Below are 57,671 nucleotides of genomic sequence, written 5' to 3'. Positions count from 1 at the left end.
GAAATAATGTCGATCGGCGCACCGATCAGTTCTTCAACACGCTTGATGTAGGCACGTGCGTTGGCTGGCAGCTCTTCCAGGGTTTTGGCACCCACGGTCGACTCGGTCCAGCCCGGCACTTCTTCGTACACAGGCTGCAGACCCACGTAGCTGTCAGCGTCAGTCGGGGCAACATCTTTACCTTCTGCATCTTTGTAGCCGACGCAGATGTTGATGGTTTCCAGACCGTCGAGCACGTCCAGCTTGGTCAGGCAGATGCCCGAGATGCTGTTCACATCGATAGCGCGACGCAGGATAACAGCGTCGAACCAGCCACAACGACGGGCACGGCCGGTAGTCGCGCCGAACTCGTGACCTTGTTTGGCCAGGTGCGCACCGACTTCGTCAAACAGTTCAGTCGGGAATGGACCCGAACCGACACGCGTGGTGTAAGCCTTGGTGATGCCCAGGATGTAGTCCAGGAACATCGGACCAACACCCGAACCGGTAGCAACGCCGCCAGCGGTGGTGTTAGAGCTGGTCACGTACGGATAGGTACCGTGGTCGATGTCCAGCAACGAACCTTGGGCGCCTTCGAACATGATGTCTTTGCCTGCGCGACGCAGGTCGTGCAGCTCGGCCGTCACGTCCAGCATCAGCGGCTTGAGCAGCTCAGCGTATTCTTTGCACTCAGCCAGGGTCTTTTCGAATTCGATGGCTGGCTCTTTGTAGTAACCCACCAGCATGAAGTTGTGGTAATCCACCAGTTCACGCAGCTTGTCTTCAAAGCGCGGCATGTTGAGCAGGTCGCCAACACGCAGGCCACGACGCGCGACCTTGTCTTCGTAGGCCGGGCCGATGCCGCGACCGGTAGTACCGATCTTCAGCTCGCCACGGGCCTTTTCACGGGCCTGGTCCAGCGCAACGTGGAAGGACAGGATCAGCGGGCAGGACGGGCTGATACGCAGGCGCTCACGCACTGGTACGCCTTTCTCTTCCAGCTTGATGATTTCCCGCAGCAGAGCGTCCGGTGCAACCACCACGCCGTTGCCGATCAGGCACTGCACGCCTTCGCGCAGCACGCCCGACGGGATCAGGTGCAAGACGGTTTTCTCGCCGTCGATCACCAGGGTGTGGCCTGCGTTGTGGCCACCCTGGTAGCGCACTACGGCGGCAGCATGTTCGGTCAGCAGATCAACGATCTTGCCTTTGCCCTCATCACCCCATTGGGTGCCCAGGACTACGACATTCTTACCCATAACACTTGTCCTCATTCGCGCAAACTTGGTGTCGGCCACGGGCCGACAGGAAAACTCAAGAAGCCAGTGGCGATACTTGCCACAGCCCGTTCTGCTGAATCAATTGCCGGTCGCAGTCCGCTTCACGGGCGGCGGCCAAAGGTTGTCCAGGCAAGGCCTGAACGACACGCTGACCCTCACTGCGCAACTGGCAAACCTGCTGCCAGAGTGCCGCATCCGTACTGTCAGGCATCCAGATACCGCCAGACGGTAGCTCGATTTCAGCACGCCCCAGGGTCACCAGGGTTTTCAAATCGGTAGAGAAGCCGGTTGCCGGACGGGCGCGACCGAAGTCGGCGCCGATGTCGTCGTAGCGACCGCCCTGAGCAATCGACTGGCCAACGCCCGGCACGAACACCGCGAACACCACACCGGTGTGGTAGTGGTAGCCGCGCAACTCACCCAGATCGAAGTACAGCGGCAGTTCCGGGAAACGCGTGGACAGACGCTCGGCAATCGCCAGCAAATCGTCCAGCGCTGCCAACACAGGTGCCGGCGCATTGGCCAGACGTACGCGCGCAGCCTCCAGCACTTCACGGCCGCCACACAGGTCAACCAACGCCCGCAGCATGCCCGACAGATCGGCAGGCAAGCTTTCGGTCAAGGTAATGACCTCGTCGATGGCCTTGCGTTGCAACGCATCGAACAACTGTTGTTCAACTTCACCGGACAACCCGGCCGCGCGGGCCAGGCCACGGTAGATGCCGACATGACCGAGGTCCATGTGCACATCCGGCACATCGGCCAGTTGCAGCATGGCCAGCATCAGGCTGATCACTTCCACGTCGCTGCTCGGACTGGCATCGCCGTACAACTCGGCGCCCAGTTGAATCGGGCTGCGCGAGGACGACAAGGCGCGTGGCTGAGCGTGCAGCACGCTGCCGGCATAGCACAGACGGCTCGGACCTTCGCGACGCAGGGTGTGCGCATCGATGCGCGCCACTTGCGGCGTGATGTCGGCACGGAAACCCATCTGCCGGCCCGATTGCGGGTCGATGACCTTGAAGGTACGCAGATCGAGGTCCTGGCCGGCGCCGGTCAGCAGGGATTCCAGGTACTCGATATGGGGAGTCACGACAAACTCGTAACCCCAGCTCTGGAACAGATCCAACACCTGACGACGCGCAACTTCAATGCGCGCCGCTTCCGGCGGCAGTACTTCTTCGATGCCATCTGGCAGCAGCCAGCGGTCTACCGTTGCCATTACGCCATTCCCCTATGGTCCGGGCGGCCAGCCTATGGGCGAGCCTTGAGTGAAGCAGAAAATGATCGGCTTTGTTACAAGCCACGCATAAACAACGCGGCGAAAAGCCTGAAAATAAGCTTCGCCAATCACTTTCCTCGAAAAACCTGTCGAGTCATTCAGCTCGGGCGCCTGCATAAACAACAGCAATCAAACGTGCAGACGCAAAAAAGCCGGGGATTTCCCGGCTGCCGCATCATACACACGTTTTCCCAAAGGATCACCCCGCCCGAGGCTTTAGCCGCCAGGCGGGGGATGATTCAGGTCAACGTCGTATCAAGGCTTGGCTTTTTCCAGGTAACGGAAGAAGTCGCTGCTTGGGTCGAGGACCATGACGTCGGATTTGTTCGCGAAACTTTCACGGTAGGCGCGCAGGCTACGGTAGAAACCGTAGAACTCCTGATCCTGGCCGTAGGCCTTGGAGTAGATCGCAGCGGCCTGGGCATCACCATCACCGCGAACCTCTTCGGATTCACGATAGGCTTCGGCCAGCAACACGCGGCGTTGACGATCGGCGTCGGCACGAATGCCTTCCGCCAGCTCGTTACCCTTGGCGCGGTGCTCGCGAGCTTCACGCTCACGCTCGGAACTCATGCGCTCGAAAACGCTGCGGTTCACTTCTTTCGGCAGATCGATGGCCTTGACCCGAACATCGACAACTTCGATGCCCAGCTCTTTTTCCGCCATCTTGTTCAGTGACGCCGTGATATCGGTCATCAACGCATCGCGCTCACCGGACACCACTTCGTGCAGCGTGCGCTTGCCAAACTGGTCACGCAGGCCCGATTCCAGACGACGGGAAAGACGTTCGTCAGCAATCTGCTTGAGGCCGGAGGTCGCGGTGTAGAAGCGCTCGGCATCTTTCACGCGCCATTTGGCGTAGGCATCGACCATGACGGCTTTCTTTTCCAGCGTCAGGAAGCGTTGTGTCGGTGCATCCAGCGTCATCAGGCGTGCGTCGAATTTGCGCACCTGGTTAACGTAAGGCACTTTCACATGCAGGCCCGGTTGAACATCGGCCTGAACCACGCGACCGAACTGCAGCAACACCGCACGCTCGGTCTGAGCCACGATGTAGAAGCAGTTCCAGGCTGCGATCGCCACGACGACGCCGACAATAAGGGCGATCAGCGATTTATTGCTCATCAGCGACTCTCCCTGGTACGTGCTTGCTGTTGCTGCAGATCGGCTGCACGCACATTCGCTTCATTGCCGGTGGCTGCCGCGCCAGTCACTGCTGTGCTGGTGTTGCGGCCACTTTCGACCATCTTGTCCAGCGGCAAGTACAGCAGATTGCTCTGGCCATTCTTGTTGCCGGTCACGAGAACCTTGCTGGTACTGCTGAAGACTTCCTGCATGGTGTCCAGGTACAGACGCTGGCGGGTGACTTCAGGTGCCTTGCGGTACTCGGCGACCAGTTTGGTGAAGCGATCGGCCTCACCCTTGGCGCGCGAGACGGTTTCGTCACGGTAACCATTGGCATCTTCGATGATGCGCTGGGCCTGACCACGGGCTTCCGGCACGACGCCGTTGGCATAGGTTTCAGCCTGGTTGCGCGAACGCTGCTCGTCTTCACGGGCGCGGATCACGTCATCGAAGGCTTCCTGCACTTCACGCGGTGCCGCTGCGCTCTGTACGTTGACCTGCGTGACAGTGATACCGGTGCGATAGGTATCCATGAAGCGTTGCAGACGCTCCTTGATCTCGCTGGCCATCAATTCACGACCTTCAGTCAGTACCTGATCCATCGCGGTGGAGCCCACCACATGGCGCAAGGCACTTTCGGTCGCGTGCTGCAGGCTGATTTCGGGCTGATCAACGCTCAGCACGAAGTCCTGCAGGTTGCTGATCTTGTACTGCACGGTCAGCGGCACTTCGACGATGTTTTCGTCTTCAGTCAGCATTTGACCCTGCTTGGTATAGGCACGCTCACGCGTGACGTTTTCCAGGTACTTGCGATCGAGCGGCGGGAAATAGATGTTCAGGCCCGGGCCGACGGTTTCGTAGTACTTGCCGAAGCGCAGCACCACGGCTTGCTCCTGCTCGTCGACGACGTAGACCGCGCTGTACAGCCAAACGGCCGCCAATACGACAAGGCCGATGCCGAGCAGGCCGCCGAAGCCGCCACTCTTGCCCGAACCACCGCCGTCATCACCGCGTTTCTTACCACCACCGAACAACCCGTTCAGGCTTTCCTGCAGCTTTCGGAAGGCCTCGTCGAGATCCGGTGGCCCCTTGCGGTCGCCGTTATTGCGGCGCTTGCCACCCCAAGGATCCTGATTATTCGAGTTGCCACCCGGCTCATTCCAAGCCATAGCGCTCTCCATCTGATAAAGCAAAGACGCACCCACGGCGCGCCGACCAATGCTACAGAATGCCTGTCACCGCGGCACAACCGCTTTCTCAGGCTTTTATTGCAAAGTGTGTTGCTCGATGAACTCTGTCGGCACAACGCCTTCACGGCTGACCAGTCGATTGAGCTCCGAGCGCGGCAATCGAACGGCCAGCAAGCTGACACCTTCTTCGTCGTGTTCTTCTTTCTGCACCGCTCCGAGTTCGAAGAACTGCGCACGCAGTCGAGCGAATCGTTGCGGCAAGCGCAAGGTACCGATAAACAACTCACTGCCCAGCAACTCGGCAATGGCTTGCTCAAGCAATTCCAGACCACTGCCATCACGCGCCGACAGCCAGACCCGTTGAGGCTTGCCGTTTTCGTCGCGCTGGATTTGTGGCTCAACGCCTTCAAGCAAATCGAGTTTGTTATAGACCTCGAGGATCGGCAAGTCCTGGGCGCCAATCTCGCCCAGCACCACCATCACCTGCTCGATCTGCAACATGCGATCCGGTTCGGCCGCATCGATCACGTGCAACAGCAGGTCCGAGTTGCTCGACTCTTCGAGGGTAGACCGAAATGCCTCGACCAGCTTGTGGGGCAAGTGGCGAATGAAACCCACCGTGTCAGCCAGGACAATCGGCCCCAGGTCGTCCAGTTCCAGACGGCGCAAGGTCGGGTCCAGCGTGGCAAACAACTGGTCAGCCGCGTACACGTCGGATTTCGTCACGTTATTGAAGAGCGTGGATTTACCGGCGTTGGTATACCCCACCAAAGACACGGTAGGGATATCCGCACGCGTACGACCACGTCGCGACTGTTCGCGCTGGCTACGCACTTTTTCAAGCCGGCCTTTGATCTGTCGCAGGCGAACCCGAAGCAAGCGGCGGTCGGTTTCCAGTTGGGTTTCACCCGGGCCACGCATGCCGATACCGCCACCTTGACGCTCAAGGTGAGTCCAGCCACGAACCAGCCGGGTGCTCATGTGGTCAAGCTGGGCCAGTTCTACCTGGAGCTTGCCTTCATGGGTACGGGCGCGCTGGGCGAATATATCGAGAATCAGACCGGTGCGGTCGATCACGCGACACTCGAAAACACGTTCGAGGTTACGTTCCTGACTGGGCGTGAGGATGTGGTTGAAGATCACCAGATCTGCCTTCTCGGCATGGACCAGGTCGCGTAGCTCCTCGACCTTGCCGCTACCGATCAGGAATTTGGCGGTTGGCCGATGACGCGGCACGTTAAAAAACGCAACGGTCTCGGCGCCGGCCGAATTAGCCAATTCCTGAAACTCCTGCGGATCTTCGCGCGCCTCAGGGTCCTGTCCATCCAAGTGAACGAGGATTACTCGCTCACCACCACCGTGGCGCTCAAAGAACAAAGGAGACTCCTATCAGGCGTTACCTGGCTCAGCGTCGCCTGCCTCGGATTCGGTTGCGCTAGGCAGACGAATTGGACGAACCGGCACCACTGTAGAGATAGCGTGTTTGTAAACCATCTGACTGACGGTGTTCTTCAGCAGGATAACGAACTGGTCGAAAGACTCGATCGTGCCTTGCAGTTTGATCCCGTTGACCAGGTAGATGGACACCCCAACTTTCTCTTTACGTAAAGTATTCAAGTAAGGGTCTTGTAGCGAATGCCCTTTTGACATGTGCCGCACTCCTTTAAGGATTCAATATAAAAAAATAGGTAAACAGATGGCTTGTGGCCGTCACACCCCCAAGGATAGACGGCAATTGCAAGGACTCAGCTCAATATGGAGATGGTCCCCAGGTATTTCAAGGCGCGCGGCAGATTGTCGCAATCCAGGCTGTCCAACCAGTGTAAATCAGCCCAACTGCGCAGCCAGGTGAACTGACGTTTTGCCAATTGGCGCGTGGCAATGATTCCACGCTCCTGCATCTCGGCTTGTGTCAGCTTGCCATCCAGGTAGTCCCAGACTTGTCGGTAGCCTACCGCACGTATAGACGGCAACCCTGAATGCAGGTCACTTCGCTCACGCAGGGCTACGACCTCGTCAATGAATCCCTGTTCCAACATTAACGTGAATCTTTGTTTAATTCGCTCGTGCAGTACCTGGCGATTTGCCGGAGCAATGGCCAAGTTCGCGACAGTATAGGGCAATTGTTGCAGTCCCGAAGCGGCTGCTTCAGTACTTTGCGCACTTTGTCGCTGTCGCAGCTCGGTCATGCTCTGACCGCTGACTCGATAAACTTCCAGCGCTCGACTGAGGCGCTGGGGATCGTTCGGGTGAATACGCGCGGCGGATTGCGGGTCGATGATCGCCAATTGGTCGTGCAGGGCTTGCCAGCCAAGGCGTGCGGCTTCTTCTTCGATTTGCGCGCGGACTTCAGGATCGGCGGCGGGCATATCCGCCAGACCTTCAACCAAAGCCTTGTAATAGAGCATTGTGCCGCCCACCAGCAGCGGAATTTTGCCGCGTGCGGTGATGTCGGCCATGGCCTCGAGGGCGTCACGGCGAAAATCCGCAGCGGAATAGCTCTCCGCCGGATCAAGAATATCAATCAAACGGTGAGGGAACTCGGCCAAAATCTCTTTCGAAGGCTTGGCGGTGCCGATGTCCATGCCGCGATAAACCAGCGCCGAATCGACACTGATCAACTCGCAAGGCAGGACTTTGGTGAGCTCGATGGCCAGGTCGGTCTTGCCCGCTGCGGTCGGGCCCATCAGGAAAATCGCAGGAGGGAGCTGGCTCATCAACGACCGCGCAGGAACAGTTTGTCCAGATCGTCCAGACCCAATTGGGTCCAGGTCGGTCGGCCATGGTTGCATTGACCGCTGCGTTCGGTGTTTTCCATATCACGCAGCAGACCGTTCATTTCCGGCAGGGCCAGACGCCGATTCGCCCGAATCGCACCGTGGCAGGCCATGGTGCCAAGCAATTCGTTCAGGTGCGCCTGAATCCGGTCGCTGGTGCCGTATTCCATTAAATCCGACAACACGTCGCTCACCAGTCGATTGGCTTCCGCCTGCTTGAGCAAGGCTGGGATCTGCCGGATGGCCAGCGTTTCCGGGCCCAGACGCTGCAATTCAAAGCCCAGACGCTGGAACCACGCGACGTTTTCTTCGGCGCAATCACCTTCGCGCTCGCTCACGGCCAAAGATTCCGGCACCAACAGCGGCTGGCCACTCAAGCCTTCGCTGGCCATGGCGACTTTCAGGCGTTCGTACATGATCCGCTCGTGAGCGGCGTGCATGTCCACCAGCACCAGGCCCTGGGCGTTTTCCGAAAGAATGTAGATGCCTTTGAGCTGCGCCAATGCATAACCCAGCGGCGGAATATCGTCCTGACCGGCCGGAAGCGCGATAGCGTTGGCTTCTGGCAACGGCGCAAAAAATTCACGATACGCCGCCTGGGCTTCAGCTGCAGGCACACCCGACTGAGGACGCGGCGTGTATTGATACTGATAACCGGCGCCAGCGCCGGAACCCGCAGCGGTGTTGAACGACGGTTGTGCCTGAGGCTGCTCCAGCAGCGCATTGGCCGCGAGGCGCATTTCGCCTTGGGGACCGAATTCACCCGCATCGATGCCGGTCGGTCGAACAATGGCCGTCGCCACCGGCGCCGCCAGATGATCTTCCGGCCGCACATCGCCCAAAGCGCGGTGCAGGGTGCCGTAGAGGAAGTCGTGAACCATGCGTCCGTCACGGAAGCGTACTTCGTGCTTGGTCGGGTGCACGTTGACGTCGACGCCCGCAGGATCGACTTCGAAAAACAGCACAAACGTCGGATGGCGGCCGTTGAACAGCACGTCGCGATACGCCTGGCGCACCGCGTGAGCCACCAGTTTGTCGCGCACGGCACGGCCGTTGACGAAGAAATACTGCAAGTCCGCCTGGCTGCGGTTGAACGTCGGCAAGCCAACCCAACCCCACAAATGCAGGCCATTGCGCTCGATTTCGATCGGCAGCGCCTGTTCGAGGAACCCCGAGCCGCAAATCGCCGCCACACGCCGGGCGCGGGCCGCATCATCGCGGGCCTCGTGCAGGCTGAGGATGGTTTTGCCGTTATGGCGCAAATGGAACGCCACATCGAAGCGCGCCAGGGCCAGACGCTTGATCACTTCTTGCAGGTGATCGAATTCGGTTTTTTCGGTCTTGAGGAATTTGCGCCGCGCCGGGGTGTTGAAAAACAGGTCGCGCACTTCCACCGAAGTGCCCACCGGATGAGCGGCCGGTTGCACGCGGGGCGCCATGTCTCGGCCTTCGGTTTCAACCTGCCAGGCCTGGTCGGCATCGCGGGTGCGGGAGGTCAGGGTCAGGCGCGCCACAGAGCTGATCGAGGCGAGCGCTTCCCCGCGAAACCCGAGGCTCATGACCTGTTCGAGATCTTCCAGGTTGCGGATCTTGCTGGTGGCGTGTCGCGCCAGGGCCAGCGGCAGGTCATCGGCAGAAATGCCGCTGCCATCGTCGCGAACCCGCAGCAGCTTGACGCCGCCCTGCTCCACGTCGACATCGATGCGCTTGGCGCCGGAGTCGAGGCTGTTTTCCAGCAACTCCTTGATCACCGAAGCCGGGCGCTCGACCACCTCACCGGCGGCAATCTGGTTCGCCAGTCGTGGGCTGAGCAGCTCGATGCGAGCGCTGTTGATCACGGCCTGATTCATTCTTTGGACGCCAGTTCAGTGCCGGGAATGGTCAGGGTCTGACCGATTTTCAGCTCGTCACTCTTCAGGTTATTGGCACTGCGCAAGGTGGCCGGGGACACCTGATAACGCACGGCAATCATCGCCAGGGTTTCGCCCGGGCTGACCCGGTGATCCCGTGGACCTTGGGCGATCTTGCCGGAATCACGCAGCCAGGCAATGTAAGTGCCCGGCGGTGGATTCTGCTGGAAGAACTGACGTACGCCGCTGCTGATCGAGCGTGCCAGCGCTTGCTGGTGACTGGCCGCCGCGAGTTTCGACGCTTCGTTGGCGTTGGAGATGAACCCGGTTTCCACCAGGATCGACGGGATGTCCGGGGACTTCAACACCATGAACCCGGCTTGTTCCACGCGCTGTTTATGCAGTGGCGTCACGCGACCAATGTTGCTCAGCACTTTTTGGCCAACGTTCAGGCTGGAGGTCAGGGACGCGGTCATCGACAGGTCGAGCAGAACGCCTGCGAGCATGCGGTCCTTGTCGTCGAGGCTGACGTTGCCGGCACCGCCGATCAAGTCGGAGCGGTTTTCACTGTCGGCCAGCCAGCGGGCTGTTTCAGACGTGGCGCCACGATCAGACAAGGCGAACACCGACGCACCGAACGCAGCGGCCGAAGGCGCGGCGTCGGCGTGGATCGAGACGAAGAGGTCGGCGCCCTTCTTGCGGGCGATTTCGGTACGGCCGCGCAACGGGATGAAGTAGTCGCCGGTGCGGGTCAGTTCGGCGCGGAAGCCTTTCATGCCGTTGACCTGACGCTGTAATTCGCGGGCGATGGCCAGCACCACGTCTTTTTCACGTTGACCGCGAGAGCCAGAGGCGCCCGGGTCTTCACCGCCGTGGCCGGCATCGATGACCACCATGATGTCGCGCTTGCCGGCCGGAGCGGGCGGCAGCTTGACCGGTGGATCTACCGGGGTGACCGGGACCGGGGCAACCGTCGCGACGTTGGTCGGTGGCGGGATCGGCGCGGCGTCGGCGGCGTTATCGAACAGATCGACCACCAGGCGATTGCCGTACTGGGCGTTCGGCGCCAGGGTGAAGCTTTTGGGCGTGACGGCTTTTTTCAGGTCGATGACCACACGCAAGTCGGTCGGCGTGCGTTGGGCCGAGCGCATGGCGGTGATGGGCGTATTCGAAGCATTGACGTTCAGTGGTGCCCCGAGGGACGCGCCATTGATGTCGATAACCAGTCGATCCGGGGATGTCAGGGTGAACACGCTGTGCTGCACCGGCCCGGTCAGATCGAACACCAACCGTGTGTTGTCCGGCGCCCGCCACAGGCGAACGCTGTTGACCTTTGTTTCAGCCACAGCGTCGACGGTCACCGCCAAAAACAACATCCCTACGGCAGCTACCATTGCGCGAAAGCGCATACCTGACCCCATCATTTAATTGGATTCCAATGCCAAAGCGGCACACCACGACTCGCCACGCGAGCCCTGGGACAAAATTTTCAGCGAACGCCCGCTGTCTTGCGGGCTAATGGTAATGGTCAGGTCGGGCTTTGGCAAAAAGCCTGCACCCTTGCGAGGCCATTCGATCAGGCACAACGCATCGTCTTCGAAGTAGTCGCGGATGCCGAGGTACTCCAGTTCTTCAGGGTCGACCAAGCGATAGAGATCGAAATGAAAGGCGCGGATGTCACCGATCTCGTAGGGCTCGACCAGCGTGAACGTCGGACTTTTCACCGCACCGACATGCCCCAGACCCCGGATGATGCCCCGCGACAGCGTGGTTTTCCCCGCCCCCAGATCCCCTTCCAGAAAAATCAGACCGTGCCCTTGAGTGGTTTTTGCGATGCGCTCGCCAAATGCGGTCATCGCCTCTTCATCAGCCAGGTACAGGGTTACTTCAGACACGGTGCTTGCTCCTCCAACAACTGACGAATGGCTGGAATCAGATCACTGGCCGCCAGCCCACGGCCCGATTTACCTTGTTGCGCGCCGGCATTGGCGTGCAGCCAGACCGCCAGGCAAGCGGCGTCGAACGCATTCATGCCTTGCGCGAGCAATGCGCCAACCAGCCCAGCCAGCACATCGCCCAGACCGGCGGTGGCCATGGCCGGGTGGCCTTGATGACACAACGCCAGACGCCCGTCGGGACTGGCGATCAGGCTGCCAGCGCCTTTCAAAACCACTACAGCTGTATATTTTTTGCTCAATGCTTGAGCGGCGGATGGACGGTCGGCCTGTACTTCAGCGGCACTGATCCCGAGCAACCGCGCCGCTTCCCCCGGATGCGGAGTGATCACGCAGTCCCTGGGCAAGCTCACGCGTTCTTCGGCCAGCATGTTCAGCGCATCCGCGTCCCAGACCTGTGGCAACGGCGCATTGGCCGCCGCCGACAACAGACTGCGGCCCCACGAAGCCTGCCCGAGGCCCGGCCCCACTACCAGTACGGAAACTTTTTGCAGCAATCCCATCAACTGATTGGCTGACGAAGTGCCCAGCACCATGGCTTCGGGGATTCGCGCCAGTGCCGCCGGCACATGCTCGCTTCGGGTGGCGACCGATACCATGCCAGCACCACTGCGCAGGGCGCTTTGCGCACTCAACAGAATGGCACCGCCGAAACCGCGATCACCGCCAATCAACAAGACATGGCCGAATTTGCCTTTATGGGCCGTCGGCGCGCGATGCGCCAGACGCGGCAAATTGCCGGCCGTCAGGCGACGCGCACTGATGGCGACCCCGTTGAATGACTCGGGGGATGCCTGCAGATCATTGAAAACCAACTCACCCACCACGTCCGCCGCTTCGCCCGTGAACAGACCCAACTTCAAACCAATGAAAGTCACGGTCAGATCCGCCCGAACGGCCACGCCGAGCACACGTCCTGTATCGGCACACAGTCCCGAAGGAATATCCACTGCGGCAACTGGCAGTTCGCTGGCATTGATCGCGGCGATGACACTGGCGTAAGGCTCTCGCACCTCGCCTGTCAGACCGGTGCCAAGCAAGGCGTCCAACACGATTCCGCGCAACTCCGATTGCGCGCTCCAGGCTTGAATGGCAACGCCTTCGGAAAGGGCCTCGGCTCGGGCCAGCCCGGCATCGCCCTGCAAACGCTGAGGATCACCGGCCGCCAACACGCGCACATGCCAGCCGGCACGCCGGGCCAAGACCGCTACCAGATAGCCATCACCGGCGTTGTTGCCGTGACCGGTGACCACCGTCAGTTCGTGGGCCGACGGCCACTGCCGGACCAGCGCACGCCAGGTCGCCCGCGCCGCACGCTGCATCAATTCGAAGCCCGGCGTGCCCGCCGCAATCAGGCTCGCATCGAGGGCTCGCACTTGCGCGGCGCTATACAGCGCGTCGGGTAAATCATCTTTAGTGTGCGGCATGCGTCTTCGGGCTCCGATGTCTGGCAGAATTATACGCACCTCAGCTCCGGTTTCTCTCGCCTCATGCCCGCTATTACCACAGACCTGCCCGCCCTCGCCCAATCCATCAAGGACTGGGGCCGCGAGCTGGGCTTTCAGCAAGTCGGCATCAGCGGCCTGGACCTGGCCGAGCATGAGCAGCACCTGGAGCGCTGGCTTGCGGCCGGTTACCACGGCGAAATGGACTACATGGGCGCCCACGGCAGCAAACGCTCACACCCGGAAGAGCTGGTGCCCGGCACGCTTCGGGTGGTGTCCCTGCGCATGGATTACCTGCCGGGCGACACCGAAATGGCCAAGCGCCTGGCCCAACCGGAAAAAGCCTACGTCTCGCGTTATGCCTTGGGCCGCGATTACCACAAATTGATCCGTAAACGCGTGCAACAACTCGCCGATAAAATTCAGGCCGAGATCGGGCCGTTCGGTTTTCGTGCCTTTGTCGACAGTGCGCCGGTGCTGGAAAAAGCCATCGCCGAGCAGGCTGGCCTTGGCTGGATCGGCAAAAATACACTGGTCTTGAATCGCAAGGCCGGCAGTTACTTCTTCCTCAGCGAACTGTTTGTCGACCTGCCGCTGCCGGTCGACCCGCCCCATAGCACCGAACATTGCGGGCGCTGCACCGCGTGCCTCGACATCTGCCCGACCAACGCCTTTGTCGGTCCTTATGTGCTGGATGCCCGACGCTGCATCTCTTACCTGACCATCGAACTGAAAAGCGCGATTCCCGAAGACTTGCGGCCATTGATCGGCAATCGGGTCTTCGGCTGCGATGACTGCCAGATCGTCTGCCCGTGGAACCGCTTCGCCCGCCCGTCCGGTGAAAGCGACTTCAAGCCAAGGCACAACCTGGACAACGCCGAATTGGCGGAGCTGTTCATGTGGGACGAGGACAAATTCCTCAGCAGCACTGAAGGCTCGCCGTTACGGCGCGCGGGTTACGAGCGCTGGTTGCGCAATCTGGCGGTGGGCCTGGGGAATGCGCCGTCGAGCATTCCGGTGCTGGAAGCGTTGAAGGCGCGGCGCGATTATCCGTCGGAACTGGTCCGCGAGCATGTGGAATGGGCGTTGAAGCAACACGCCGAACGTCAGGCTTCGTCGTTATAAACGAACTTGGGCATTTCCCAGTGGAAACGGATCGCCAGTAACCGCAACAGGAAGCCGCCGAACAGGGTGATCAGAATCGCCTGTTCTCCCGGCACGTTCAGATATAGACACAGCATGTAGCACCACGCCGCCGCGAACGACACGCTGGCGTAGAGCTCGCGGCGGAAGATCAGCGGGATGTCGTTGCAGAAGATGTCGCGCAGGATGCCGCCGAATACGCCGGTAATCACGCCGCTGACCGAGGCCACCAACATGCCATGACCCATTTCCAGGGCGGTCATGCAGCCGATCAGGGTAAACGCCACCAGACCCACGGCGTCGAGTACCAGAAACAGTGAGCGCAAGTGACGCATCCAGCGTGCAGCGAAGACCGTGAACATGGCTGCAATCGATGTCAGCACCAGGTATTCCGGGTGTTTCACCCACGTCAGCGGGTAATGGCCGAGGAGCACGTCGCGCACCGAACCGCCGCCCAACGCAGTGATGCAGGCGATCAGCACCACGCCAAACCAGTCCATGCCACGACGACCGGCGGACAGGGCGCCGGTCATGGCTTCGGCGGTAATGGCGATCAGGTAAAGCATCAGCAACATGGTGGCGGTCCTTGCAGGAAGGCGCGCAGTCTAGCCATTTAGTCCCGGCACCAAAAGAGGGCAAGAGCAGACACCGAGACCTGTGGCGAGGGAACTTGCTCCCGCTGGGTCGCGAAGCGGCCCCAAAACCAGACACCTTGCTCGTTCAGATGTACCGCATCGGCTGGGTTGCGGCTGCTTCGCAGCCGAGCGGGAGCAAGCTCCCTCGCCACAAGGGGCCGGCAGCATCAGAACTTGATGAAATGCTTGCGGTAATGCTGCAACTCGGCGATGGATTCGCGGATGTCGTCCAGGGCCAGGTGGGTGCTGCCCTTTTTGAAGCTGTCGCGTACGTCCGGCGCCCAGCGCGCGGCCAGTTCTTTCAGGGTCGAGACGTCGAGGTTGCGGTAGTGGAAGAAGCTTTCCAGGGATTTCATGTGCGTATAAAGGAAGCGACGGTCCTGGCAGATGCTGTTGCCACAGATCGGCGACTTGCCCTTTGGCACCCACTTCTCCAGGAAGGCAATGGTCTCGGCTTCCGCTTCGGCCATGCTGATGCGGCTGTCGCGCACGCGCTGAGTCAGGCCCGAGCCGCCGTGTTGACGGGTGTTCCACTCGTCCATGCCGGCGAGAATTTCATCGCTGTGATGGATCGCGATCACCGGCCCTTCGGCCAAGGTGTTCAGGTCACTGTCGGTGACGATGGTGGCCATCTCGATGATGACGTCGGTATCAGGGTTCAGACCGGTCATTTCCAGGTCGATCCAGATCAGATTCTGCGGGTTTTGCATGTGTCGGCTCCTAGGCAATGCTGCGCAGTTTAGCCTAGGGAGGTGGCCGGGCGTGCTAAACTCGCGGCCGTTTTACTTAATCGCTGCATTCTTGATACGGAACACCCATGGCCAAACGCCAACTCAATCGTCGTCAAAACTGGCGCATCGAAAAGATTCAGGGCGAACGCGCTGCCCGCGCCGCCAAACGCGAGTCCTCGGCTGTCGAGGCACTTGAGGGTGGCGACCTGGGTCCGGAACAGACGGGCCTGGTGATCGCGCACTTCGGTGTGCAGGTCGAAGTCGAAGCCCTCGAGGGCGAACTGGCCGGTGAAGTGTTCCGTTGTCACTTGCGCGCCAACCTGCCGGCGCTGGTGACCGGCGATCAGGTGGTCTGGCGTGCCGGCAACCAGGGTATCGGTGTGATCGTGGCGCAACTGCCGCGAAAAACCGAACTCTGCCGTCCGGACAGCCGTGGCCAGCTCAAGCCTGTAGCCGCCAACGTCGACATGATCGTCATCGTCTTCGCGCCGCTGCCCGAGCCTCACGCCAACCTGATCGACCGTTATCTGGTCGCGGCGGAGCACGCCGGCATTCGGCCGCTGCTGCTGCTCAACAAATTCGACCTGATCGACGAGCAGAACGCCCCGGCGCTGAATGCCCTGCTCGCGGTTTACCGCACGCTGGGTTATCCGGTACTGGAAGTGTCGGCGCACCACGGCAATGGCATGGAGCAACTTCAAGAACAACTGGACGGGCGCATCAGCGTGTTCGTCGGCCAGTCCGGCGTCGGCAAGTCGTCGCTGGTCAACAGCCTGCTGCCGGAAGTCGAAACCCGTGTCGGCCCGCTGTCCGAGTTGTCCGGCCAGGGCACTCACACCACGACGACCGCGCGGCTGTTCCACTTCCCCGGTGGCGGTGAGTTGATCGACTCCCCGGGTATCCGCGAATTCGGCCTGGGACACGTCAGCCGCGCCGACGTCGAAGCCGGTTTCATCGAGTTCAACGACTTGATCGGCACCTGCCGCTTCCGTGACTGCAAGCACGACCGCGAACCGGGTTGTGCATTGCTCAAGGCACTGGAAGAAGGCCGCGTGCAGCAGCAACGGATGAACAGCTACCGCTCGATCATCGCCAGTTTGCCGGAGAGCAGCTACTAAACTGCTTCCCGCAGACACAAAAAAGCCGCGAATATCGCGGCTTTCTCGTTTTCAACGTACAGCTTTTTCCAGCTTCCAGCCCAGCACATCCAAGGCGTCACAGCCGTCCTGAATCAACATGTGCGCAGCGTTGGCGAAATGCTCCAGGTCGTGTCCTTCGGCGTTTTTGATGCACAGGCAGGTGACGCTGTTGAGCAGATTACGTGCGGCTTTGAGTCGATGGACGGCGGTTTCAAGAAGATCGGAAGCGCGGGCTTCGGTGTCGATGTATAGCGTCGGGCCGACGCTGAAGTTGCCTTGGAGCGGGTGGTATCTGGACATGGCATGAATTCCTTCTGAAAGATGAAACTCCCACCCTTTTCGCGGCTAATCGAATGGAGTGGCAGCTGTACGTGGGTTAGCCGACCGGTCAGAGGAACCCGGCACACCCGAAGATGTCCCACGCACAGCCACCATAGACAGATATGTCAGGCAGCAAATAGCACCGCGATTATACGGGCGCTCGTGCATTCCTCTCAAACGACCGGCTAAGGTCCATCACCGATTCATCGGCGACGGACAAACTATAGGCGAGCCTTAAGCGAAGAAAAACATGGTTTATACGTCTCGGAGACTTCCTACACCTTTCTCGGACATGCCCTCATTCCTTGGTTTTTACCGTGATCAGGCAGATGCAAATTCATTCTTGCGGCGATGGACTTAAGTGCGCCGCGTTCATTCAGGCAGCACGCGTCATCGTTGACGACCATCGCTGGCAAGCCAGCTCCCACAGGGGAACGCGAACGCTTCAAATGACAGGCCGGCCGGTAGGCCGCCTCGGTTGCATTGGCGGTAGTCGCCCCCTCACGCCGAGTGGAGGTTCTGCGCAGTGGGCAACCCGGCAGGGATGCCGGGTTAGCCGCCCCCGGCCATGGATGGCCGATGGCGGCGGGCCCACGGAGCAGGACCGGAAGGAGGGCATGCCGAGCCTAGGCGAGGCTCCGAACGAAAGGGGCAAAAGCGCTTGGTTACTTGGCGCTTCTCCAAGTGACTCGCCGTAAGGGCGAAACCATTAGCCGCCGTAACCGCAGCAACGGATATGTACACCACCACAAAATCACGCCAGCCATGAGGTCCCCATCGCAGGCAAGCCAGCTCCCACAGGGACCGTGCCCAGCTGAAAATGAAGTAGCTTCCAAAGCAGTGCCGCAAAAAAGCCGACATCACTGTCGGCTTTTTTGTGGCTCACTACTTCGCTGGTCCACCCGGTTTCGGCGCCGGGTCATCGAACAGGTTCAAACGCTCGCGAAGTTCATGGGCCGGCAGCGGTTCTTTATCGGCCGGCAATGCGTTCGGGTCGGCTGGCGTGGCCGGCACTTCACCCGGGCCGCCCTGCCCTTGCGTCGCCTCTGGCGTCGGCTCCGCGCCTTGCGAGCCTTCGATGGCACGCTGGGCTTTCTTGGTCAGCACGATAATGTCGATTCGGCGGTTGACCGGGTTGAGCGGGTTCTCGCGATCGAACAACGCCGACGAGGCATAACCGACGACGCGAGCGACTTGCTGATCCGGATAACTGCCCGCCACCAACGCACGACGTGCGGCGTTGGCCCGGTTGGCCGAGAGCTCCCAGTTACCGAAATCGCCGGTGCCCGAGTACGGCTTGGCATCGGTGTGGCCGCTGATGCTGATCTTGTTCGGCACCGCTTTGATGGTGTCGGCCATGGCCAGCAGGATGTCTTCGAAATACGGCTTCAGACGCGCACTGCCGGAGTCGAACATCGGGCGGTTTTCGGCGTCAACGATCTGGATGCGCAGGCCGTCCGGCGTGATTTCGAACAGAATCTGGTCCTTGAATTTCTTCAGCTGCGGGTTCTCTTCGACCTTGTTCTGCAGTTCTTGCAGCAGCAGTTCGAGGCGTTCCTTCTCCACCATCTCAGCCATGCCTTCGACCTGTTCGGCGTCGATGGTCACCTTGTCCGGCTGCGGCTGGGATTTCACTTCAGGGTTGAGGGTGTTCTCCGGCGCCAGGGTCGGCGTGCCGCCCAGATCGATGATGTACGGCGTGCCGCTTTCGGAAAAGCCGACCGGGTCCTTGAAGTAACCGGCGATGGCGATCTTCTGTTCCGGTGTCGCGGTGGACAGCAGCCACAGCACCAGGAAGAACGCCATCATCGCCGTCGCGAAGTCGGCGAAGGCGATTTTCCAGGCGCCCCCGTGATGCCCGCCGGCGATGCGCTTGACGCGCTTGATGATTATCGGCTGGTTATTTTCCATGACTTAGCGACCGCGAACCGCTTGTTCCAGCTCAGCGAAGCTAGGACGGTGCGCCGGGTACAGAACCTTGCGCCCGAACTCCACCGCCAGCGATGGCGGCATGCCGGAAGCCGAAGCCACCAGCGAGGCCTTGATGGCTTCGTAGACGTTAAGTTCTTCCTTGGCATCGTGGGCCAGGGAGTGGGCCAGCGGACCGAAGAAACCGTACGCGGCGAGAATACCGAAGAAGGTACCGACCAGTGCCGCACCGACGTGCAGACCGATGGATTTCTGGTCGCCTTCGCCCAGGGACGCCATGGTCACCACAATACCCAATACCGCCGCGACGATACCGAAACCTGGCATGGCGTCGGCGATGCCGTTCACCGCGTGGGATGGGTGCTCCAGGTCTTCCTTGAGATTGTAGAGTTCCATGTCGAACAGGCCTTCCAGCTCATGGGGAGCCATGTTGCCGGAGGACATGATGCGCAGGTAATCGCAGATGAACGCGGTCATGCGCTCGTCCTTGAGCACCGACGGGTACTTGGCGAAGATGGGGCTCGCGGCGGCATCTTCGATGTCGCCTTCGATGGCCATCATGCCTTCGCGGCGACTCTTGTTGAGGATCTCGTAGATCAGCCCCAATACTTCAAGATAGTAGCCGTGATTGAACCGCGACCCGAACATGCTCAAGGACTTCTTGAGCACGTGCATGGTCATGTAACCGGGGTTGGCCTGGAGGAATGCGCCAAGGGCCGCACCACCGATGATCATCACCTCGAAAGGTTGAATCAGGGCGGCAATTTTGCCGTGGGAGAGCACGTATCCGCCGAGCACGCTCGCGAATACGACGATGATGCCGATTATTTTAGCCATAGGTAGGAGAGCACTTACTGAGTCGGGTTCAAGGTCATATTCGGAAGTTAAAAAATCTCTTCTTCTACTTATCGGCAAAACTGCGCCAGACTATAGCCAGTTCAGGCGAAAAGCCAATTTGGCCCGCTCCAGGCATAGGTAATGCAGACGATGGTCGCGTCCAGACATGGCTAACGAAACGAACGTCCCAACTCCAAAACCGACCACACTCGAAGGCTGGGTCAAGCTTCTCGATGGTGTGCGCCTGCCGGTTCCGCAGGCCAGCCATGACTTGGTTTGCAAGGCTATCCGCGACAACCGCAGCTCGCTGCGCGATATCGCCGAGCAGATGCAAGAGAGCCCCGCCCTGGCCTTGAGTGTGATCCGCGAAGCCAACCGGCACACCCACGGCAGCATGACCGAGCCTGCGGAAAACCTTGAGGTGGCGATCAATCGCCTCGGTTTGAAGCGCACCGAAGAACTGCTCGCCCGGCTGCCCGCGGAACCGGAATCGCAAATTCCCGTGGCCCTGCGTCAGCTGCAGTTGATCAGCCAGCACGCGACCCAACAAGCCAACGGCTTTTTCGCCGCCCGCCTGGCGCGGCTATGGCAAGACATCCACTGGGGCAGCCTGCTGTTTCTTTCACCGCTGTGGCCCATGGCGTTGACCCATCCGCAGTTGCTCGAAGAATGGGAGCTGCGGGTCATCCATAAAGGCGAGTCGGCGCGCAAAGTCGAGAAACAATTATTCGGCGTTCGCCTGCTGGAAATCGCTCAGGCGCTGGTGGAGATCTGGCACCTGCCGATCTGGGTGCAACAGGGTTACAAGCTGTTGCTCAACGAGCAGCGGGAACTGGTGAAAGTCCTGCGCATTGCGCGCGACAGCGATCATCCGTTGCGCCAACAGAACCGTCTTGATGACGATCCGACCCTTCGCCGCTGGCTCAATCAACCGGCCAATACCGTGTTGCTGGCCAACGGTCTGGCACTGTCGGCGCAACAGGCCTGGGACAGTCCGCACAGCGAACGCTGGCAATACCTGACCAGCCTTTACCTGCAAATGCCGATGGACGAGGTGCAGCAGCAATTGCACCAGCAGGCCGCCAACAGTGCGCGTCAACACGGTATGCCAGACCTTTGGCACCCGGCCGTTGCGCTGCTCTGGCCGTGGGGCATGAATCGCGTTCACGCCGGTCTGCTGCCCGCCCCGGCGCCGACCGCCGAGGACCTGGCCAAGTGGCGCACACAATGCGCCGAGCTGCTGGTAGAACCGAGTCGTTTCACCAATGCCATGCACTTGACCAACTCGGCCCGTGACGCGCTGGTCGCGTGCGGCATGCGTCGAGTGATGATCCTGATGGCCGACCGCACGCACGCCAACCTGCGCGTGCACCAGATCGCCGGGTTGCCGAAAGAAACCGCCGGCCTGAATTTCGTGGTCAGCCAAAGCACCGTGCTGCAACGCCTGCTTTCGCAACAGGCCCAAGTGCGCCTGACACCGGTCAACAACGCGCAGTTTTCGGCGCTGCTGCCGGCCGGCCTGCGTTCGCAGTTCGGTGGCGAACACCTGCTGTTGCGCTCGCTGGTCAGCAACGGCCGCGTGATCATGATCGTGGTGGCGGATCAGGGCGGCGGGCCGTTTTCTGAAATCACCGTGCAGGCCTTTGGCAAAACCGCGCAGTGCATCGAGAAAGCCCTGCACAGCTTTAGCCATCGCGGCCAATGACCCGCTACAATCCTTCCCTTTGTGCTCTGGAGACCTCACATGTCTGACTTCTCTGGCTTGCCGCTGGTGATCGAACCGAGCGACTTGCTCCCTCGCCTCGACGCCCGCGATCTGATTCTGGTGGACCTGACCAGCAGCGCCCGCTATGCCGAAGGGCATATTCCCGGAGCGCGTTTTGTCGATCCGAAACGTACGCAACTCGGCCAGCCGCCTGCGCCAGGCTTGATGCCGCCGCACGCGGCACTCGAAGCGTTGTTCGGTGAGCTGGGCCACAATCCCGATGCGGTCTACGTCGTGTATGACGACGAAGGCGGCGGTTGGGCCGGGCGTTTTATCTGGCTGCTGGACGTCATCGGCCACAGCAAGTACCACTATGTCGACGGCGGCCTGACGGCCTGGCTGGCAGAAGGCTCGCCCATGTCGATCCAGATCCCGCCCACGGTCGGCGGCCCGGTTGCGCTGACCCTGCACGACGAACCCACCGCCACCCGCGAATACCTGCAAAGCCGTCTCGGCGCCGCCGACCTGGCGATCTGGGACGCGCGCGGGCCGCTGGAGTACTCCGGCGAGAAAGTCCTCGCGGCCAAGGGCGGACACATTCCCGGCGCGGTCAATTTCGAATGGACCGCGGGCATGGACCGGGCGCGCAACCTGCGCATCCGCAAGGACATGCCGCAGATCCTGGAAAAACTCGGGATCAGCAAAGACAAAGAAGTGATTACCCACTGCCAGACTCACCACCGTTCTGGCTTCACCTATCTGGTGGCCAAGTCCCTCGGTTATCCGCGGGTCAAAGGCTACGCCGGCTCCTGGGGCGAATGGGGTAACCATCCCGATACGCCTGTAGAGATTTAAGGTTTTTAAGGACAGTTAATGAATAAGCGTTTGTTTATCCTCAGCCAATACCTGCTGCCCCACCACTTGCTCTCGCGACTGGCCGGCTGCATCGCCGAATGCCGTGTGCGCTGGTTCAAGAATGCGTTCACCGCGTGGTTCGCCAAGCGTTATCAAGTGGACATGTCCCAGGCCCTGGTCGAAGACCTGACCGCCTATGAGCACTTCAACGCGTTCTTCACCCGCGCGTTGAAAGACGGCGCTCGTCCGCTGGACGAAACCCCGGGCGCGATCCTCAGCCCGGCCGACGGCGCGGTCAGCCAGCTCGGCCCGATCGAACACGGTCGCGTGTTCCAGGCCAAGGGCCACAGCTTCAGCGTGCTGGAGTTGCTGGGCGGTGACGCTGCCAACGCAGCGCCGTTCATGGGCGGTGATTTCGCGACCATTTACCTGTCACCGAAGGATTACCACCGCGTGCACATGCCGCTGGCCGGCACATTGCGCGAGATGGTCTACATTCCGGGGCGGATTTTCTCGGTCAACCAGACCACCGCTGAAAACGTTCCGGAATTGTTTGCCCGCAACGAGCGTGTGGCGTGCATTTTCGACACCGAGCGCGGGCCGATGGCCGTGGTGCTGGTGGGCGCGATGATCGTCGCATCGATCGAAACCGTCTGGGCTGGTTTGGTGACCCCACCGAAGCGCGAACTGAAAACCTTCCGCTACGACGAAGCGGCTCGTGCGCCGATCCACCTGGAAAAAGGTGCGGAACTGGGTCGTTTCAAGCTGGGTTCGACGGCTGTTGTGCTGTTCGGCCCTGATCAAGTGCAGTGGGCTGAAGAACTGGCGGCCGGTTCGCCGGTGCAGATGGGCCAGGGCATGGGCCTGCCAAAAGCCTGATCCCCTGATCCGAACCCCACGAACGTCTTCGTGGGGTCGGACATTTCGGTGGTGCCGCTACTCTATCTGCCCGCGAAAGCCGATCGGCCCTTCGTTCGCGTAGGTATTGGTGCCACTGAGGTTTTTCCCTCCATCACTGGAGGTCACGCTCAACGCGACAACGTTCTGATTGTCCCGGCCTCCGATGACCCACTTGCCACCCGGATGCCATGGAGCGTCGTTGCCACCCCACTGATTTTCAACGTTGTACTGGTTCTGGCCCGTGCGCTGAGCCTTGAAGCCAATGGGACCTTCACCCGAGTACGTCATGGTGCCGGTGAAGCTCTTGCCGCCATCGCTCGACTTGATCTCGATCGCGACAACCTTCTGGTTGTCCCGCGCGCCTAACGTCCAGTCTCCGCCCGGATGCCAGGGTGCAGAACTACCGCCCCATTGATTTGCCACTACGTATCTAGACATAAACTTCATCTCCTTGAAGTTACGAGAGACCTGCCCGGCACAGGCAGCAGGCCGTACGACCGTGCGTATCCAGTCGCACGTCTGTCAGATTAGTAGCACGCCCGAACCTCACTCGGCTGACAGACAAACGGTCGCCGACCAGAACTGCTACAGTCAGGTCATTCACTGCCCATTTTCCCGGTTGGAGTTTGTTCACGGCATGAATGAGACCAGTCCTCACCTTCTGCTACGCGCCCCGATTCCTGCACAGTTGCGCCTGTCGTTCTGCGAAGCCACCCCGCGCGACCTCAAGCGCTGGATCGCCGACCTGCCCAAAGCCAATATCGGCGAAACCGCTCGCCAGCTCTATCAAGGCTTGAGCGAACTGAACCAACTGCTGACGCCCAGCGACAATCGCCTGCAACTGCTCGAGTTACTGCGGCCCGAGGTGTATTACGTCTGCAAGCACCTGGAGCGGCATTTCCTGCACCAGTCGATAGTCCTCGACGAGCGCTCGCGCAAGATCGCCAACCTCTGCCAGGCACTGCAAAGTCATTTGGCGATTGGCTATAAACAGATCGTCGTGCGCATCTTGCCGCGCTTCAGCAAGGACCGCGCGCCGCTGCTGGCCCAGGCATTGCAACGGGCGATCCATTGCCTCTGCGGACCACTGATCCGCGCCACCCAGCTCTATTGCCCGGCGCCGGAAGGTGTGTGGCTGGAACTGCATCAGCTGTATCGGATTGCCTGTTCCCATCGGCTCCAGCACCTGAGCCTGCGCGATGAACTGGCCAGCCAGACGCAAACCCTGAGCATCGAACAGACATACGTGGTCGCCCTGCTGCTGGGCGCCGCACGCTGCAATCAGCTGCGCCAGAATCAGATCGCGCGACTCGCCGAAGTGCTGGAGCCGTGGAGCAAATTGATCAAGCTGCAACCGGAATCTGCGGCCGACGGACTGTTTGGCGTCGCGCCGGAGCTCGACATCGGGCCGCGTTACCGTTCGAAATTTCGGCCCGAGCAACAGGAAAGCTTGCTGGGATTTGATCCGCAGCCGCTGGTCGCAGCCATTGAGGCCCATCTGCAAGAGATCGACAGTCCGGTGCCACTGCCCGTGCCGGCAGGTCTGAGCCTGGATACGCTGCAACACCTGAATGCCGCCTGGGGCCAGGCGGTCGAACGCAGTTTTCAGCGCACGGCCAGTCAAGGCACCTTGACCTTGTGCGTGGGCATGAGCGCGCTGCACTTCTATCTGGGCGGCCAACGTCCGTTCAGCGAGATCCTGAAACATCCCGGTGCCGGCCGCGCGCAGTTCGCGGCGACCTCGCCCGCCGCCCGGGAAAAAGACCAATGGCACCATGCCTTCGACGCGGCGCCACAAGGCACCGCCGACACGCTGCTGCCCTACGAAGAAATCGAATACCCGCAACTGCAGAACGACGACAGTCACGAGGCCTCCGACCGCAACCGTCACTTTCCGACCTACGCCTTGCCGGTGATCAATCACAGTCCGGGCGGTTATTGCCTGGCGTGGCCCGGCGACGTACCGGCCGAGTTACAGGCGGGCGAGATGGTCGGCATCGAAGATACGGCGGGGTCGGGCTGGAGCATCGCGGTGGTGCGCTGGATCCGCCAGGTTCGCGGCGGCGGTACGCAAATGGGTATCGAGCAAGTCGCGCCCTACGCCGAACCTTGCGGCCTGCAATTGGTGCGCACCCGTGACGACCACAGCCAATATTTGCGCGGCCTGCTACTGCCCGCGATCAGCGCGATAGACCTGCCGGCCACCTTGCTCGCCCCGCGCCTGCCCTTTCAGGAAGGCAACAAGGTGCTGATCAACACCAACGGCGAGGAGCGCCGGGCCGGACTGGATCGGCGGGTGGCGAGCACCAACAGTTTTAATCAGTTTGCCTATCGTTCGCTGGAGGCTGCCAGAAACGAAAACGCCGCGGGGAGCGGCGTGGTCGGAAACGAGGAGGAGTTTGATTCGTTGTGGAAGACGCTTTGAGGGTGAATCCGATATCTGTGGCGAGGGAGCTTGCTCCCGTCAGGACTGCGTAGCAGTCCTTTTTTGGGGGCCGCTTCGCAGCCCAGCGGGAGCAAGCTCCCTCGCCACAAAAGCGCTCTAAGACCTGTGGGAAACTCAGAGCTGCCCGTCACGATCCCGAAAGCCCAGCAGATACAGCACGCCATCCAGCCCCAGCGTGGAAATCGCCTGCTTCGCCGACTGCTTGACCAGCGGCTTGGCGCGGAATGCCACACCCAGCCCGGCAATCGCCAGCATCGGTAAATCGTTGGCGCCGTCGCCGACCGCGATAGTCTGCTCCAGACGCAAACCTTCCTTGTGCGCCAGCTCCTTCAGCAGATCCGCCTTGCGCTGCGCATCGACGATCGGCTCGACCGCCACGCCGGTGACCTTGCCATCAACCACTTCCAGTTCGTTGGCGAATACGTAGTCGATGCCCAGCTTGGCCTGCAATTGCTTGGCGAAGTAAGTGAAGCCACCCGACAAGATCGCGGTCTTGTAGCCCAGACGCTTGAGTTCGGCGAACAGGGTTTCGGCGCCTTCGGTCAGGCGCAGGGAGGCGCCGATCGAATCCAGCACGCTGACGTCCAGACCTTTGAGCAAGGCCAGACGCTCCTTGAAGCTGGCGCGGAAGTCAAGTTCACCGGCCATCGCCCGCTCGGTGATTTCCGAAACCTGGTCGCCGACGCCCGCGGCCTTGGCCAATTCGTCGATGACTTCGGCTTCGATCAGTGTCGAGTCCATGTCGAACACCGCCAGACGACGGTTGCGACGGAACAGCGAATCTTCCTGGAAGGCGATGTCGACGTTCAATTCCTGGGCGACGCTGAGGAATTCGGCCCGCAGCGCTTGCGGATCCGCCGCTTCACCACGCACCGAAAACTCGATGCAGCCCTTGCCTTTGTCGGCCGGCGTGTCCAGCGGCATGCGCCCGGACAGACGATCGATGTGGTCGATGTTCAGGCCATATTTGGCGGTGATCGAGCTCACGGCCTGTAATTGCCCGGCAGTCACTTTGCGGGTCAATAGCGTCACGATGTGGCGCTTTTTGCCCTGATTGCCGACCCACTGCTGGTAATCCTCTTCGGACACCGGCGTGAAACGCACCTGCTGATCGAGTTTGTAAGCCGTGAACAGAATGTCCTTGAGCACCGACTTGCCTTGCTCGGTGTCAGGAATTTCAACCAGGATGCCGAACGACAGGGTGTCGTGGATCACCGCCTGACCGATGTCGAGAATGTTCACACCACCCTGGGCCAGAACGCCGGTAATGGCCGCAGTCAGACCCGGACGGTCGACTCCCGTGATGTTTATCAGGACGATTTCGCGCAAGGCGCACCCCCGCAGGTGGAAAAAAACCGCATTCTACCCACTTTCAGTGACCATCGGGCACCGTGAGCGCTTTGCCGGTCTAGGGCCTGTCGCTATACTGCGCGTCAACTTCACGGACAAAAGAGCCGAGCTCAAGTGAACCGGCCCACGCCAGTAAAAACCGATAACTTCTTTCTGCTGATCTTCCGTGCACTGCGCCACCGCCGTGTACCGATTGCATTGCGCATCGCCAGCCATAACGTGATCCTGGTCGCTCTGGCCCTGGTGATCTACGCCTGCGTGATGGGTTTGCAGTTCAAGCAGGCCATGCACGAGCAGGCGGATGCCCTGGGCGAAAGCCTGACCACGCAGACCGCCACGTCCGCCACGGAACTGTTGGTGTCCAACGACATCCTCAGCCTCAACGTGCTGCTCAACAACCTGACTAAAAATAAGTTGGTGGCTCACGCCGCCATCTACAGCGTGGATAACCGCATCCTCGCCGAAGCCGGTCAGCGCCCCAAGCACAGCCTGCTGGGCGAAGCCGAGGGCATGTACCAGAGCAAGATCACCTTTCAGGACGTGACTGCCGGGCAACTGCGCATCAGCCTGGACATGGATCAATTCCAGCAGCCGATGACCATCAGCCTGCAAAGTATGGGCATTTTGAGTGCGATTCTGTTGGCCTTGAGCCTGGCCTTGAGCCTGCGCCTGGGTCGGCACATCTCCACGCCGCTGCTTCAATTGCGTGTGTGGCTGCGCAATATCGACGAATACACCCCGGCAACCGGGCGTCAGGACGAGATCGGCGACCTGGCTCGCCAGCTGCACGCCAACTTCGCGCCGGAACCGGCCGAGCCTGAGCCGGAACCCGAGTACGACGAAAGCGATTACGAAGACGCCAACGACAGCGAGCCGTCTTTCGAAGTGCGCAATCTGCGTGATCCGAGCTTCGATGAAACCAAGCCGGTTGCGGGCCTCAAGCCTGCGCCACGGCACATCGTCAGCACCGTAGAAGATGAAGACGACGATGATGCGTTTGCCGATCTGCGTGACGAGACGGTAGCGAGCGCCCCGAAACCAGTGGTCAAACCGCAGGTATCGAACGTGCCGCAACACAGCGCGGTGCTGGCGGTGCAACTGGGCGCCCAGGATCAGCTGCGTCGCCTGCCGCGGGCGCGCCTGGAAGAATTGCTGAAACGCTATCGTGACTGCCTCGACCAGGCCGCTTCGCTCTATGAGGGCGAACTGCATAGCCTGAACGATGGCAGCACGCTGATGGTGTTCCACACCGAAGACAGCGGCGACGACTACCTGACCAACGCCATTTGCTGCGGCGAGTTGCTGCGGGCACTGGGCCATCAGTTGCAGATCGAAGTCGCGGATAGCGGCATCACCCTGCAATTGCAGCTGGGCCTGACCCTGGGCGACGAATTGTTCGGTTTGAGCCAGATTGACCTGCTGCTGACCGAAACCGCCCAGGACGCCCTGGCGCTGTCGCAACACAGCCGCAACCTGCTGCTGGTGGAGCGCAAGATCAGCGACGACGCGCTGATTCGCCAGCGTGCGCGGATCCGTCCGATTGCCAGCCCTGAGGGGGCTTGCTGTGTAGAGCGGTTGATGGAGCCTTATCCGTCGATGCTTGAGCGGCAACTGGCGCGGATGCATGAGCGTCGGGCGTAAGCGTTAAGCCCTGATGTGAAGAAGCTCGCAGACGAGTGATCGTCTGCGGGCTTTTTTGTTGCCTTTCATGCCGCCTTCGCTGGCAAGCCATGCTCCTACAGGTTCCGTGGGCGTACGCACATCACGTGAACGACACAACACCTGTAGGAGCATGGCTTGCCAGCGAAGAGGCCATCAGAAGCACTGAAGATCTCACCCCGCAGAAACAACAAAGCCCGCATCTCTGCGGGCTCTGCTTGAAATCAATCCAGGCTTAGAACCTGAATACTTCCATATCGGTGCGGATCGGTGAAGCCATCGGGATCTTCGGCTGCTTTTCCTGTTCCGCCGCCGGTGCCGCAGGCTTGGCAGCCGGTTTTTTTGGCGCTTCCGCAATCGGTGGCTGGTTAGCCAATGGCTTGAGCGCGGTCGACAGCTGTTCGGCGAGTTTCTGCAACAACACACCCTGAGCCTGAACCTGCGCGGCAGTGCCGCCGGCGTGTTGCTCCTGCAAGTGAATGATGCGGTTATCGCGAACCTGACCGCGACGGTCGATCAAACGCCATTGCGCATCAAGGATCGCCGGTTGCGATTCACCCGAATCCAGGCGCGTGATGGTCAGCAGCACCTGAACATCCGGCGTGAAGCCCACAGTTGCCGGCGCCAGTACTACGCGCTGACTGTCCAGATGACCCGCTACCTGACGCAGCAACAGCTGATCAATGTCGGAAGAAAGGCTGCCAGCCCAACGACCATCGGTCGAAGCCTGCAGGCTGCCATCCGGCTGACGCTGCAGCAATGTTTCACGTTGCAGGTAGTCGGCAACCGTTACCGGGCCGAGCAATACCGCCATGCCCGCGCTTTGCGCAGGCTGAGCCGGATTTCCGCTGTCCAGCTGATACAGCGACACCGGTTGGTGAGTGCTGCAACCCGCCAGGCCAAGAACGCCGGCGAGCATCAAAATAAAAGGAAGGCGCAGAGCAGTCATCGTCCCATCCAGGTGGTTGCCACAAGGCTCACCACAGTGAAAATACTCAATAAATATGAAGAACGCTCGGCCACGCCGGCGCTTGGAAAGGCCATATCATCCGTGAATATGCGTTCCGACTCCAGCGGCAAAGCGTCGATCTACGCGTTAAATCGCAGATCGAGCGCTCTAGGACGCTTAATTGAGGTTTTCGACGAGCAGCGCATCTACCCTCTGGAAGCCTCGTGGAAGTTTGTTACCACGACGTCCACGCTCACCTTTGTAGTGTTCGAGGTCGTCCGCTTTCAGTGACAAGGTACGTTTTCCGGCCTGCAACACCAGGGTGGCGCCTTCCGGCAGCACAGCGATGTCCGTGACATATTCTTCGCGACTGGCCACACGCTCACCGGAAATCCCGATGATCTTGTTGCCTTTGCCCTTACCTAATTGTGGCAGATCGCTGATTTTGAAGATAAGCAGGCGACCTTCGGTGGTCACCGAGGCCAGCCAGTTGTTCTCACGATCAGCCACCGGGCGCGGCAGAATGACCTTCGAGTTGTTCGGCAAACTCAGCAGCGCTTTACCGGCCTTGTTCTTGGCCTGGAAGTCTTCGCCCTTGACCACGAACCCATAACCGGCGTCGGAGGCGATCACGTACAGCGAATCGTCTTCCGGCATCAGCACGCACTCAAACGTCGCGCCAGGCGGCGGTGTCAGACGACCGGTCAACGGTTCGCCCTGGCCACGGGCCGATGGCAATGTGTGCGAGGCCACCGAATAGCTGCGACCGGTGGAGTCGATAAACACCGCAAACTGGTTGGAACGACCCGGCGCCAAGGCCTTGAATCCGTCCCCGGCCTTGTAAGAGAGGCCGGTGGCGTCGATTTCGTGGCCCTTGGCCGAGCGCACCCAGCCTTTCTCCGACAGTACGACCGTCACTTTTTCGTTTGGCAGCAGATCGTGTTCGGTCAGGGCTTTGGCTTCGGTGCGCTCGACGATTGGCGAGCGGCGGTCGTCGCCATAGGTTTCGGCATCCTTGATCAGCTCGGTGCGCACCAGTTTTTTCAACTTGGCTTCGCTGCCCAGCAGGGCTTGCAGCTTGGCTTGCTCCTTGAGCAGTTCATCCTGCTCGGAACGCAGCTTCATTTCTTCCAGTCGCGCCAACTGACGCAAACGGGTGTCGAGAATGTACTCGGCCTGGATTTCGCTCAGGGCGAAACGCGCGATCAGCGCGGCTTTCGGGTGCTCCTCGGTGCGGATGATGTGGATCACTTCATCCAGGTTGAGGTAGGCAATCAACAAACCGTCCAACAGGTGCAGACGACGCTCAACCTTGTCGAGGCGGAATTGCAGGCGACGACGCACGGTTTGAACGCGGAACTCCAGCCATTCCACCAGCAACGCCCGCAGGTTTTTCAGCTGCGGCTTGCCGTCCAGACCGATGATGTTGATGTTGACCCGGTAGCTCGACTCCAGCTCGGTGCTGGCGAACAGGTGCTGCATGAGCGCGTCGTGGTCAAAATTCTTGCGTGCGCCCGGAATGATCACGATCCGGCACGGGTTTTCGTGGTCGGATTCGTCGCGCAGGTCCGCAATCTGCGGGGCCTTGGACGGTTTGGCCTGCATCATGGCCGCGATCTGCTCCAGCACCTTGGCGCCAGACACCTGATGCGGCAGCGCGGTGACGATGATGTCGCCGTCTTCGATGTGGTACACGGCGCGCATGCGCACCGAGCCCTTGCCGGTTTCGTACATTTTCAGCAGATCGGCACGCGGGGTGATGATTTCCGCTTCGGTCGGGTAATCCGGGCCCTGAATGTGTTCGCAGAGCTGTTCGACCGTGGCTTTTGGCTCATCGAGCAAACGTACGCAGGCGGTCGCGACTTCCCGCAGGTTGTGCGGCGGTACGTCAGTGGCCATGCCCACGGCGATGCCGGTGGTGCCGTTGAGCAGAATGTTCGGCAACCGTGCAGGCAACACCAGCGGTTCGTCGAGGGTGCCGTCGAAGTTCGGGCCCCAGTCCGCCGTGCCCTGGCCCAGTTCGCTGAGCAGCACTTCGGAATAACGCGACAGCCGCGCTTCGGTGTAACGCATGGCGGCGAAGGACTTGGGATCATCCGGCGCACCCCAGTTACCCTGACCGTCGACCAGCGTGTAGCGGTAGCTGAACGGCTGGGCCATCAGGACCATGGCTTCGTAGCAGGCCGAATCGCCGTGCGGGTGGAACTTGCCGAGCACGTCACCGACGGTACGCGCCGATTTCTTGTGCTTGGAATCGGCGTCCAGCCCCAACTCGCTCATCGCATAAATGATGCGACGCTGTACCGGTTTCAGGCCGTCGCCGATATGCGGCAAGGCACGGTCCATGATCACGTACATGGAGTAGTTGAGGTAGGCATTTTCGGTGAAGTCAGCCAGTGACCGGCGTTCTACACCGTCCAGGCTGAGATCAAGGGAGTCGCTCATGCGGGCCTCATCGGTTCGTTGTCTGGCGCAGCAGCATGGTGCCACCGCGCTGGGTAAATTCAAGTTTGTTCAGCGCGCTCATACCGAGCAGCACTTGCTTGCCATCCAGGCCGGGTACGACGATGGCGCGCACATCACGCAGCACAATGTCGCCCAGTTGCAGCCGGTCGACACGGGTTCGATAACCCTCGGTGCGACCGTTGGCGGTGCTCAGGGTCACCCCGAAGCCTTGTTCAAGTTTCAGCCGTTCGGCCATTTCCGCCGGGATCGCCACATCGGTTGCCCCGGTATCCAGCATGAAATCCACCGGCTGGCCGTTGATCTGGCCGCTGGCGACGAAGTGCCCCTGGGTGTTGCTGGCCAGTTTCACTTCGATAAAACCTTCGCCCTGTTCCGAGCTGACGACGACATTGGGATTTTGCTGACGCTCCTCCCACTGGCCGAAAAACCGCGTCGCCAGAAACAGCGCCGCGCACCAGGCCAACACCATAAACACGCGACCGGCGCGTTTGCCTGGCGTTTGCGGGGTCATGGCTTGGCGCTCCAGCCACCTTCAGGCGCGGCGAAGCGCCAGACGATCGGGCGGTACTCGCCATCGGAACGGGCACCGTCGTTGTTGTCGATGCCGACCCAGGCGCCATCAGCGTCGATGATCAGCGCTTCCGTCAGGCCATAACCCTGTGGATAACGGCGGTTCTGCTGCAACGCCTCGTCGGCAAACGACCAGCAACGCTCGACCTTGGCCGTCACCGCGTCACGGCGGCAAATCTCGAACGCATTGCGCTCAAGGGTAAACAGCTTGCCGTTGAACAATGACAGATCGGCAAAATCCCGCGACACCGCTCTGGCCTTGGGAAATTTCGCAGGCTGCATTTCCATCCCGGCTTCGCTCAGCAGCACACAGCCGCCATCGCAATCCCAGACCGTTTGCTGGCGCTTGATCAACAGCAGACCACGGCGTTCACGTTCGGCGGCCAACCACAACTGATCGCCGGCCGGATTGATCGCCAGGCCTTCGAACAATGCGTTGAAGTGCAACAACATGCCACTGGCCCGAGCTTCGCGAACCAGCATCGGCGAGATCTTCAGCCAGGACGTCGGCCCAACGAGCGGCACTTGCAGCACCGCTGCGTGGGACTCGCTGACGATGTAGCGATTACCGGCGCTGTCGCAGGTGATGCCTTCGAAATCCAGATCCCCGCCCCGCACGAAAGACGCCGCCCAGGTCCGCGAACGCAGGCCCCAGGGCAAACCGCTGTCCGGCACTGGCGGCACACCGATGCGCACGGCTTCAGCCTGCCAGACCGTGTCGCCGGTCTCGAGTCGGTAGATCTGATCGTCGTCGCGATCGGAAATGGTCCACAAATCCTTGCCGCACTGGGCCAGCCCCGACAGGTTGCCACCGCGCATGCCCTCGACAGGGTGCTCGGACAACAGGCGCAACTCCGGTGCCGGTTCGGCAAACGCCGAAACAGAGGTCAGAAGTAACGCACACGCCAGGGCAAAGCCAACCCGCATCAGCCAAGAACCTCGGCCAGGTTGCCTTTGGATTCGAGCCAGGATTTACGATCGCCGGCGCGCTTCTTCGCCAGCAACATGTCCATCATTTCCGAAGTCGCTTCGAAATCGTCCAGGGTCAGTTGCACCAGACGCCGGGTGTTCGGGTCCATGGTGGTTTCGCGCAGTTGCGGCGGGTTCATTTCACCCAGACCCTTGAATCGGGTGACCTGCGGTTTACCGCGTTTCTTCTCGGCCACCAGACGATCGAGGATGCCATCCCGTTCAGCCTCGTCGAGGGCGTAGTAAATCTCTTTGCCCAGGTCGATACGGTACAGCGGCGGCATGGCCACGTAGACGTGACCGGCATCCACCAACGGGCGGAAATGCTGGACGAACAGCGCGCACAGCAGTGTGGCGATGTGCAGACCGTCGGAGTCGGCGTCGGCGAGGATGCAGATCTTGCCGTAACGCAGCTGGCTCATGTCCGCCGCGCCCGGATCGACACCGATCGCCACGGCAATGTTGTGCACTTCCTGGCTGGCCAGCACTTCGCTGCCATCGACTTCCCACGTGTTGAGGATCTTGCCGCGCAACGGCAGGATGGCTTGAAACTCTTTGTCCCGCGCTTGTTTGGCGGAACCGCCGGCGGAGTCGCCTTCCACCAGGAACAGCTCGGAACGCATCGGGTCCTGCCCGGCGCAATCGGCGAGCTTGCCCGGCAGTGCCGGCCCCGCTGTGATGCGCTTGCGCTCGACCTTCTTGCTCGCTTTCAATCGACGGCCGGCGTTGTTGATCGCCAGTTCCGCCAGGAGCATGCCGGTTTCCGGGTGAGCGTTGAGCCACAGGCTGAACGCATCCTTGACCACACCGGACACGAACGCCGCTGCTTCACGGGACGACAGGCGTTCTTTGGTCTGGCCGGAGAATTGCGGTTCCTGCATTTTCATCGACAGGACGAAGGCGATGCGTTCCCAGACGTCTTCCGGCGCCAGCTTCACGCCGCGCGGCAGCAGGCTGCGGAACTCACAGAATTCGCGCATGGCGTCGAGCAAGCCTTGGCGCAAGCCATTGACGTGAGTACCGCCCTGGGCCGTCGGGATCAGGTTGACGTAGCTTTCCTGCACGCTGTCGCCACCTTCCGGCAACCACAGCAGCGCCCAGTCGACCGCTTCCTTGTTACCGGCCAGGCTGCCGCAGAACGGCTCGTCCGGCAGGCGTTCGAATTCGCTGACCGCGTCGACCAGGTAGGAGCGCAGGCCGTCTTCGTAATGCCATTCGACTTTCTCGCCGGTGGCCTTGTCTTCAAAACTGACCAGCAGCCCCGGACACAGAACGGCCTTGGCCTTGAGCACGTGCTTGAGACGGCTGATGGAGAATTTCGGTGAATCGAAGTATTTCGGGTCCGGTGCGAAGAATACGCTGGTGCCGGTGTTGCGCTTGCCGACGGTGCCGACCACTTCCAGTTCGGTTTTCTTGTAACCGTCGGCGAAGGTCATCTGGTATTCGTTGCCGTCACGCTTTACGCGCACCCGGACTTCGGTCGACAAGGCGTTGACCACGGAAATACCCACCCCGTGCAGACCGCCGGAGAACTGGTAGTTCTTGTTGGAAAACTTGCCACCCGCATGAAGCTTGGTGAGGATCAGCTCGACCCCGGAAACACCCTCTTCCGGGTGAATGTCCACCGGCATGCCACGGCCGTCATCGCTGACTTCCAGGGAGTGGTCGGCGTGCAGGATGACCTGCACCGACGTCGCGTGCCCGGCCAAGGCTTCGTCGACGCTGTTGTCGATGACTTCCTGGGCAAGGTGGTTCGGCCGACTGGTGTCGGTGTACATGCCGGGGCGTTTGCGCACCGGGTCGAGGCCCGAGAGGACTTCGATGGCGTCTGCGTTATAAGAGCTAGCGCTGGGAGTGGCCATGGGGTCTCGTCGTCCGCCTGTAAAAAGAGTGTTCTGTGAAATAGAGGCGACGACTCACAGTGCTGTGAAATCAATCGCCTGATACAAATCTGCGCCGATGCCGGCAAAACTCAGCATTGCCGGCAATTGCCCGGCAAAACCCTGGAAACTATGGTCGCCGCCGGCCTGGATGCGCAAGGCACAGGCCCGGTAATACTGCTGGGCGAGGCGATAATCCAGCGTTTCGTCGCCGGTCTGCAACCACACCTGATACCGCTGCGGGTCCCGGGGCGCCGGCACTTCCAGCTCGGCCAGGGCCGTCACGTGGTCGTGGGTCAATTCCCAGGCTTCATCGGTATACAGGTTTTTCTGCGTCCCCAGATACCCGTCGAACATCCGGTGCGGACTGACGGCGGGGTTGATCAACAGGGCTTTCAAGCCATGGCGCTCGGCCAGGTGAGTCGCATAGTAGCCGCCGAGTGAGCTGCCGACCAGCAGTGGCCGCCCCAGCTCGGCAATCGCCTGTTCCAGCTGACCGATGGCCTCGCGCGGATGGTGATGCAAGGCTGGAACGCGCAGGTGATCGCTCAAGCCCAGACGCTCCATCACTTCGATCAACTGCGTGGCCTTTTTCGACGAAGGCGCGCTGTTGAAACCGTGGATATAAAGGATCGAACCGGACATTTGAACTCCCTGTGCGTCGGGTAAAGAAGGCGGAGTTTACAGGGTGTCGGGGGAATCGGGGATATCCGTGGAATTGATGTCGTCTGAGCGGACGTTATCGCCAGCAGGCTGGCTCCCACAGGGATTTGTGCACGACGCAGATTCAATGTGGGGCCAGCCTGCTGGCGATGGCAGCACCGCAGATATTCAGTTATTCAGTAGCCGTTGGAGCCATAATCGACCGTGAAATCGAAGCCGGTCACGCGTTCCACGCCGGTTTCGAGCTGACCATCCGGCAGCAGCCGCAACCAGCGATACCCCGGCGCCTGTTCACCCACTTTGAAATCATCGCTGCCTGGCTCGAACTGAATGCAGGTTGAAGGCGAGGCAATCAGACGCACGCCGTTACGCAACTGGTAGATTTCCTGATGCACATGTCCCCACAGGACCGCGCGCACCTGCGGAAACCGATCCAGCACGGCAAACAACGCCTCAGGATTGCGCAACCCGATCGGCTCCATCCACGCACACCCGATCGACACCGGATGATGGTGGAAACACACCAGATGATGCCGCTCCGGCGCCTCGCTCAACGAGCGAGCCAGCAGCTGCAACTGCTCATCCAGCAAAAACCCCGGCACCGATCCCGGCACGGCCGAGTCGAGCAATGTGACGCGCCAATTACCGACGTCCACCACCGGCTCCAGCAGCGCGCTCTGCACCGCGGCCTCGGCCATGATCCGTGGTTCATCGTGATTACCGGGAATCCAGCGTGCCGGCGCATCGAGCTGGCGGGTCAGGTCGCGAAACTGCTGGTACGACTCCAGCGTCCCGTCCTGGGAAAGATCGCCACTGGCGATGATCAGGTCGATCTGCGGCTGTTGCAGCCTGACCAGTTCGATGACCTTTTGCAGGCTGTCGCGCGTATTCATGCCCAGCAACGTACCGTCGGCCTCGGCAAACAGATGGCTGTCGGACAGTTGCACCAGCAACGCCGAATCGGCGGTGGTCAATGTGGATACGCTCGGCAAGGCGTTCTCCCAGGGCTGAATCACGGGATTGGATGAGTGCCGCAATTATGCTGGGGGATGATCAAAAGAGGAAACGCGCGAACCTGACGCAGTTCACAACAACGTTAACGAACGACTTCGTACTCATGCCCCAAGGCCAGGCAATGACTGAGCCACTCCCCCAGAAACATGTTCAGCTGGGCCTTTTCGTCCGGCTGATGCATCGCGGCGTTCGGGTAAGGATAGATGCCGCGAAAGCGTCGCGCATGTTCGGCGCTGACCACTTCGGCCATGCAGGCGTCGTGATAGACCTGAACTTCCAGTTGCGGCACCGGCAGCCACGGCAGGCTGTGTTCCTGACGCACTTGCAGGGTGGTGGTGTACGGACAGACCTGCAGCACTTCGAGGGCCAGCACGCCGAGCATCTGGTCGCCGTGGGTCACGGCAATGCGCCGCGCCGCCGGTTCGTTGCGCATGTCCGGCAGCAGTCGCATCAGGCGCGCGTAGTTGGCCTCGCAAGAAGCTTGCAGCCCCACGAGGTCCACCCTATAACGATCGCGCAACTTGTTTACGACCATAACCCCCTCACTTCAACGCGGTTCAATGCCAGCCATTGCAAGGCAATGATGCTGGCCGCGTTGGCAATTCGTCCGTCGCGTACGGCTTGCAGCGCGTCTTCGAACGCCCAGACCGTAACGCGGATATCTTCTGCTTCTTCCTCCAGCCCATGCAGGCCGCCGACCCCGGTTGTCTCGCAACGCCCCAGGTACAAATGCACGAATTCATTGCTGCCGCCCGGCGATGGAAAATACTTGGTCATCGGCCACAGCGCCCCGAATACAAGCCCAGCTTCCTCCTGCGCTTCGCGGTGAGCAACCTCTTCCGGCACTTCTTCCTTGTCGATCAGACCGGCGACCAGTTCGATCAGCCACGGGTTATCGGTCTTGCCCATGGCACCGACGCGAAACTGCTCGATCAGCACCACTTCGTCGCGCTGCGGATCGTAAGGCAGTACGCAGACGGCATCGTGGCGAACAAACACTTCACGATTGATTTCGCGGCTCATGCCACCGGCGAACAACTCGTGGCGCAAGTGCACACGGTCGAGCTTGTAAAAGCCCTCGTAGCACTTTTCGCGCCGGACGATATCGACGGCGGTCGGAATGGCGTTGGCAAAATCAGTCATGGCAATCCTCGTATCTGCTCCGAGGCTCCTGCCTCGACTTCGCGCCATCCTAACGCGCCCGCGCCGTTTGATGCAGCCCCTTTCCCGTCAGCGGGATGGACGGTGAGGGCTAAACCAACTCTAATTAGCTTAGTGGCGAACTGACTGCTTCGTTGAGAGTCGAAGCGGGTAACTTTTCGCCTTTCCCTGTTTTATGAAGGACGCCCATGTCGCTTTTTAAAATCGCCTCCGTGGCCGCAATCGCCCTGACCCTGGGCGCTTGCCAGAGTCTGTTCCAGCCCAACTACCGGGCGCCGCTGGAAACCACCCGCGATGCCACAGAAACGCTGAAGCCGGGATGCACAACCCCCGACTGCCCGTTGGTGAACATCGATACCCTGCGCTTCCCCGCCGAGCCTCAGCTAGACGGCATCGTCGAAAAACGCCTGCTGCAAATGACCCGCACCTCGCCCGACGCCCCGGTGGCACCGACGCTGGCGGCGTATCGCGATGAGTTTTTGCGCACCGCCGGCCCACGCTACAGCAGTTACCTGCAAGCGAAAGTACGTGAGCAGCATGACGGCTTGGTGATCGTCGAATTTTCCAGCTACCTGGACACCGGCGGCGCGCATGGCACGCCGGGCCGCAGTTTCATCAACTATTCGCGCCAGCAGCATAAAGTGCTGACCTTGTCCGACATGTTGGTGCCGGGGCAGGAAGAAGCGTTCTGGAAAGCGGCGCAGGTGGCGCACAACAGTTGGCTGATCAGCACCAAGCTCGATCAGGAACCGGAGTTCGTGAAGCAGTGGCCGTTCCAGAAAACCCAGAACGTGGCGCTGACCTACGGCGGGGTGATCCTCAAGTACGAAGTGAGCACCATCGCGCCTTACGCGCTGGGCCACGTCGAACTGAAGATCCCCTACCCACGCCTGAACGGCATTCTCAAGCCCGAGCTGTTTCCCGGCCGTAACTGAAGGCCCGGCCCAGCACCAGCTGCAGCAGCCCTGCCAGAATCAACGACGGCAGGGTTGCGCCGATGTCCGGATACAGATTGGCCAGCAAATGATAAGTGCTCACCCCGCCCAACCAGGCGAGCAACGCCGGCCAGCGCAATGCGGCTGACGCCACTTGAACAGAGCGCTTGCGCAAGATGAAGTGATCCACCAGCACCACGCCGAACAGCGGCGCAAACACCGAACCGATCAACAACAGGAAGTTCTGGTACTGAGCCAGTGGCGCCAGCAAGGCGATCAGGGTGCAGACCACGCCGATGGCCAATGCCAGGTGCTCGACTTTCAAGCGCAACAGAATCCCGCTGGAAACGGCCGCCGAGTGAATGTCGGCAAACGCGTTTTCCGACTCATCGAGCAGAATCAGCAGCAGCGGAATCCCCAGACCCGCGCCCGCCAATGCCAGCAGCAAGGCATTCACTTCACCGCTCGGCGCAAACGCCAGGGTGTAGGCCACGCCCAGGCTCATCAGCCAGAAATTACCGATAAAAAAGCCGATCGCCGTACCGCCGAAGACATTCTTCGCACGCTTGCCGAAACGCGAGTAGTCGGCAATCAGCGGCAGCCACGACAGCGGCATCGCGATAGCAATGTCGAAGCCCACTGCGAACGGCATCGAACCGTCACCGGCCTGCGCCCACAACGCCACCAGGTCGGCCTTGGCGAACAGGTTCCAGGTCAGCCAGATGCACGCGGCCAGCAACAGCCAGATGCCCCACTTGCGCAGGATCTGCCGCACGAAGGTCAACGGACCGCTGACGGCCAGCAAGGTCGCCAAGGCACCGAAGAATAAAGTCCAGAGTAGCGGACTGGAGAACAGACTGCCCTCGCTGAACGCACGGGCGCCCAGCAGGCTGGCAGCGTCGCGCATCACGATGATTTCGAACGAGCCCCAACCGATCAGTTGCAGCAGGTTCAGCACCGCCGGCAGGCTCGCGCCACGCTTGCCAAGGCTGAGTTTGAGCGCGGCCATCGACGACAGGCCGGTGTCGCTGCCGATCACGCCGACAGCGGCCAGCAGCAGAACGCCGACCAGCGTGCCGAGGAAGATCGCCAGCAGCGAACCGGACAGGCCCAGGCCTGGCGCGAGCAGAGCGCCGGTCTGCAAAACCATCAGGCCGATGCCGAGGGAGAACCACAGGGAAAACAGATCACGGCCGCCGAAGACACGTTTGTCGATCGGCACCGCGATGTCAGGGGAATAAGTGCTGGGTTGAATGCTCAAGGGTGTTATCTCAGAGGGACATTTGTTGTTGTGTTGATCGCTATCGCCAGCAGGCTGGCTCCCACAGGGGACTTGTGAACACCACAAATCCAGTGTGGGAGCCAGCCTGCTGGCGATGGGGCCCTCTCAGGCCCCGACCTTTCGGATCAGATCAAACCTTCTTGTACAGCTGACTGCCTTCCTGCTTGAACCGCTCGGCCTGTTCCGCCAATCCCTGGGCGACTTCGGCATCGACGGTTTCAATCCGCTGGTTGGCCGCGTATTCACGAACTTCCTGGGTGATTTTCATCGAGCAGAATTTCGGCCCGCACATCGAACAGAAATGCGCGACCTTGGCCGAATCCTTCGGCAGGGTTTCATCGTGATACGAGCGTGCGGTGTCCGGGTCGAGGCCCAGGTTGAACTGGTCTTCCCAACGGAATTCGAAACGCGCCTTGCTCAAGGCATTGTCACGAATCTGCGCGCCCGGATGGCCCTTCGCAAGGTCGGCGGCGTGCGCAGCGATCTTGTAGGTGATGATCCCGGTCTTCACGTCATCCTTGTTCGGCAGGCCCAAGTGCTCCTTGGGCGTGACGTAGCAGAGCATGGCGCAACCGAACCAGCCGATCATTGCCGCACCGATACCGGAGGTGATGTGGTCGTAACCCGGCGCAATGTCGGTGGTCAGCGGGCCGAGGGTGTAGAACGGCGCCTCGTCGCAGCACTCGAGCTGCTTGTCCATGTTCTCTTTGATCAACTGCATCGGCACGTGGCCCGGGCCTTCGATCATGCACTGCACGTCGTGCTTCCAGGCGATCTTGGTCAGCTCGCCGAGGGTTTCCAGCTCACCGAATTGTGCGGCGTCGTTGGCGTCGGCAATCGAGCCCGGACGCAGGCCATCGCCCAGCGAGAAGCTGACGTCGTAGGCCTTCATGATTTCGCAGATGTCTTCGAAATGGGTGTAGAGGAAGTTCTCTTTGTGGTGCGCCAGGCACCACTTGGCCATGATCGAACCGCCACGGGACACGATGCCGGTCACGCGTTTGGCGGTCAGCGGCACGTAGCGCAGCAATACGCCGGCGTGGATGGTGAAGTAGTCGACGCCCTGCTCGGCCTGTTCGATCAGCGTGTCGCGGAACAGCTCCCAGGTCAGGTCTTCGGCCGCGCCGCCGACTTTTTCCAGGGCCTGATAAATCGGCACGGTACCGATCGGCACCGGCGAGTTGCGGATGATCCACTCGCGGGTTTCGTGAATGTGCTTGCCGGTGGACAGGTCCATGACCGTGTCCGAACCCCAGCGGATGCCCCAGGTCAGTTTCGCCACTTCTTCTTCGATGGACGAACCCAACGCGCTGTTGCCGATGTTGCCGTTAATCTTCACCAGGAAGTTACGGCCGATGATCATCGGTTCCAGTTCGGTGTGGTTGATGTTGGCCGGAATGATCGCGCGGCCACGAGCGATTTCGTCACGGACAAATTCCGGGGTGATGATTTTCGGCACGCTGGCGCCGAAGCTGTGACCGGCATGTTGCTGGTCCAGCAGCCCGGCGGCGCGGGCCACTTCGAGCTTCATGTTTTCGCGGATGGCGACGTATTCCATCTCGGCGGTGATGATGCCTTTGCGGGCGTAGTGCATCTGGCTGACGTTGGCCCCGGCCTTGGCGCGGCGCGGGTTGTTGACGTGGGCGAAACGCAGCTTGGTCAGCTCGGCGTCGGCGAGGCGTTCCTGGCCGAAGTTCGAGCTCAGGCCAGGCAGACGCTCGGTGTCGCCACGGGCTTCGATCCACGGCGAACGCACATCGGCCAGGCCTTTGCGCACGTCGATGATGACGTTGGGGTCGGTATATGGGCCGGAAGTGTCGTACACCACCACCGGAGCGTTGATCTCGCCGCCGAAGTCGGTCGGGGTCACATCGAGGCTGATTTCGCGCATCGGCACGAGGATGTCCGGACGAGAGCCCTGAACATAGATTTTTTGCGAGCGGGTAAACGGCTGAACCGACTGTTGATCGACTTGGGCCGAATCACTCAGGTTCGTAGTGTTTTTTAGTTTTATCGTCATCACGGGCTCTCCAGACAGCATCCAGGCAGTGGAATTTTGTCGGAGCGAACCTGTAACGAATGGACGCGACCAATCAGCCATGACAAAGCTGTTGGTGCTGTGCTCAGTGCTCGAGGGGTGTTCGATTGTCGAACAACATCCCGGACGAAGCACAAGAGGACTCGCCGGGTGACGAGAAATCTTGTTCCCTACGCAGGCGCTAACCTGATCAGGTTCAACGGGATCCGAAATTATTCGATCTCAGCCTCATAGCAAGGCACCCCGACAAGAACCCGGCCAGTCTAGACACAAGTAGCAAAGAACGCCAACACCGCAGTAAACACCATGATGAATGGCGCAATTACAGGATTGTTGCCGCACGTACGCGCAACTACACTCGCTACGCCGTACCGCGCCTTGACGCTGTACGGGCCGCGCCGTACCTTGGCGCCTAAATTATCAGCGTCATATCAATTTCTAGGGATCGCCTCATGCTGCGCAAACTCTCACTGGCCGTTGCCGTGTCTTGTGCGTCCAATGGAATGGCCTGGGCAGCAGAAGCGCCCTTATCGACCAATACCGATCTGGTCAGCGTCTACCAGGAAGCGGTGGACAACAACGCCGACCTGGCCGCTGCCCGCGCCCAATACGGCGCCCAGAAAGAAGTCGTGCCCCAGGCCCGCGCCGGGTTGCTGCCGAATATCTCGGGCGGCGCCCAGGTGGCCAACGTGCGCACCGACATCAATCAACCCTCGGCGATTGCCAACCGCAGCGCCAACTCTTATCAGGCAACGCTGGCACAGCCACTGTTCCGTGCCGATCGCTGGTTCCAGTATCAGGCCGCCAAGGACGTCAATGAGCAGGCCGCGCTGCAACTCTCCGCGACCGAGCAAAACCTGATTCTGCAAACCGCTGAAAACTACTTCAACGTGCTGCGCAGCCAGGACAATCTGGCCTCGACCAAGGCTGAGGAAGCGGCGTTCAAACGCCAACTCGATCAATCCAATGAACGCTTCGACGTCGGCCTTTCGGACAAGACCGACGTGCTGCAATCGCAGGCCAGTTACGACACGGCACGGGCCAACCGGATCGTTGCCCAGCGTCAGGTGGATGATGCGTTTGAAGCGTTGATCACCCTGACCAACCGTCAGTACAACTCGATTCAGGGCATCGTCCACACCTTGCCGATCCTGCCGCCGGCCCCCAACGATGCCAAGGCCTGGGTCGACACCGCCGCCAAACAGAACCTGAATCTGCTGGCCAGCAACTACGCGGTCAGCGCCGCTGAAGAAACCCTCAAGCAGCGCAAGGCCGGCCACGCACCAACGGTGGATGCAGTGGCCAAGTATGAGAAGGGCGACAACGACGCCTTCGGTTTCAGCAACCCGAATGCCTTCGGCCAGTCTTATGGCGGCCCTGTCGAGCAGCGCACCCTGGCCTTGCAACTGAACATCCCGATCTACAGCGGCGGCCTGACCAGCTCTCAGGTTCGCGAGTCGTACTCGCGCCTGGACCAGACTGAACAACAGCGTGAAGGCCTGCGCCGGCAAATTGTGGAAAACACCCGCAACCTGCACCGCGCGGTGAACACCGATGTGGAGCAGGTGCAGGCGCGCAAGCAGTCGATCATCTCCAACCAGAGCGCGGTGGAAGCGACTGAAATCGGTTATCAGGTGGGAACACGAAACATCGTCGATGTGCTCGATGCCCAGCGTCAGCTGTACACCTCGGTGCGCAACTACAACAACACCCGCTACGACTACATCCTCGACAACCTGCGTTTGAAGCAGGCCGCCGGCACGTTGAACCCGGGGGATTTGCAGGACCTGAAACGCTATCTCAAGGCTGACTACAACCCGGATAAAGACTTCCTGCCACCGGATCTGGCCAAGGCAGCAGCGGAGCAGCTCAAAGCCCGGCCGTAAAGGCAACCCCCACCCCTGTGGCGAGGGAGCTTGCTCCCGCTGGGCTGCGAAGCGGCCCCAAACCCTGAGCATGCGGTCTGTCAGGTAGACCGCATAGGCTGATTTCACGACTGCTTCGCAGCCGAGCGGGAGCAAGCTCCCTCGCCACAATTGATCTATGGCAGATTCAAGTTTTGTCGATCAACCGCCCCAACCCATCCAGCAACCGCTGCAACGCGCCCTGATTGGTGCGCATCACTTTCAACCCCGCCTCCGCCATTCGCTGCGCATCGCGCGGCAATTCGAACAGTCGCTGCACCGCCAGCGCCAATCCTTCGGCATCCTCCACTTCCTGCAACGCTCCCGCGCTGCGCAACTGCGCGGCGATTTCGAGGAAGTTGAACAGGTGCGGCCCACTAAGCACCGGTTTCGCCAGGGCGGCGGGTTCCAGCAAATTGTGGCCACCGTTCGGCACCAGACTGCCGCCTACAAACGCGCTATCAGCCAAGGCATAGAGAAACAGCAACTCGCCCATGGTGTCGCCGAGCAAAACCGAAGTCCCCGCGATCACCGGCTCGCCGGTGGAGCGCCGCACCGTGGCGAACCCCTGTTGCTTGCACAACTCGAACACCGAATTGAATCGCTCGGGATGACGCGGCACCAGAATCAGCAACGCATCGGGATGACCGGCAAGCAACTGGCGATGCGCCGCAAGGACCACTTCGTCCTCACCGTCGTGCGTACTGGCGGCGATCCACACCGGACGCTCCTGGGCCTGCCATTGCCCGCGCAGCTCGGCGGCACGCTGGAGCAGTTGCGGGTCGATGGTCAGGTCGAACTTGATCGAGCCGGTCACTTCAACGGTTTCTGCACGGGCACCCAAATCACGGAAGCGCTGGGCTTCGGCTTCGGTCTGCACCGCGAACAGACTCATCTCGGCGAGCATCGGCTGGGTCAGTTTGCCGAAACGGCCATAGCCTTTGGCAGAACGCTCGGACAGCCGTGCATTGGCCAGCGCCACAGGAATCCCGCGTTTGGCGCATTGGTGGATATGGTTGGGCCAGAGTTCGGTCTCCATGATCACCGCCAGTGTTGGCTGGACCCGATCAAGAAATCGCGCCGCTGCGCACGGCAAGTCATAAGGCAAATAGCAGTGCTGGATGCGCGGTTCGTTGGCAAACAATGCGTGGATGCGTTCGGACCCGGTCGGTGTCATGCAGGTCACGGTGATCGGCAGCGTCGGATAGCGTTGCAATAACGCGCGAATCATCGGCGCCGCCGCAATGCTTTCGCCCACGGACACCGCGTGCACCCAGATGCCGCCCGGCTTCATCGCCGGCAGCCCGAGGGAGAAACGCTCGCCGATGCGCTTGGCATACGCCGGCGCCTTGCGCGAGCGCAGCCACAGCCGAATCGCTACCAGTGGCAGCCCCAGGTAAAACAGCGCGGTGTAGAGAGTTCTATTCATGGCGGCGGAGTTTATCGGCTTTTCTCGCCGATCGCCTGCAAGTGCACGGCAAAACGTTCCGCCAGCCAACGGGCCGCCGGGCCAAGGGGTTCGTCGCGACGCCAGACCAGTTCCACCACCAGCGCCGGCGGTGTCCATTCACTGGCCAGTTCGATCATTAGCCCCTGATACGCCGGATACTGCACCACGTGTCGCGGCAGCCAGGCCCAGCCGAGGCCACGCACCAGCCATTCGGCCATCACGTAGAAGCTGTCGGCCCGCCAGACCTGCGGGCTGGCCGGCTCGCTGCCGGGATAAACACTGGACTGGGTCGACATCAGCAGCTGCCGATGCTGCGCCAGTTGCTGGCAATCGACCCGAGCCTGCGTCGCCAATGGATGCCCGACACCGCACACCGTGACCATTTCGACGCTGCCCAGCACGCGCCGTTCGAGCGCCTCGGGAATCTGATCGTGATAGAACAACAAACCGAGATCGGCCCGGCGCTCCACCAGCTTGCGCGCCACATCGCCCTGGGCTGCGCTGGTCAATTGCACTTCGAGGCTGGGGAATTGCTTGGCAAGTGCTTCGAAGCTTTCGATGATCGGTTGATAGGGCATCGCCTCATCCTGAGCCACGCGCAGACGGGCCTCCTGGCCGCGCATCATCGCCAGCGCCCGACCATTGAGCCGTTCGCATTGACGCAGCACTTCCCGCGCCTCATCCAGCAAGGCATTGCCGGCCTCAGTGAGTTTCGGCTGACGACCGCTGCTGCGGTCGAACAGGCTCACGCCCAAGTCTTCTTCCAACAGTGCAATCGAACTGCTGACCGCCGATTGCGCCTTGCGCTGATCCCGCGCTACGGCGGAAAACGAGCGCTGCTCGGCGACGCTGACGAACAGCCGTAGTTGTTCCAGATTCCATTGCACGTTCATGGGCAAACCCATCTTCAGGACAGATAGGTAATGACTTTACCGCATCTGGAGAATCACTAGAATGCCGACCTCAGAAAGCAACACTTCACACGAGGATGCACCCATGACCGCTTACTACTACCTGGCCATCGCCATCTGCGCCGAAGTGATCGCGACTGTTTCGATGAAAGCGGTTAAAGGCATCAGTACGCCGCTGCCACTGATTCTGGTTATCGTCGGTTACGGCATCGCCTTCTGGATGCTGACGCTGGTGGTGCGCAGCGTTCCGGTGGGTGTGGCTTATGCGGTGTGGGCTGGCATGGGGATCGTGATGGTCAGCGTTGCGGCGCTGTTTATCTACGGGCAGAAGCTGGATGTGCCGGCGATGCTGGGGATGGCGTTGATTGTGCTGGGTGTCGTGGTGATCCAGCTCTTCTCCAAAACCGCAGGGCACTAACTGAAAATACACCCCCCCTGTGGCGAGGAAGCTTGTTCCCGCTCGGCTGCGAAGCAGTCGTAAACCTGGCTGTCCCGGTGTGTCAGACATTCCTCGGGGGTCAGGGTTTGGGGCGGCTTCGGCCACCCAGCGGGAGCAAGCTCCCTCGCCACAGGGGTCTCCATTGCTCAATAGACATTGATCACCAACAAATCCCCTTTTCTTCGAGTCTGTATACTGCGCCCTCGTCTTGAACACTGAGGTCGCTGCATGCCATCCGTTATTTCCACCGACGTTCTGATTGTCGGCGCTGGTGTCGCCGGCCTCTGGCTGAATGCGCGCCTGCGCCGCCAGGGTTTTTCGACCGTGCTGGTGGAAAGCGCCACGCTCGGTGGCGGACAGAGTGTGAAGTCCCAGGGGATCATTCACGGCGGTGCCAAATACGCACTGCATGGCGCCCTGACCGGCGCTTCGGAAGCCATCGCCGACATGCCGCGTCGCTGGCGTGAAGCCCTGGCCGGCGACGGCGAACTGGACTTGTCCGGCGTGCGTCTGTTGTCCGAAGCCCACTATCTCTGGTCTCCCGGCACGATCGCCGGCAACCTCACCAGTTTCTTCGCCAGCAAAGCCGTGCGTGGCCGCGTCGACCAGGTCAAGGGCGATCAATTGCCGCCGGCCCTGCAAGACAAGCGCTTCAAGGGCAAGGTCTATCGCCTGGCGGAACTGGTGATCGACGTGCCAAGCCTGATCCAGCGCCTGGCCGATCTGGCGGGTGACGGCCTGCTCGCCGGTCAGAACATCGAACCGCTGCTGGACGGTGGCGTTCTGGTGGGCCTGAAGGTCGACGGGCGCGAGATCCGCGCCCAGCGCATCGTCTTGAGCGCCGGTGCCGGCACCGCGGCGCTGCTTGAAGCGCTGGGCCTGAGCCAGCCTGCCATGCAACGCCGACCGTTGCACATGATCATCGCCAAAGGCCCGAGCCTCAAACCGCTGTACGCCCACTGCCTGGGCGGCGGCACCAAACCGCGCATCACCGTCACCACTCACCCGGCCGCCGACGGCCAATGGGTCTGGTACATGGGTGGCGACATTGCCGAAGCCGAAGGTGTTGCCCGCGAACCCGCCGAACAAATTGCCACCGCGCAGAAAGAACTCGGCCAGTTGCTGCCATGGATCGACCTGAGCACCGTGCAATGGGCGACCTTGCGCGTGGACCGCGCCGAGCCGCTGCAATCAGGCCTGACCCGTCCGGACAACGCATTCCTCGCCGAAGAAGGCCGGCTCCTGGTCGGCTGGCCCACCAAACTGGCGCTGGCACCGGACTTCGCCGACCGCGTGATCAATGCCTTGCAACGCGACGGCATTCAGCCAAGCCACCCGGCGCCGCTGCCCGAATTGCCAAAACCGCCAATGGGCGTCCCGGCCTGGGAGCAACTGTTGCCATGAGCCAACCCACCCTGCACGATTTGCATCGCCCATTGGGCAGTACCGGCCTGCTGGTTTCACCACTGGGCCTCGGCACGGTCAAACTCGGCCGCGATCAAGGCGTGAAATACCCCAATGGCTTTCAGATTCCCGGCGATGACGAAGCGCGCATGCTGCTCAAGCTCGCGCGCGACCTGGGCATCAACCTGATCGACACCGCGCCGGCCTATGGCCGCAGCGAAGAACGCCTCGGCCCCTTGTTGCGGGGTCAGCGACAGGATTGGGTGATCGTCAGCAAGGTCGGCGAAGAGTTCGCCGACGGTCAGTCCCGCCATGATTTCACTGCCGCGCATACTCGCCTGTCGGTGGAACGCAGCCTGCAACGCCTGGAAACGGATTTCATCGATCTGGTGCTGGTGCATTCCGACGGCAACGACCTCGCGATCCTAAACGACTGCGAGGTCTACGCGACCCTCGCCGCGCTCAAGGCCGAAGGCAAGATTCGCGGCTATGGTTTCTCCGGTAAAACGGTCGAAGGCGGTTTGAAGGCTCTGGAGCAAGGTGATTGCGCGATGGTCACCTACAATCTGAACGAACAGAACGAGAAGCCGGTCATTGACTATGCTGCTGCACACGGCAAAGCCATCCTGGTCAAAAAAGCCCTGGCCAGCGGTCATGTCTGCCTGAGCCCGGGTGTGGATCCGGTGCGCGCCAGCTTCGAGTTGTTGTTTGAACATCCGGGTGTGGCCAGTGCTATTGTCGGGACCATCAATCCGCTGCACCTCGCCCACAACGTCGCGACCGTTGCCCAGGTCCTACGTAGCAACTGATGCCGCCCACGCGGCCTAAAGCAGGAGCCGACATGCCGCGTACGCTCATTAGAAAGAACCCGAGCAACTTCAAGACCCTGCCGTTATTCGTCGAAGCGACTCCCGAAGGCTTGAGCTATCAGAGCGTCGGGATGCCGCTCAATTTTTCCCAGACCCTGCAACGTCGCCGCCCGGTGACGGTGGCTGACAACGAGCGGTTCGCGCTGGAGCTGGCCAACCTCGGGGTCTCGGTGCGCCTGACCCTGCATTGGCAGAATCGCGATTACTGGGTGTTGGTACGCCAGCGCCGCCAGGACCGTGGCGACGTTGTGCTCAAACTGATCTCCGGCTACGTGCCGGCCCACGAGCTAAACCTGCCGCTGCACACGGCGATTCAGGAGATAGCCGAAGAGTGCCTGCTGGAAACCCCGGAAGGCTGGCTCGGTGGACGTTTCAATGACACCTGGCTGCCAGCGCCCTACTCGTCGGCGCTGCACTATCGCGAGGCCTTGCCGTTTCGCCTCACCCCGTTTTCCGGCTCGGCACGCCCGGTGCGTTGCGCCAACATGCAACTGATCGAGCGTCCACGGGCTTACGTGCACCTGCCGACAGCGTCGCTGCAATTGATCTATGACTTGCGCCTGGACGTGCCCAAGGAAGCCAAGTCCCTGAGCCTGTTTCATGTCGACGAACGACTCGAAGGCGACCAACTGGTGGCTCGCCTGGATCGCAAACGTCCGGACCTGTATTTGATGCCCCTGGAAGATGGCGTGCCGCTCCCCGAGTTGTACACGCTCAAGCGTGACAAACTTCTGCCCGCCAGTACCCGTGGGCTGTATCTGGCAGAGAGCTTTGCTGTCCAGGAAGGCTGGACTGTCCGCGAGGAGCGTATTCGCTGGAAGGACTGGGTTGCACAACAAGGGCTGGAAGCACCCAAAGCCCCACGACGGGGACTGAAGAAACTGAGTGTAAAGGCCCTGCGTCTGGTCCGGTTGGTAAGTGGAAGTTTGCGCAAATAAGTCAGGGTTGACCTAACCGGCTCGTTGCTTGTCCATCAAGGTGCGCAACCGCGCAAAAAAATGGAAATAGCGGTTCTCGCGCTTGCCCATGCCGCGTTTGGGTGAGAACGACTCTTCGGCAAAGGCTCCGTTGATACGAACACGCGAAGCCTTGGTGTCCAGGGTGCAGATTTTTGCCCCTGCCTGTTGCAGTGCAAATTTGAGCAACCGCTCAGAGTGCAACTTCCTTCCCGTCACTTTACTGAACTCAAAAATGCGCTCGATCCTTTTGCCGTACGCGACGTAGGTGTCGCGACCACAAATGGCAAACCGATCATTCAACCCGCCCCACCACTGCCAGTCGGGAATGTAGGTATTACGTCGCCGGGCTTCTGCGTGCTTGAACACATAAGCGGGAAGCGGTGTGTGAAAGAAAATATCCGGCCGCACGTAGACGACGAAATCGGGATTGAAAGACTCCATCATGGTCGTAACGGTGTGCAGCGAATTGAGTTGATAGATCAGGTTTCTGAGTGAGGCGTAATCATCAGCCCAGGTATCGCCCAGCGCTTTCACTTGTTCAAAGTTCCAGCGCTCCAACACACCCTCGGTCGAGGTCAGCAGCCCGGTCATGGTTTCGAAGGGTTCGTAGTTGTCAGCCTTCAACTCACCTTGTTCACCCGAGCGTGAGTTCTGGACCTCGTCGATTTTATACAGGTGGTAAAAGCACTTTACGTTGCTGTCGGAAGGAAGCAGCGCCAGGACGTTTTCTTGAATGGAAGGAAAGCAGATCTGCGAATTTCTCGGGATACCAAAAAAAGCCACCGCAATATTCAACACTACAGTCCCCCTTGAAAAGTAATCGGGCGCCCTGCTGGCAACCGGCGACATGTCATCCGCGACGAAACAACTTCTGCCACCAACGGCGACGCCGCAGAGGTATCACGATGACGTCTGATTTTTGCAACCAGTCCCGCTCATAATCCCAGGCATGCCCGCTCCAGCGTTTACCCGCCTCGTTGGAAAAACCTAACGTCATGAGTTGGTAGTCATATCCTGCTTGTCCACGCAGCCAGTCAAACAACACCAGCGCATTGAAACCGGTGGAGGGTCCGACATAGCGTTTACCGTCTGGACGATCGACCGGGTAGTTCCACAATGCCGGCAACGGAATACGTTCCCAGTAGAGCGCCACCTGCGGCATGGGGCACATGGCACCGGTGCATCCCACCAACATCGTGAAACACCGCGCGTCACTCTGCGTGGAAAGCCGCTGCACTTCAGGCCCGTAGGGAAGGCCAAAAAAGTAGGCGTCCGGCGAATTGAAACCATGTACGAAGAGATTGACGCTTTGTGGGGAAAGTAACGTCGCCAGCACACAGTTGTTGAAGCTGACGACGACATCATCGGCGCCGATGTTCAGCGCCTGGAAATCGTCCCGGGTAATGGCTGGATTGTTGGCAACCAGCAGCACCCGCGGCGCCCTGCGCAGGCACTCCTTCAGTTCCTGCGGCAGCCCGCCCGGAACAGACTGATGACCACCTGGAAGCGCATCCAGCACCATTGGCTCATCGGTTTGAGGCGGGTGATTTTCCATTACTCTGGAACCTGCATGCCGTAACGCACCTTTACCCACAGGCGAGTTAACACTGAAGGTGGTTGCCAGGGACGCATTTCACGCTGAATCTCGGCAGCGAGTGTGCGACCCACACGAGCAAAGGAATACTGGCTCTCGGCGAACGCCTGCCCGTTACTGGCGATACGAGCCGTCAGCAACGGGTCACTCTGCAGCAGCTGGAGTTTTTCCACGGCCTCATCTTCAGAGCGATAGAAAACCGTATTGTGCATATCCCGGAAGCCCAGCAATTGGTCTTCTTCACCCTGACTCCAGGCCAGCAACACACAGCCACACGCCATCGCTTCAAAGTTCTTGATCATGAATTCATTCATGCCGATATCGGCGCTCACAAAAATCTTGATGCGATTGAGCATTTCCAGATATTCAGCGCCCGACTTGGTGCGGCCTACCAACATGCCGGTACGCAGGGAAAGGGATTCAAGAAGCGCCCTGCGCTGCGCGTACTCCGTACTTTTCAGACTGCCCAGAAAAGCCACCGGAATGTCCCGAACACGGTTGGTGTTGTGCAGCATTTGTTCGTCATATCCCTTCGAAACGAACACTGCATCAATGTTTTCAGTTTTCATCCGACGCGCTACGAGAGCGCCGGAAACCAATACGCGAGAACTAGGCAGACGGCTGTATAGACGCGAGTAAACCCGTAGGTATTTACTCTCGGGCATGTAGTTCTGATAAGCGTCATGCTCGAGAAACACCAGACCCGGAATACACTTCAGGATCCTTAGTTGAGGGACGAGGCGCTTGACCCTGGAGAAGATTACGACCCGGTCAAAGTCCTGGTAATTGACGGAAGCGAGAAACGGACCCAGCTTCATTTGCTGCTTTTTGCTCAGGCGATAAACGACACACTCGTCGCAGTTCCGCTGCACGATTTCATACAGACGATCCAGAATCACTCGCTGCTCGTCCATTACCAGGAGCATGACTTTCATAAATCATTGACCACGAGGCAAGGCAGACAAAAGCACTGGGTGATACCCGCCAACATCCTCGGGGACGGTTATGTCCTCACGATAAACCCCCTTCATACGCAGTATGAAACGGGGTTCATTAAACTCATCAATGGCTGCGAATCTTCTCGACAATCGCTGTTGTCGAGCTGTTTTCAACCAACCCCAGCACCTTCACGGTACCGCCGTAAGCCGTCACGATGTCTGCACCGACCACTTGATCGATCCCGTAGTCGCCCCCCTTGACCAGCACGTCCGGTTTTACCTCGCGCAGCAGATTTTCAGGAGTGCCTTCAGGGAAGCTGATCACCCAATCCACAGCACCCAGGCCCGCCAGCACAGCCATGCGACGGTCGACACTGTTGATCGGACGTCCCGGCCCTTTCAGACGGCTTACCGATGCATCGTCGTTGACCGCGACGATCAGACGATCCCCCTGGGCCCGTGCCTGCTCGAGGTAGGTCACATGACCGGCATGCAGGATGTCGAAACAACCGTTAGTGAAGACGATCTTTTCTTTGTGCGCACGCGCATCGTCAACCGCCAACAGTAACTGCTCCAGGCCCAACACACCGCGCTCGGAACCTTCCTCGCGCTGAATGGCACGCCGTAGCTCCGGAGCGCTGATGGCCGCCGTGCCGAGCTTGCCAACCACGATGCCGGCCGCCAGGTTGGCCAACGCCACCGCGTGGGGCAATTCTTCGCCAGCGGCGATCGCAGCCGCCAGGGTGGAAATCACCGTGTCGCCGGCACCGGTCACGTCGAACACTTCTCGCGCGCGGGCGGGCAAGTGCAATGCAGGATGATCCGGACGCAACAGGGTCATGCCGTGTTCGCCACGGGTTACCAGCAACGCGCCGAGGTCAAGATCGTGCATCAACTGCGCGCCCTTGCTCACCAGCTCGTGCTCATCGGCGCAACCGCCGACGATCGTTTCGAATTCGCTGAGGTTCGGGGTAATCAGGCTCGCCCCCCGGTAAATCGAGAAATCCTTGCCCTTGGGATCCGCCAGCACCGGAATGCCACGTGCACGGGCCGCCTGGATCAGTACCTGATGGTTTTTCAGCGCGCCTTTGCCGTAGTCGGACAGCACCAGCACCTTGATGCCTTCAAGCAACTCGTCAACTTGCTCACCCAGCGCCAGGGCGTCGGTGGCAAAGGGTTCTTCGAAGTCGATACGCAGCAACTGCTGGTGACGACTCATGACCCGCAACTTGACGATGGTCGGCTGGTGCGCAATACGCTGGAACAATGCGCGCACACCCGCGCCCTGAAGACTATTGGCCAGGCTGTCGGCAGCTTCGTCGTCGCCGGTCACACCGACCAGCGAGGCCGGTGCGCCGAGCGCGGCAATGTTCAGGGCAACGTTAGCGGCACCGCCCGGGCGGTCCTCGATTTGCTCGACCTTGACCACCGGTACCGGTGCCTCAGGGGAAATCCGTGAGGTACCGCCATGCCAGTAGCGGTCGAGCATGACATCGCCGACCACCAATACAGGGGCTTGATCGAATCGCGGCATGGACAACTTCATGGAGCAACCCACATACAAAATGAACAAGGGCGGGATATTAGCACAGGGTTGGCGCAGGGCTTGCTCATGGCATGAACGAGGGCGCCAAAAGCAAAAAAATCGCAGCCTGTGCAAGTTCGAAAACTTCAGACTGCGATTTTTTTCAGTCGTTCATGACAAATGAACGTCGACAGGAATCAGGCGATATCTTCAGCCGGAGCATCGAGGCCCATGGCGTTCAGGCGGGCGTAATAGCCGTTTTGCGCCAGAAGCTCGGCATGCGTGCCGCGCTCGACGATACGGCCCTGATCCATGACCAGAATCAGGTCGGCCTTCTCGATGGTCGACAGACGATGAGCAATCACCAGGGTTGTCCGGCCTTTCATCACTTGATCCAGAGCCGCCTGGATGTGCCGCTCCGATTCGGTGTCGAGGGCCGAGGTGGCTTCGTCGAGAATCAGCAAAGGCGCGTTCTTCAACAGGGCCCGGGCAATCGCCAGACGCTGACGCTGGCCACCGGACAGCAATACGCCGTTTTCGCCGACCTGAGTGTCCAGGCCTTCGGGCAGTTGTGCGATGAAGTCCATCGCATAAGCGTCTTTCGCCGCTTTTTCGATGTCTTCACGGGGCGCGCCGGCCAGATCGCCGTACGCAATGTTGTTGGCCACGGTATCGCTGAACAACGTCACGTGCTGGGTGACCTGGGCGATGTGCTTGCGCAGGTTCAGCAGTTTGTACTGTTCCACCTCGACGCCGTCGATCAGGATCTCGCCCTTGTCGTGGTGATAGAAGCGCGGAATCAGGTTGGCCAGGGTCGACTTGCCGCTGCCCGAACGCCCCACCAGCGCCACCATTTGCCCGGGTTCGACCGAGAAACTGATGTCGTCGAGTACCTGACGCTCGGTGCCAGGGTAGGTGAAGCTCAGATGCCGCACATCCAGGCGCCCGCTCACGGCATCGCGCTCTACGGTGCCGGTATCGACTTCCGGTTCAACGTCCAGTTGTTCGAAGATGCTTTCGGCACCGGCCACGCCTTTTTGAATGGTCGAGCTGACTTCGGACAATTGACGGATCGGCTTGGGCAGCAGGCCTGCCAGGGTGATGTAGGCCACCATGTCACCGGCGGACGCATCGCCACGCAGGAAAAGGACCAGGAACATCAGCACGGCCATGGCGCTGTAGATCACCAACTGCAGCAGCGGCGTGTAGATAGCGCCGGTACGGGTCATGCGCAATTGCTTGTCGGTATTGCCCTGGCTGGCGTTGAAGAAGCGCTTCTCTTCATAGACTTCGCCGCCGAAGCTGCGCACCACGCGATAGCCCTGGATGGTTTCCGACGCCACGTGCGTCACGTCGCCCATGGCCGCCTGGATCTTCTTGCTCTGCTTGCGGAATTTCTTGCTCGCGGTACGGACCATCAACGCGATCAACGGCAGGATCGCGACCATGACCAGGGTCAGGCGCCAGTTCATGAACAGCAGCGAGGCAAACAGGAAGATCACCGTCATGCCTTCACGGATTACGACCTTGATCGCATCTGTGGCCGCCCCGGTGACCATGGTCACGTTAAAGGTGATACGGGAAATCAGGTGACCGGAGTTATGCTTGTCGAAATACCGGTTTGGCAAAACCAGCAGGTTATTGAACATCTGCACCCGCAGGTCGTGGACCAGCCCGAGAGAAACCTTGGCGAGGAAGTAGTTGCCCAGATAAGATCCCAACCCCTGCCAGGCAGCGATCAGGATGATCAGCAACGGCACCGCTTGCAGCAGTTGCAGGTCGCGCAGATAGGGGACGCTGGGAAACAGCACCGCTTCGGGATTGGACAGGCCATCGACGAAGTACTTGAGGATGTAGCCGAGCATTGGCTGCGTCGAAGCGAAAATCAGAAAACCGACGATGCTGATCAGGAACAGGCTGATGTACGGCCGGACATAACCGAGCAGACGGAAGTAGATTTTCAAGCTCGAGGGGCTTGCGGAGAGACTGGAGTCGGTCATATCACGCGAATGTCGATAAAAAGGACGCTGACTTTAGCACAGCTTCCTCCGGGTTCTGGCAATCGCATAAAGGCTGTTATTGTTAGACGGCGCAAACGGTATCATATAGCCATCACCGGAATGGCCGATCAACTTCAGGATTGAATTTCTCAGCATGCAACTCAGCGGTTTCAACAGTACGTCCAATCGAGTCTTCGATTTCATTTGCCTGTGGATGCTTCCACTCGGCTATCTATTGCTTCTGTGCTCGCTGTTCTTCCTGCCGGACCGCAGCCTGCTTCATAAGCTCTACTACGGCTTGTTCAGCATTCCAGCGCTGATAGCGCTTTGCCTGCGACCCCGTGAACTCAAAGAGTTGCTACGCGAGCCCATCTTCATTGCGATGCTGCTGTTCGTCGGTTGGGCGCTGTTGAGTCTGTGCTGGAGCCCGGGCGATGAAGGATTTTCCGGCAAGATCAAGGCGCCGCTCCACACGCTGATGCTGTTCGTCGGGTGCTACCTGCTGGTGCGCTACCGCAGCGAGATCGTCCAGCCCCTGCTGTTCAGCGCAGCGATAGTCGGGCTGATCGCGTCGATCTACAACCTCTACACGTTTGCCCACGTCTATGAGCCGGGCCGGCGCCTGATTGGTGGCGGCGCGTTCGACAATCCATTATTGAGCTCGCACTTGTTCGGTTTCTTCTGCGCCTATTGGCTGAGCCTGAGCATGACCTGCAAGCGCCCGCAGATACTCTGGTTGAGCATCCCCGCAATGGCGATCATGTTCATTGCAGTGATCGCCACCGGCTCCCGGACACCGCTGGTTGCGCTGTCACTGGCCGCGCTGTGGCTGGGCTTCATCTGCTGGAACCGCCGGTCCATCGTATTGCTGGGCATCATGCTCGTCGGCGGAGCGTCGGTGATTGCGCTTTTCTCGAACATGATTTTCGGACGAGGCGATTCCTATCGTTTCGAAATCTGGCAGATGGTCCTGAACAAAATCGCCGAACACCCCTGGATCGGTCATGGCTATGACGCCAGTCTGAACGTCGATCCGGGCGTGGGCTACATGCTGGCAGAACCCCACAGTTTCGCCCTGGGCGTTCTCTACTATGTCGGTATTCTCGGTTTTATCCCGTGGCTGTTCTTCCAGGCCTGGGGCCTGCTGAGCAGCTGGCGCCATCGAGTGCAACCGCTGTTCATCATCGCTTCGACCTGGCTGGTGTTCGGTATCGGTGC

General features: G+C 60.4%; 50 protein-coding genes and 1 riboswitch (2 of these 51 running past the window's edge). Of the genes, 14 read left to right on the top strand and 36 right to left on the bottom strand.

Annotated features, from left to right (window positions below):
• The 11 genes from KJF94_RS29275 to KJF94_RS29225 all read right to left on the bottom strand — a co-directional run.
• Window positions 1-1,238: the 5' portion of an adenylosuccinate synthase gene (locus KJF94_RS29275; protein WP_214380411.1), read on the bottom strand. The gene continues 52 nt to the left of window position 1, outside the view; 1,238 of the gene's 1,290 nt are visible here — the first part of the coding sequence; its start codon is at window positions 1,236-1,238; its stop codon lies off the left edge, out of view.
• Between the two features lie 55 nt (window positions 1,239-1,293).
• Window positions 1,294-2,481, bottom strand: coding sequence for an ATP phosphoribosyltransferase regulatory subunit (locus KJF94_RS29270; RefSeq protein ID WP_214380410.1), 1,188 nt, complete (start codon window positions 2,479-2,481; stop codon window positions 1,294-1,296).
• 315 nt (window positions 2,482-2,796) lie between these two features.
• A complete protein-coding gene (hflC, locus tag KJF94_RS29265; protein WP_059405812.1) occupies window positions 2,797-3,666 on the bottom strand; it encodes a protease modulator HflC in 870 nt (289 codons plus the stop codon).
• Complete coding sequence (gene hflK / locus KJF94_RS29260) at window positions 3,666-4,835, bottom strand: FtsH protease activity modulator HflK (protein WP_084319336.1); 1,170 nt, start codon at window positions 4,833-4,835, stop codon at window positions 3,666-3,668. Before hflK ends, hflC begins: the two co-directional genes overlap by 1 nt.
• A gap of 96 nt (window positions 4,836-4,931) precedes the next feature.
• Entirely contained in the window at window positions 4,932-6,233 is a 1,302-nt protein-coding gene (gene hflX, locus KJF94_RS29255; RefSeq protein WP_046056854.1) for a ribosome rescue GTPase HflX, read from the bottom strand.
• 12 nt (window positions 6,234-6,245) lie between these two features.
• Window positions 6,246-6,506: an RNA chaperone Hfq gene (hfq, locus tag KJF94_RS29250; RefSeq protein WP_007902656.1), complete on the bottom strand. Its 261-nt coding sequence runs from the start codon at window positions 6,504-6,506 to the stop codon at window positions 6,246-6,248.
• Between the two features lie 95 nt (window positions 6,507-6,601).
• The gene (gene miaA, locus KJF94_RS29245; protein WP_084319340.1) at window positions 6,602-7,573 is read right to left on the bottom strand and encodes a tRNA (adenosine(37)-N6)-dimethylallyltransferase MiaA; all 972 of its coding nucleotides are present in this window, start codon (window positions 7,571-7,573) and stop codon (window positions 6,602-6,604) included.
• Window positions 7,573-9,483, bottom strand: a complete 1,911-nt coding sequence (gene mutL, locus KJF94_RS29240; RefSeq protein ID WP_375379873.1) for a DNA mismatch repair endonuclease MutL — start codon at window positions 9,481-9,483, stop codon at window positions 7,573-7,575. Before mutL ends, miaA begins: the two co-directional genes overlap by 1 nt.
• Entirely contained in the window at window positions 9,480-10,859 is a 1,380-nt protein-coding gene (locus KJF94_RS29235) for an N-acetylmuramoyl-L-alanine amidase (RefSeq protein WP_375379882.1), read from the bottom strand. Before KJF94_RS29235 ends, mutL begins: the two co-directional genes overlap by 4 nt.
• 48 nt (window positions 10,860-10,907) lie before the next feature.
• Window positions 10,908-11,378 (bottom strand): tRNA (adenosine(37)-N6)-threonylcarbamoyltransferase complex ATPase subunit type 1 TsaE, encoded by a 471-nt coding sequence (gene tsaE, locus KJF94_RS29230; protein ID WP_084319345.1) that lies wholly within the window; start codon window positions 11,376-11,378, stop codon window positions 10,908-10,910.
• Entirely contained in the window at window positions 11,366-12,865 is a 1,500-nt protein-coding gene (locus KJF94_RS29225) for an NAD(P)H-hydrate dehydratase (RefSeq protein WP_214380409.1), read from the bottom strand. Before KJF94_RS29225 ends, tsaE begins: the two co-directional genes overlap by 13 nt.
• A gap of 63 nt (window positions 12,866-12,928) precedes the next feature.
• Here KJF94_RS29225 and queG point away from each other — a divergent pair, with 63 nt between their 5' ends.
• On the top strand, window positions 12,929-14,008 hold the full coding sequence (gene queG / locus KJF94_RS29220; RefSeq protein WP_214380408.1) for a tRNA epoxyqueuosine(34) reductase QueG: 1,080 nt from the start codon (window positions 12,929-12,931) through the stop codon (window positions 14,006-14,008).
• Here the strand turns inward: queG and KJF94_RS29215 are convergent.
• Window positions 13,990-14,601 (bottom strand): trimeric intracellular cation channel family protein, encoded by a 612-nt coding sequence (locus tag KJF94_RS29215; protein WP_017336246.1) that lies wholly within the window; start codon window positions 14,599-14,601, stop codon window positions 13,990-13,992. The two genes, queG and KJF94_RS29215, sit on opposite strands and share 19 nt — an antisense overlap.
• 227 nt (window positions 14,602-14,828) lie before the next feature.
• Entirely contained in the window at window positions 14,829-15,371 is a 543-nt protein-coding gene (gene orn, locus KJF94_RS29210; RefSeq protein ID WP_008035288.1) for an oligoribonuclease, read from the bottom strand.
• 107 nt (window positions 15,372-15,478) lie between these two features.
• On the opposite strand from orn, the gene rsgA reads away from it, so the two are divergent.
• Entirely contained in the window at window positions 15,479-16,510 is a 1,032-nt protein-coding gene (gene rsgA, locus KJF94_RS29205) for a small ribosomal subunit biogenesis GTPase RsgA (protein ID WP_028621995.1), read from the top strand.
• Window positions 16,511-16,561: 51 nt separating this feature from the next.
• Here the strand turns inward: rsgA and KJF94_RS29200 are convergent, their stop codons facing one another.
• From KJF94_RS29200 to motA, 3 genes are all read right to left on the bottom strand, one after another.
• Window positions 16,562-16,831 carry a hypothetical protein gene (locus tag KJF94_RS29200; RefSeq protein ID WP_214380407.1) on the bottom strand — a complete coding sequence of 90 codons (270 nt, stop codon included), beginning with the start codon at window positions 16,829-16,831 and terminating at the stop codon, window positions 16,562-16,564.
• A gap of 906 nt (window positions 16,832-17,737) precedes the next feature.
• Window positions 17,738-18,763 carry a flagellar motor protein MotB gene (motB, locus tag KJF94_RS29195; RefSeq protein ID WP_214380406.1) on the bottom strand — a complete coding sequence of 342 codons (1,026 nt, stop codon included), beginning with the start codon at window positions 18,761-18,763 and terminating at the stop codon, window positions 17,738-17,740.
• A 3-nt stretch (window positions 18,764-18,766) separates the two neighbouring features.
• Window positions 18,767-19,618: a flagellar motor stator protein MotA gene (gene motA / locus KJF94_RS29190; RefSeq protein WP_214380405.1), complete on the bottom strand. Its 852-nt coding sequence runs from the start codon at window positions 19,616-19,618 to the stop codon at window positions 18,767-18,769.
• A 166-nt stretch (window positions 19,619-19,784) separates the two neighbouring features.
• Here motA and KJF94_RS29185 point away from each other — a divergent pair, with 166 nt between their 5' ends.
• Genes KJF94_RS29185 through asd form a run of 3 tightly spaced genes read left to right on the top strand, consistent with a single transcriptional unit; the run spans window position 19,785 to window position 23,057 of the window.
• Complete coding sequence (locus KJF94_RS29185) at window positions 19,785-21,323, top strand: HDOD domain-containing protein (protein WP_214380404.1); 1,539 nt, start codon at window positions 19,785-19,787, stop codon at window positions 21,321-21,323.
• A gap of 39 nt (window positions 21,324-21,362) precedes the next feature.
• The gene (locus KJF94_RS29180) at window positions 21,363-22,178 is read left to right on the top strand and encodes a rhodanese-like domain-containing protein (protein WP_214380403.1); all 816 of its coding nucleotides are present in this window, start codon (window positions 21,363-21,365) and stop codon (window positions 22,176-22,178) included.
• 18 nt (window positions 22,179-22,196) lie between these two features.
• Window positions 22,197-23,057 carry an archaetidylserine decarboxylase gene (gene asd, locus KJF94_RS29175; RefSeq protein WP_008040415.1) on the top strand — a complete coding sequence of 287 codons (861 nt, stop codon included), beginning with the start codon at window positions 22,197-22,199 and terminating at the stop codon, window positions 23,055-23,057.
• Window positions 23,058-23,114: 57 nt separating this feature from the next.
• On the opposite strand, the gene KJF94_RS29170 is transcribed toward asd, so the two are convergent.
• Entirely contained in the window at window positions 23,115-23,516 is a 402-nt protein-coding gene (locus KJF94_RS29170; RefSeq protein ID WP_084320918.1) for a lectin OAA family protein, read from the bottom strand.
• A 199-nt stretch (window positions 23,517-23,715) separates the two neighbouring features.
• On the opposite strand from KJF94_RS29170, the gene KJF94_RS29165 reads away from it, so the two are divergent.
• On the top strand, window positions 23,716-25,503 hold the full coding sequence (locus KJF94_RS29165) for a molecular chaperone (protein WP_214380402.1): 1,788 nt from the start codon (window positions 23,716-23,718) through the stop codon (window positions 25,501-25,503).
• 135 nt (window positions 25,504-25,638) lie between these two features.
• Here the strand turns inward: KJF94_RS29165 and serB are convergent, their stop codons facing one another.
• A complete protein-coding gene (gene serB / locus KJF94_RS29160) occupies window positions 25,639-26,853 on the bottom strand; it encodes a phosphoserine phosphatase SerB (RefSeq protein WP_214380401.1) in 1,215 nt (404 codons plus the stop codon).
• 135 nt (window positions 26,854-26,988) lie between these two features.
• Between serB and KJF94_RS29155 the strand changes: the two genes are divergently transcribed.
• Window positions 26,989-28,515 (top strand): AhpA/YtjB family protein, encoded by a 1,527-nt coding sequence (locus KJF94_RS29155; protein WP_214380400.1) that lies wholly within the window; start codon window positions 26,989-26,991, stop codon window positions 28,513-28,515.
• 253 nt (window positions 28,516-28,768) lie between these two features.
• Here the strand turns inward: KJF94_RS29155 and KJF94_RS29150 are convergent, their stop codons facing one another.
• From KJF94_RS29150 to KJF94_RS29110, 9 genes are all read right to left on the bottom strand, one after another.
• Complete coding sequence (locus KJF94_RS29150; RefSeq protein WP_214380399.1) at window positions 28,769-29,482, bottom strand: PqiC family protein; 714 nt, start codon at window positions 29,480-29,482, stop codon at window positions 28,769-28,771.
• Between the two features lie 177 nt (window positions 29,483-29,659).
• A complete protein-coding gene (gene parC, locus KJF94_RS29145) occupies window positions 29,660-31,927 on the bottom strand; it encodes a DNA topoisomerase IV subunit A (protein WP_214380398.1) in 2,268 nt (755 codons plus the stop codon).
• A gap of 7 nt (window positions 31,928-31,934) precedes the next feature.
• The gene (locus KJF94_RS29140) at window positions 31,935-32,459 is read right to left on the bottom strand and encodes a retropepsin-like aspartic protease family protein (RefSeq protein ID WP_084320924.1); all 525 of its coding nucleotides are present in this window, start codon (window positions 32,457-32,459) and stop codon (window positions 31,935-31,937) included.
• Window positions 32,456-33,445 (bottom strand): esterase-like activity of phytase family protein, encoded by a 990-nt coding sequence (locus tag KJF94_RS29135; RefSeq protein WP_214380397.1) that lies wholly within the window; start codon window positions 33,443-33,445, stop codon window positions 32,456-32,458. Before KJF94_RS29135 ends, KJF94_RS29140 begins: the two co-directional genes overlap by 4 nt.
• Window positions 33,445-35,349: a DNA topoisomerase IV subunit B gene (gene parE, locus KJF94_RS29130; RefSeq protein ID WP_214380396.1), complete on the bottom strand. Its 1,905-nt coding sequence runs from the start codon at window positions 35,347-35,349 to the stop codon at window positions 33,445-33,447. The genes KJF94_RS29135 and parE overlap by 1 nt, the downstream gene beginning before the upstream one ends.
• A 54-nt stretch (window positions 35,350-35,403) precedes the next feature.
• Entirely contained in the window at window positions 35,404-36,012 is a 609-nt protein-coding gene (locus KJF94_RS29125) for a YqiA/YcfP family alpha/beta fold hydrolase (RefSeq protein ID WP_214380395.1), read from the bottom strand.
• A gap of 194 nt (window positions 36,013-36,206) precedes the next feature.
• Entirely contained in the window at window positions 36,207-37,022 is an 816-nt protein-coding gene (cpdA, locus tag KJF94_RS29120; protein ID WP_214380394.1) for a 3',5'-cyclic-AMP phosphodiesterase, read from the bottom strand.
• A gap of 104 nt (window positions 37,023-37,126) precedes the next feature.
• The gene (locus KJF94_RS29115) at window positions 37,127-37,579 is read right to left on the bottom strand and encodes a DUF1249 domain-containing protein (protein WP_150743889.1); all 453 of its coding nucleotides are present in this window, start codon (window positions 37,577-37,579) and stop codon (window positions 37,127-37,129) included.
• Complete coding sequence (locus KJF94_RS29110; protein WP_214380393.1) at window positions 37,570-38,187, bottom strand: NUDIX domain-containing protein; 618 nt, start codon at window positions 38,185-38,187, stop codon at window positions 37,570-37,572. Before KJF94_RS29110 ends, KJF94_RS29115 begins: the two co-directional genes overlap by 10 nt.
• A 206-nt stretch (window positions 38,188-38,393) precedes the next feature.
• On the opposite strand from KJF94_RS29110, the gene KJF94_RS29105 reads away from it, so the two are divergent.
• Window positions 38,394-39,140: an RsiV family protein gene (locus tag KJF94_RS29105; RefSeq protein WP_214380392.1), complete on the top strand. Its 747-nt coding sequence runs from the start codon at window positions 38,394-38,396 to the stop codon at window positions 39,138-39,140.
• Here KJF94_RS29105 and cytX read toward each other — a convergent pair.
• Both cytX and thiC read right to left on the bottom strand, forming a co-directional pair.
• The gene (gene cytX, locus KJF94_RS29100; RefSeq protein ID WP_214380391.1) at window positions 39,109-40,401 is read right to left on the bottom strand and encodes a putative hydroxymethylpyrimidine transporter CytX; all 1,293 of its coding nucleotides are present in this window, start codon (window positions 40,399-40,401) and stop codon (window positions 39,109-39,111) included. The genes KJF94_RS29105 and cytX overlap by 32 nt on opposite strands.
• A 151-nt stretch (window positions 40,402-40,552) precedes the next feature.
• Window positions 40,553-42,442: a phosphomethylpyrimidine synthase ThiC gene (thiC, locus tag KJF94_RS29095; RefSeq protein WP_214380390.1), complete on the bottom strand. Its 1,890-nt coding sequence runs from the start codon at window positions 42,440-42,442 to the stop codon at window positions 40,553-40,555.
• A gap of 168 nt (window positions 42,443-42,610) precedes the next feature.
• Window positions 42,611-42,716: riboswitch (TPP riboswitch) on the bottom strand.
• Between the two features lie 196 nt (window positions 42,717-42,912).
• Here thiC and KJF94_RS29090 point away from each other — a divergent pair.
• Window positions 42,913-44,346, top strand: coding sequence for a TolC family outer membrane protein (locus tag KJF94_RS29090; protein WP_214380389.1), 1,434 nt, complete (start codon window positions 42,913-42,915; stop codon window positions 44,344-44,346).
• Between the two features lie 166 nt (window positions 44,347-44,512).
• Here KJF94_RS29090 and waaA read toward each other — a convergent pair whose 3' ends face one another.
• Both waaA and KJF94_RS29080 read right to left on the bottom strand, forming a co-directional pair.
• Window positions 44,513-45,793 carry a lipid IV(A) 3-deoxy-D-manno-octulosonic acid transferase gene (gene waaA / locus KJF94_RS29085; RefSeq protein WP_214380388.1) on the bottom strand — a complete coding sequence of 427 codons (1,281 nt, stop codon included), beginning with the start codon at window positions 45,791-45,793 and terminating at the stop codon, window positions 44,513-44,515.
• 11 nt (window positions 45,794-45,804) lie between these two features.
• A complete protein-coding gene (locus tag KJF94_RS29080) occupies window positions 45,805-46,707 on the bottom strand; it encodes a LysR family transcriptional regulator (protein WP_214380387.1) in 903 nt (300 codons plus the stop codon).
• A 103-nt stretch (window positions 46,708-46,810) separates the two neighbouring features.
• Here KJF94_RS29080 and KJF94_RS29075 point away from each other — a divergent pair, with 103 nt between their 5' ends.
• The 4 genes from KJF94_RS29075 (at window position 46,811) to KJF94_RS29060 (ending at window position 50,375) form a co-directional block, all read left to right on the top strand.
• On the top strand, window positions 46,811-47,143 hold the full coding sequence (locus tag KJF94_RS29075) for a DMT family transporter (protein WP_084320936.1): 333 nt from the start codon (window positions 46,811-46,813) through the stop codon (window positions 47,141-47,143).
• A gap of 249 nt (window positions 47,144-47,392) precedes the next feature.
• Window positions 47,393-48,568, top strand: a complete 1,176-nt coding sequence (locus KJF94_RS29070) for an NAD(P)/FAD-dependent oxidoreductase (protein ID WP_214380386.1) — start codon at window positions 47,393-47,395, stop codon at window positions 48,566-48,568.
• Window positions 48,565-49,377, top strand: a complete 813-nt coding sequence (locus KJF94_RS29065) for an aldo/keto reductase (RefSeq protein WP_214380385.1) — start codon at window positions 48,565-48,567, stop codon at window positions 49,375-49,377. The genes KJF94_RS29070 and KJF94_RS29065 overlap by 4 nt, the downstream gene beginning before the upstream one ends.
• A gap of 32 nt (window positions 49,378-49,409) precedes the next feature.
• Window positions 49,410-50,375 (top strand): metal ABC transporter ATPase, encoded by a 966-nt coding sequence (locus KJF94_RS29060; RefSeq protein ID WP_214380384.1) that lies wholly within the window; start codon window positions 49,410-49,412, stop codon window positions 50,373-50,375.
• A 12-nt stretch (window positions 50,376-50,387) separates the two neighbouring features.
• Here KJF94_RS29060 and KJF94_RS29055 read toward each other — a convergent pair whose 3' ends face one another.
• The 5 genes from KJF94_RS29055 to msbA form a co-directional block, all read right to left on the bottom strand.
• Complete coding sequence (locus KJF94_RS29055) at window positions 50,388-51,194, bottom strand: hypothetical protein (protein WP_214384978.1); 807 nt, start codon at window positions 51,192-51,194, stop codon at window positions 50,388-50,390.
• Between the two features lie 52 nt (window positions 51,195-51,246).
• Window positions 51,247-51,951, bottom strand: a complete 705-nt coding sequence (locus KJF94_RS29050; RefSeq protein ID WP_214380383.1) for a hypothetical protein — start codon at window positions 51,949-51,951, stop codon at window positions 51,247-51,249.
• The gene (locus tag KJF94_RS29045) at window positions 51,951-52,925 is read right to left on the bottom strand and encodes a glycosyltransferase family protein (protein WP_214380382.1); all 975 of its coding nucleotides are present in this window, start codon (window positions 52,923-52,925) and stop codon (window positions 51,951-51,953) included. Before KJF94_RS29045 ends, KJF94_RS29050 begins: the two co-directional genes overlap by 1 nt.
• A gap of 127 nt (window positions 52,926-53,052) precedes the next feature.
• A complete protein-coding gene (hldE, locus tag KJF94_RS29040; RefSeq protein WP_084320943.1) occupies window positions 53,053-54,474 on the bottom strand; it encodes a bifunctional D-glycero-beta-D-manno-heptose-7-phosphate kinase/D-glycero-beta-D-manno-heptose 1-phosphate adenylyltransferase HldE in 1,422 nt (473 codons plus the stop codon).
• 176 nt (window positions 54,475-54,650) lie between these two features.
• On the bottom strand, window positions 54,651-56,453 hold the full coding sequence (msbA, locus tag KJF94_RS29035) for a lipid A export permease/ATP-binding protein MsbA (protein ID WP_214380381.1): 1,803 nt from the start codon (window positions 56,451-56,453) through the stop codon (window positions 54,651-54,653).
• Window positions 56,454-56,607: 154 nt separating this feature from the next.
• On the opposite strand from msbA, the gene KJF94_RS29030 reads away from it, so the two are divergent.
• Window positions 56,608-57,671, top strand: the 5' portion of a protein-coding gene (locus KJF94_RS29030; protein WP_214380380.1) for a bifunctional O-antigen ligase/aminoglycoside phosphotransferase family protein. The gene runs 802 nt beyond the window's last position; only the first 1,064 of its 1,866 coding nucleotides appear in the window; its start codon is at window positions 56,608-56,610; its stop codon lies beyond the right edge, outside the window.

Origin of the sequence: Pseudomonas hormoni (assembly GCF_018502625.1) — a bacterium.
GTDB lineage: Bacteria > Pseudomonadota > Gammaproteobacteria > Pseudomonadales > Pseudomonadaceae > Aquipseudomonas > Aquipseudomonas hormoni.
The sequence above is the reverse complement of the archived record's forward strand: the minus strand, read 5'-3'. Positions and strand labels throughout refer to the sequence as shown.

What these genes read in the sequence shown, in the direction of transcription:
- KJF94_RS29270 (WP_214380410.1), bottom strand. Translation starts at nt 2,481, where the DNA reads ATGGCAACGGTAGACCGCTGGCTGCTGCCAGATGGCATCGAAGAAGTA.
- hflC (WP_059405812.1), bottom strand. Translation starts at nt 3,666, where the DNA reads ATGAGCAATAAATCGCTGATCGCCCTTATTGTCGGCGTCGTCGTGGCG.
- hflK (WP_084319336.1), bottom strand. Translation starts at nt 4,835, where the DNA reads ATGGCTTGGAATGAGCCGGGTGGCAACTCGAATAATCAGGATCCTTGG.
- hfq (WP_007902656.1), bottom strand. Translation starts at nt 6,506, where the DNA reads ATGTCAAAAGGGCATTCGCTACAAGACCCTTACTTGAATACTTTACGT.
- miaA (WP_084319340.1), bottom strand. Translation starts at nt 7,573, where the DNA reads ATGAGCCAGCTCCCTCCTGCGATTTTCCTGATGGGCCCGACCGCAGCG.
- mutL (WP_375379873.1), bottom strand. Translation starts at nt 9,483, where the DNA reads ATGAATCAGGCCGTGATCAACAGCGCTCGCATCGAGCTGCTCAGCCCA.
- KJF94_RS29235 (WP_375379882.1), bottom strand. Translation starts at nt 10,859, where the DNA reads ATGTTGTTTTTGGCGGTGACCGTCGACGCTGTGGCTGAAACAAAGGTC.
- KJF94_RS29225 (WP_214380409.1), bottom strand. Translation starts at nt 12,865, where the DNA reads ATGCCGCACACTAAAGATGATTTACCCGACGCGCTGTATAGCGCCGCG.
- queG (WP_214380408.1), top strand. Translation starts at nt 12,929, where the DNA reads ATGCCCGCTATTACCACAGACCTGCCCGCCCTCGCCCAATCCATCAAG.
- KJF94_RS29215 (WP_017336246.1), bottom strand. Translation starts at nt 14,601, where the DNA reads ATGTTGCTGATGCTTTACCTGATCGCCATTACCGCCGAAGCCATGACC.
- orn (WP_008035288.1), bottom strand. Translation starts at nt 15,371, where the DNA reads ATGCAAAACCCGCAGAATCTGATCTGGATCGACCTGGAAATGACCGGT.
- rsgA (WP_028621995.1), top strand. Translation starts at nt 15,479, where the DNA reads ATGGCCAAACGCCAACTCAATCGTCGTCAAAACTGGCGCATCGAAAAG.
- KJF94_RS29200 (WP_214380407.1), bottom strand. Translation starts at nt 16,831, where the DNA reads ATGTCCAGATACCACCCGCTCCAAGGCAACTTCAGCGTCGGCCCGACG.
- motB (WP_214380406.1), bottom strand. Translation starts at nt 18,763, where the DNA reads ATGGAAAATAACCAGCCGATAATCATCAAGCGCGTCAAGCGCATCGCC.
- motA (WP_214380405.1), bottom strand. Translation starts at nt 19,618, where the DNA reads ATGGCTAAAATAATCGGCATCATCGTCGTATTCGCGAGCGTGCTCGGC.
- KJF94_RS29185 (WP_214380404.1), top strand. Translation starts at nt 19,785, where the DNA reads ATGGCTAACGAAACGAACGTCCCAACTCCAAAACCGACCACACTCGAA.
- KJF94_RS29180 (WP_214380403.1), top strand. Translation starts at nt 21,363, where the DNA reads ATGTCTGACTTCTCTGGCTTGCCGCTGGTGATCGAACCGAGCGACTTG.
- asd (WP_008040415.1), top strand. Translation starts at nt 22,197, where the DNA reads ATGAATAAGCGTTTGTTTATCCTCAGCCAATACCTGCTGCCCCACCAC.
- KJF94_RS29170 (WP_084320918.1), bottom strand. Translation starts at nt 23,516, where the DNA reads ATGTCTAGATACGTAGTGGCAAATCAATGGGGCGGTAGTTCTGCACCC.
- KJF94_RS29165 (WP_214380402.1), top strand. Translation starts at nt 23,716, where the DNA reads ATGAATGAGACCAGTCCTCACCTTCTGCTACGCGCCCCGATTCCTGCA.
- KJF94_RS29150 (WP_214380399.1), bottom strand. Translation starts at nt 29,482, where the DNA reads ATGACTGCTCTGCGCCTTCCTTTTATTTTGATGCTCGCCGGCGTTCTT.
- parC (WP_214380398.1), bottom strand. Translation starts at nt 31,927, where the DNA reads ATGAGCGACTCCCTTGATCTCAGCCTGGACGGTGTAGAACGCCGGTCA.
- KJF94_RS29140 (WP_084320924.1), bottom strand. Translation starts at nt 32,459, where the DNA reads ATGACCCCGCAAACGCCAGGCAAACGCGCCGGTCGCGTGTTTATGGTG.
- KJF94_RS29135 (WP_214380397.1), bottom strand. Translation starts at nt 33,445, where the DNA reads ATGCGGGTTGGCTTTGCCCTGGCGTGTGCGTTACTTCTGACCTCTGTT.
- parE (WP_214380396.1), bottom strand. Translation starts at nt 35,349, where the DNA reads ATGGCCACTCCCAGCGCTAGCTCTTATAACGCAGACGCCATCGAAGTC.
- KJF94_RS29125 (WP_214380395.1), bottom strand. Translation starts at nt 36,012, where the DNA reads ATGTCCGGTTCGATCCTTTATATCCACGGTTTCAACAGCGCGCCTTCG.
- KJF94_RS29115 (WP_150743889.1), bottom strand. Translation starts at nt 37,579, where the DNA reads ATGGTCGTAAACAAGTTGCGCGATCGTTATAGGGTGGACCTCGTGGGG.
- KJF94_RS29110 (WP_214380393.1), bottom strand. Translation starts at nt 38,187, where the DNA reads ATGACTGATTTTGCCAACGCCATTCCGACCGCCGTCGATATCGTCCGG.
- KJF94_RS29105 (WP_214380392.1), top strand. Translation starts at nt 38,394, where the DNA reads ATGTCGCTTTTTAAAATCGCCTCCGTGGCCGCAATCGCCCTGACCCTG.
- thiC (WP_214380390.1), bottom strand. Translation starts at nt 42,442, where the DNA reads ATGACGATAAAACTAAAAAACACTACGAACCTGAGTGATTCGGCCCAA.
- KJF94_RS29090 (WP_214380389.1), top strand. Translation starts at nt 42,913, where the DNA reads ATGCTGCGCAAACTCTCACTGGCCGTTGCCGTGTCTTGTGCGTCCAAT.
- waaA (WP_214380388.1), bottom strand. Translation starts at nt 45,793, where the DNA reads ATGAATAGAACTCTCTACACCGCGCTGTTTTACCTGGGGCTGCCACTG.
- KJF94_RS29080 (WP_214380387.1), bottom strand. Translation starts at nt 46,707, where the DNA reads ATGAACGTGCAATGGAATCTGGAACAACTACGGCTGTTCGTCAGCGTC.
- KJF94_RS29075 (WP_084320936.1), top strand. Translation starts at nt 46,811, where the DNA reads ATGACCGCTTACTACTACCTGGCCATCGCCATCTGCGCCGAAGTGATC.
- KJF94_RS29070 (WP_214380386.1), top strand. Translation starts at nt 47,393, where the DNA reads ATGCCATCCGTTATTTCCACCGACGTTCTGATTGTCGGCGCTGGTGTC.
- KJF94_RS29065 (WP_214380385.1), top strand. Translation starts at nt 48,565, where the DNA reads ATGAGCCAACCCACCCTGCACGATTTGCATCGCCCATTGGGCAGTACC.
- KJF94_RS29060 (WP_214380384.1), top strand. Translation starts at nt 49,410, where the DNA reads ATGCCGCGTACGCTCATTAGAAAGAACCCGAGCAACTTCAAGACCCTG.
- KJF94_RS29050 (WP_214380383.1), bottom strand. Translation starts at nt 51,951, where the DNA reads ATGGAAAATCACCCGCCTCAAACCGATGAGCCAATGGTGCTGGATGCG.
- KJF94_RS29045 (WP_214380382.1), bottom strand. Translation starts at nt 52,925, where the DNA reads ATGAAAGTCATGCTCCTGGTAATGGACGAGCAGCGAGTGATTCTGGAT.
- hldE (WP_084320943.1), bottom strand. Translation starts at nt 54,474, where the DNA reads ATGAAGTTGTCCATGCCGCGATTCGATCAAGCCCCTGTATTGGTGGTC.
- msbA (WP_214380381.1), bottom strand. Translation starts at nt 56,453, where the DNA reads ATGACCGACTCCAGTCTCTCCGCAAGCCCCTCGAGCTTGAAAATCTAC.